Source organism: Mesorhizobium sp. M5C.F.Cr.IN.023.01.1.1 (assembly GCF_003997585.1).
Lineage (GTDB): Bacteria > Pseudomonadota > Alphaproteobacteria > Rhizobiales > Rhizobiaceae > Mesorhizobium > Mesorhizobium wenxiniae.
Window position 1 is genome coordinate 173014 of record NZ_RZSU01000001.1, and the last position, 50244, is coordinate 223257.

Annotated in this window: 40 protein-coding genes and 13 pseudogenes (1 of these 53 only partly in view); 17 read left to right on the top strand and 36 right to left on the bottom strand. The window is 59.7% G+C overall.

From position 1 onward, the window contains the following. From EOA78_RS00795 to istB, 5 genes are all read left to right on the top strand, one after another. Positions 1–111, top strand: partial view of an ATP-binding protein gene (locus tag EOA78_RS00795; RefSeq protein ID WP_127313442.1) — the final stretch only. The gene continues 873 nt to the left of window position 1, outside the view; 111 of the gene's 984 nt are visible here — the last part of the coding sequence; its start codon lies beyond the left edge, outside the window; its stop codon occupies positions 109–111. A gap of 17 nt (positions 112–128) precedes the next feature. Next, a complete protein-coding gene (locus EOA78_RS00800) occupies positions 129–1007 on the top strand; it encodes a hypothetical protein (protein WP_245476985.1) in 879 nt (292 codons plus the stop codon). Continuing rightward, the gene (locus tag EOA78_RS36750; RefSeq protein WP_245477077.1) at positions 986–1243 is read left to right on the top strand and encodes a hypothetical protein; all 258 of its coding nucleotides are present in this window, start codon (positions 986–988) and stop codon (positions 1241–1243) included. The genes EOA78_RS00800 and EOA78_RS36750 overlap by 22 nt, the downstream gene beginning before the upstream one ends. 150 nt (positions 1244–1393) lie before the next feature. Continuing rightward, entirely contained in the window at positions 1394–2935 is a 1542-nt protein-coding gene (gene istA, locus EOA78_RS00805; protein WP_127313443.1) for an IS21 family transposase, read from the top strand. A gap of 15 nt (positions 2936–2950) precedes the next feature. Continuing rightward, positions 2951–3712 (top strand): IS21-like element helper ATPase IstB, encoded by a 762-nt coding sequence (istB, locus tag EOA78_RS00810; RefSeq protein ID WP_127313444.1) that lies wholly within the window; start codon positions 2951–2953, stop codon positions 3710–3712. 164 nt (positions 3713–3876) lie between these two features. Here istB and EOA78_RS00815 read toward each other — a convergent pair. Then, a pseudogene (locus EOA78_RS00815) lies at positions 3877–4377 on the bottom strand (IS110 family transposase); the annotation flags it as partial. 1732 nt (positions 4378–6109) lie between these two features. Continuing rightward, the gene (locus tag EOA78_RS00835; protein WP_127313446.1) at positions 6110–7825 is read right to left on the bottom strand and encodes a GMC family oxidoreductase N-terminal domain-containing protein; all 1716 of its coding nucleotides are present in this window, start codon (positions 7823–7825) and stop codon (positions 6110–6112) included. Positions 7826–8155: 330 nt separating this feature from the next. Here EOA78_RS00835 and EOA78_RS00840 point away from each other — a divergent pair, with 330 nt between their 5' ends. Next, entirely contained in the window at positions 8156–8938 is a 783-nt protein-coding gene (locus EOA78_RS00840) for an IclR family transcriptional regulator (protein WP_127313447.1), read from the top strand. Between the two features lie 170 nt (positions 8939–9108). Here the strand turns inward: EOA78_RS00840 and EOA78_RS36760 are convergent. Next, positions 9109–9307: pseudogene (locus tag EOA78_RS36760) on the bottom strand (hypothetical protein); the annotation flags it as partial. Next, a pseudogene (locus EOA78_RS36765) lies at positions 9286–9424 on the bottom strand (IS110 family transposase); the annotation flags it as partial. The pseudogenes EOA78_RS36765 and EOA78_RS36760, both read right to left, overlap by 22 nt. 117 nt (positions 9425–9541) lie before the next feature. On the opposite strand from EOA78_RS36765, the pseudogene EOA78_RS00845 reads away from it, so the two are divergent. Next, a pseudogene (locus tag EOA78_RS00845) lies at positions 9542–9932 on the top strand (transposase); the annotation flags it as partial. Between the two features lie 169 nt (positions 9933–10101). On the opposite strand, the pseudogene EOA78_RS00850 reads toward EOA78_RS00845, so the two are convergent. Next, positions 10102–10392: pseudogene (locus tag EOA78_RS00850) on the bottom strand (adenosine kinase); the annotation flags it as partial. 170 nt (positions 10393–10562) lie between these two features. On the opposite strand from EOA78_RS00850, the gene EOA78_RS00855 reads away from it, so the two are divergent. Then, a complete protein-coding gene (locus EOA78_RS00855; RefSeq protein ID WP_127313448.1) occupies positions 10563–11237 on the top strand; it encodes a methyltransferase domain-containing protein in 675 nt (224 codons plus the stop codon). Positions 11238–12032: 795 nt separating this feature from the next. Here EOA78_RS00855 and EOA78_RS00865 read toward each other — a convergent pair. The 3 genes and pseudogenes from EOA78_RS00865 to EOA78_RS00870 all read right to left on the bottom strand — a co-directional run. Next, a pseudogene (locus EOA78_RS00865) lies at positions 12033–12413 on the bottom strand (recombinase family protein); the annotation flags it as partial. Beyond that, positions 12397–12570 carry a hypothetical protein gene (locus tag EOA78_RS35770; RefSeq protein ID WP_164783585.1) on the bottom strand — a complete coding sequence of 58 codons (174 nt, stop codon included), beginning with the start codon at positions 12568–12570 and terminating at the stop codon, positions 12397–12399. The pseudogene EOA78_RS00865 and the gene EOA78_RS35770, both read right to left, overlap by 17 nt. A 257-nt stretch (positions 12571–12827) precedes the next feature. After that, positions 12828–13245 (bottom strand): annotated as a pseudogene (locus tag EOA78_RS00870) (transposase); the annotation flags it as partial. A 195-nt stretch (positions 13246–13440) separates the two neighbouring features. Between EOA78_RS00870 and EOA78_RS00875 the strand changes: the two are divergent. Next, positions 13441–14019 carry a transposase gene (locus EOA78_RS00875; RefSeq protein ID WP_164783586.1) on the top strand — a complete coding sequence of 193 codons (579 nt, stop codon included), beginning with the start codon at positions 13441–13443 and terminating at the stop codon, positions 14017–14019. An 8-nt stretch (positions 14020–14027) separates the two neighbouring features. On the opposite strand, the gene EOA78_RS36770 is transcribed toward EOA78_RS00875, so the two are convergent. The 3 genes and pseudogenes from EOA78_RS36770 to EOA78_RS00885 all read right to left on the bottom strand — a co-directional run. Beyond that, positions 14028–14450 (bottom strand): transposase, encoded by a 423-nt coding sequence (locus EOA78_RS36770; RefSeq protein WP_245477078.1) that lies wholly within the window; start codon positions 14448–14450, stop codon positions 14028–14030. Further along, positions 14447–14830 (bottom strand): transposase, encoded by a 384-nt coding sequence (locus tag EOA78_RS36775; RefSeq protein ID WP_245477079.1) that lies wholly within the window; start codon positions 14828–14830, stop codon positions 14447–14449. The genes EOA78_RS36770 and EOA78_RS36775 overlap by 4 nt, the downstream gene beginning before the upstream one ends. 275 nt (positions 14831–15105) lie before the next feature. Then, positions 15106–15540 (bottom strand): annotated as a pseudogene (locus tag EOA78_RS00885) (transposase); the annotation flags it as partial. A 272-nt stretch (positions 15541–15812) separates the two neighbouring features. On the opposite strand from EOA78_RS00885, the pseudogene EOA78_RS00895 reads away from it, so the two are divergent. Next, positions 15813–16084: pseudogene (locus EOA78_RS00895) on the top strand (IS110 family transposase); the annotation flags it as partial. Positions 16085–16459: 375 nt separating this feature from the next. Here the strand turns inward: EOA78_RS00895 and EOA78_RS00900 are convergent. The 7 genes from EOA78_RS00900 to EOA78_RS00930 form a co-directional block, all read right to left on the bottom strand. Beyond that, a complete protein-coding gene (locus EOA78_RS00900) occupies positions 16460–17212 on the bottom strand; it encodes a transposase (RefSeq protein WP_164783587.1) in 753 nt (250 codons plus the stop codon). A 268-nt stretch (positions 17213–17480) separates the two neighbouring features. Then, positions 17481–18755 carry a CoA transferase gene (locus EOA78_RS00905; protein ID WP_127313453.1) on the bottom strand — a complete coding sequence of 425 codons (1275 nt, stop codon included), beginning with the start codon at positions 18753–18755 and terminating at the stop codon, positions 17481–17483. A gap of 252 nt (positions 18756–19007) precedes the next feature. Next, the gene (locus tag EOA78_RS00910; RefSeq protein ID WP_127313454.1) at positions 19008–20138 is read right to left on the bottom strand and encodes a CaiB/BaiF CoA-transferase family protein; all 1131 of its coding nucleotides are present in this window, start codon (positions 20136–20138) and stop codon (positions 19008–19010) included. Between the two features lie 674 nt (positions 20139–20812). Beyond that, positions 20813–22426 (bottom strand): GMC family oxidoreductase N-terminal domain-containing protein, encoded by a 1614-nt coding sequence (locus tag EOA78_RS00915; RefSeq protein ID WP_127313455.1) that lies wholly within the window; start codon positions 22424–22426, stop codon positions 20813–20815. A gap of 112 nt (positions 22427–22538) precedes the next feature. Beyond that, positions 22539–22691 (bottom strand): IS66 family insertion sequence element accessory protein TnpB, encoded by a 153-nt coding sequence (gene tnpB, locus EOA78_RS37880; protein WP_206533392.1) that lies wholly within the window; start codon positions 22689–22691, stop codon positions 22539–22541. Beyond that, positions 22651–23439, bottom strand: coding sequence for a class I SAM-dependent methyltransferase (locus EOA78_RS00925; RefSeq protein ID WP_127313456.1), 789 nt, complete (start codon positions 23437–23439; stop codon positions 22651–22653). Before EOA78_RS00925 ends, tnpB (EOA78_RS37880) begins: the two co-directional genes overlap by 41 nt. Positions 23440–24152: 713 nt before the next feature. Continuing rightward, positions 24153–25502, bottom strand: a complete 1350-nt coding sequence (locus tag EOA78_RS00930) for an aspartate aminotransferase family protein (protein WP_127313457.1) — start codon at positions 25500–25502, stop codon at positions 24153–24155. Between the two features lie 506 nt (positions 25503–26008). Between EOA78_RS00930 and EOA78_RS00935 the strand changes: the two genes are divergently transcribed. Genes EOA78_RS00935 through EOA78_RS00950 form a run of 4 tightly spaced genes read left to right on the top strand, consistent with a single transcriptional unit; the run spans position 26009 to position 29883 of the window. Continuing rightward, positions 26009–27067 (top strand): KpsF/GutQ family sugar-phosphate isomerase, encoded by a 1059-nt coding sequence (locus tag EOA78_RS00935; RefSeq protein ID WP_164783588.1) that lies wholly within the window; start codon positions 26009–26011, stop codon positions 27065–27067. Next, entirely contained in the window at positions 27064–28326 is a 1263-nt protein-coding gene (locus tag EOA78_RS00940; protein ID WP_206533393.1) for a sialidase family protein, read from the top strand. Before EOA78_RS00935 ends, EOA78_RS00940 begins: the two co-directional genes overlap by 4 nt. 27 nt (positions 28327–28353) lie before the next feature. Next, entirely contained in the window at positions 28354–29169 is an 816-nt protein-coding gene (kdsB, locus tag EOA78_RS00945; protein WP_127313459.1) for a 3-deoxy-manno-octulosonate cytidylyltransferase, read from the top strand. Between the two features lie 48 nt (positions 29170–29217). Beyond that, positions 29218–29883 carry a histidine phosphatase family protein gene (locus EOA78_RS00950; RefSeq protein ID WP_127313460.1) on the top strand — a complete coding sequence of 222 codons (666 nt, stop codon included), beginning with the start codon at positions 29218–29220 and terminating at the stop codon, positions 29881–29883. Between the two features lie 148 nt (positions 29884–30031). On the opposite strand, the pseudogene EOA78_RS00955 reads toward EOA78_RS00950, so the two are convergent. The 4 genes and pseudogenes from EOA78_RS00955 to EOA78_RS00970 form a co-directional block, all read right to left on the bottom strand. After that, positions 30032–30166 (bottom strand): annotated as a pseudogene (locus tag EOA78_RS00955) (SMC-Scp complex subunit ScpB); the annotation flags it as partial. Positions 30167–30286: 120 nt separating this feature from the next. Then, entirely contained in the window at positions 30287–31861 is a 1575-nt protein-coding gene (locus tag EOA78_RS00960) for an IS66 family transposase (RefSeq protein WP_127313487.1), read from the bottom strand. 97 nt (positions 31862–31958) lie between these two features. After that, a complete protein-coding gene (gene tnpB / locus EOA78_RS00965; RefSeq protein ID WP_127313461.1) occupies positions 31959–32306 on the bottom strand; it encodes an IS66 family insertion sequence element accessory protein TnpB in 348 nt (115 codons plus the stop codon). Further along, complete coding sequence (locus tag EOA78_RS00970; RefSeq protein WP_127313462.1) at positions 32303–32701, bottom strand: transposase; 399 nt, start codon at positions 32699–32701, stop codon at positions 32303–32305. Before EOA78_RS00970 ends, tnpB (EOA78_RS00965) begins: the two co-directional genes overlap by 4 nt. A gap of 89 nt (positions 32702–32790) precedes the next feature. On the opposite strand from EOA78_RS00970, the pseudogene EOA78_RS00975 reads away from it, so the two are divergent. Continuing rightward, positions 32791–33367, top strand: a pseudogene (locus EOA78_RS00975) (IS630 family transposase); the annotation flags it as partial. 1578 nt (positions 33368–34945) lie between these two features. Here the strand turns inward: EOA78_RS00975 and EOA78_RS00985 are convergent. After that, positions 34946–35638: an SMC-Scp complex subunit ScpB gene (locus tag EOA78_RS00985; RefSeq protein ID WP_127313464.1), complete on the bottom strand. Its 693-nt coding sequence runs from the start codon at positions 35636–35638 to the stop codon at positions 34946–34948. A 3-nt stretch (positions 35639–35641) separates the two neighbouring features. Then, a complete protein-coding gene (locus EOA78_RS00990) occupies positions 35642–36628 on the bottom strand; it encodes a DUF1403 family protein (RefSeq protein ID WP_245477080.1) in 987 nt (328 codons plus the stop codon). Between the two features lie 126 nt (positions 36629–36754). Here EOA78_RS00990 and EOA78_RS00995 point away from each other — a divergent pair, with 126 nt between their 5' ends. Next, positions 36755–37978: a site-specific integrase gene (locus EOA78_RS00995; protein WP_127313466.1), complete on the top strand. Its 1224-nt coding sequence runs from the start codon at positions 36755–36757 to the stop codon at positions 37976–37978. A gap of 172 nt (positions 37979–38150) precedes the next feature. Further along, entirely contained in the window at positions 38151–39044 is an 894-nt protein-coding gene (locus EOA78_RS01000; RefSeq protein ID WP_127313467.1) for a recombinase family protein, read from the top strand. Between the two features lie 154 nt (positions 39045–39198). Here EOA78_RS01000 and EOA78_RS01005 read toward each other — a convergent pair whose 3' ends face one another. From EOA78_RS01005 to repC (EOA78_RS01060), 12 genes and pseudogenes are all read right to left on the bottom strand, one after another. Continuing rightward, a complete protein-coding gene (locus tag EOA78_RS01005) occupies positions 39199–39630 on the bottom strand; it encodes a nuclear transport factor 2 family protein (RefSeq protein ID WP_206533394.1) in 432 nt (143 codons plus the stop codon). Positions 39631–39947: 317 nt separating this feature from the next. Continuing rightward, complete coding sequence (locus tag EOA78_RS01010; RefSeq protein WP_245477081.1) at positions 39948–40367, bottom strand: type II toxin-antitoxin system MqsA family antitoxin; 420 nt, start codon at positions 40365–40367, stop codon at positions 39948–39950. A 2-nt stretch (positions 40368–40369) separates the two neighbouring features. Beyond that, a complete protein-coding gene (locus tag EOA78_RS01015) occupies positions 40370–40693 on the bottom strand; it encodes a type II toxin-antitoxin system MqsR family toxin (RefSeq protein ID WP_245477082.1) in 324 nt (107 codons plus the stop codon). Positions 40694–40720: 27 nt separating this feature from the next. Further along, entirely contained in the window at positions 40721–41929 is a 1209-nt protein-coding gene (gene repC / locus EOA78_RS01020; protein ID WP_127313469.1) for a plasmid replication protein RepC, read from the bottom strand. A 159-nt stretch (positions 41930–42088) separates the two neighbouring features. Beyond that, the gene (gene repB, locus EOA78_RS01025) at positions 42089–43111 is read right to left on the bottom strand and encodes a plasmid partitioning protein RepB (protein WP_127313470.1); all 1023 of its coding nucleotides are present in this window, start codon (positions 43109–43111) and stop codon (positions 42089–42091) included. Continuing rightward, positions 43108–44289: a plasmid partitioning protein RepA gene (repA, locus tag EOA78_RS01030; RefSeq protein WP_127313490.1), complete on the bottom strand. Its 1182-nt coding sequence runs from the start codon at positions 44287–44289 to the stop codon at positions 43108–43110. The genes repB and repA overlap by 4 nt, the downstream gene beginning before the upstream one ends. Before the next feature lie 414 nt (positions 44290–44703). Beyond that, positions 44704–45589 (bottom strand): annotated as a pseudogene (locus EOA78_RS01035) (zincin-like metallopeptidase domain-containing protein). Between the two features lie 390 nt (positions 45590–45979). Then, positions 45980–46871 (bottom strand): annotated as a pseudogene (locus EOA78_RS01040) (Fic family protein); the annotation flags it as partial. 65 nt (positions 46872–46936) lie between these two features. Beyond that, a complete protein-coding gene (locus EOA78_RS01045; protein WP_127313471.1) occupies positions 46937–47143 on the bottom strand; it encodes an antitoxin VbhA family protein in 207 nt (68 codons plus the stop codon). Positions 47144–47263: 120 nt separating this feature from the next. Then, positions 47264–47596: a DUF736 family protein gene (locus tag EOA78_RS01050; protein WP_127313472.1), complete on the bottom strand. Its 333-nt coding sequence runs from the start codon at positions 47594–47596 to the stop codon at positions 47264–47266. 391 nt (positions 47597–47987) lie between these two features. Continuing rightward, a complete protein-coding gene (locus tag EOA78_RS01055) occupies positions 47988–48461 on the bottom strand; it encodes a thermonuclease family protein (RefSeq protein WP_127313491.1) in 474 nt (157 codons plus the stop codon). Positions 48462–48502: 41 nt separating this feature from the next. After that, the gene (gene repC / locus EOA78_RS01060; RefSeq protein WP_127313473.1) at positions 48503–49783 is read right to left on the bottom strand and encodes a plasmid replication protein RepC; all 1281 of its coding nucleotides are present in this window, start codon (positions 49781–49783) and stop codon (positions 48503–48505) included. Between the last annotated feature and the right edge of the window lie 461 nt (positions 49784–50244).

The following is a 50244-nucleotide window of genomic DNA, read 5'->3' on the forward strand; positions in this document are numbered from 1 at the left end:
CGCGCGGCCGACGACGCTGCAAAAACCATCATATTGCGGGGGGGGCGGATCACCTCGGAAGCGCTCATCGACGCTCTGAAGGAACGCCGGCAGGCTTCGCTGTCTGAGTAGCGACAGCACAGATCATAATGGCAGACGATTTTCCGCGCGACCGCGCCCATATCCACCTTCGCAACAACGGCATTCGGGAAGCCTATCGGCGGCCCAACCAACTTATACATGCACCGCCGCTGCCGGCGCGTGATCGGGCGTCGCATGCTGCGGCCTTGACGCAATCCATCGAACAAGCGGTCGAAAGTGCACGCCAGCAGATTGCGGCGCGTGACCCCCAGCTGTCGGTCGGCACGCCTGGCTTTTATCTCGAGATCGATCTGCCCATGTCCGGACGGGCGGCCCTCGACCAGTTGGCCGATCGTCGCCAGCACATGGAGCTGGTCGCCGTCCATGAGCCAACTCAACCCGGTGCTCCCATCACAGCGTCGGTGTTCCTGCCGCAAAGCGCGCAAGCCTATTATTTGCGGAAAGTCGAGGCGTATCGAGACGTTGACACTGACCGCGGCAGACCGCGCAACGAGCCGCTCGTCTCCCGCATGGAGACAGTCAGGCTGGCGACTGCACGATCGTTGTTTACCGACCACGACGACCTCTTCCCCCAGGCCGCTGACGAGCAGGTGTGGTGGGAAGTCTGGCTGCGCGACGGTCGCCGCGAGAACTTCGAGCACATTGCCGAAGCCCTGAACATCACTTTGCGCACGCATGCGGTCAGGTTTCCGGAGCGGGTGGTCATGCTGGCACTCGCCAGCACGGCAATGCTCGACCGCATGATTGCGCACAGCGATGTCGTCGCCGAGCTGCGGCGCGCGAAGGATACGCCGTCCTTCTTCATGGGCCTTGGCGGCGCGGAGCAAAGGGACTGGAGCGACGAGCTTCTCGGGCGCGTCAGACCGCCTCAACCGATATTGCGGTCTGCATTCTCGACAGCGGCGTGCGTCGCACCCACCCGTTGATCGAACCCGCACTTGCCGTTGAAGACTGGCACACCGTCAAACCGGCATGGGGCAGCGACGACACACCTGCGTGGAGCGGCCACGGGACGCGAATGGCAGGTGTCGGCCTGTACGGTGATCTGGTCCCGCTCCTGGTCGGAGGCGATCCAGTTCCATTGCCCTTTCGGCTGGAGAGTGTTCGTATCCTTCCGTGCGTATTTCAGGCGATCGTGAGCACGGATTTCACCGCATCGTGAGCACGGATTTCACGGGATCATGAGCAACGATTTCAGACGATCGTGAGCAACGATTTCAGGTGATCGTGAGCACCTTTTCGGAGGTGCGGGATGCTTCGGCCGACAACTCAACCGGTCTACAGGATGCCTCGTTCAAAACGAGGAAGCCTGATGCCAACCCAGAGATTGTCGATGCGCCGGATCAGAGAAGTTTTACGTTTAAGGCATGTCCAAGGCCTGACCGAACGCGTCATCGCGCACACGCTCGGGGTGAGCAACGGCGTCGTGCATGGTTATCTGCGGCGCGCCCGTCTTGCCGGGCTGAGCTGGCCGCTGCCCGAAGGGATTGATGACGAAGGCCTTGAGCTGCTCCTCTTTCCGGCGCCCAAGGCTGCGTCGCAAAGTCCCCGGCGGCCGGTGCCCGATTGGAGCTATGTCGAGAAGGAGTTGCGCCGCCGCGGCGTAACGCGGGTGCTCCTGTGGGAAGAATATCGCGCCGCCAATCCCGACGGCTTTGGCTATACCTGGTTTTGCACGACCTTTGAGGCCTGGAAAGGGCGCACCCGCCCGACGATGCGCCAGACACACCTGGGCGGCGAGAAGGTGTTCGTCGATTTTGCCGGCGACACCATCGATGTCTTCGACCCCGTCACCGGCGAAGCACGCCCCATGAAGCTGTTCGTCGCGACGATGGGCGCCTCGAACTACACCTATGCCCAGGCCTGCCCGAGCGAGAGCCTGGCCGACTGGATCGGCGTGCACACGAACCTCTTCACCTTTCTGGGCGGCGTGCCGAAGTTCGTGGTCTGCGACAATCTCAAGGCCGCAGTCACCAACCCCGATCGCTACGACCCCGGTCTCAACCGGACCTATGCCGAGATGGCGAGCCATTACGGCACGGCAGTTCTCGCAGCCCGGCCGAGACGCCCAAAGGATAAGGCAAAGGTCGAGGTCGCCGTGCAAATTGCCCAGCGCTGGGTGCTGGCGCGGCTGCGCAATCAGCGCCTCTTTTCCCTGGCCGAGTTGAACGCCGCGATTCACGTGCTCGTCGCCGAACTCAACGCCCGCCAGATGCGTGGTTTCGGCTCCAGCCGCGCTGAACTCTTCGCCGAGCTGGACAGGCCGAAGCTGGGACAACTGCCGGACCAGCCATACGTCTTTGCGCGCTGGAAGCGGTGCCGCGTCGCGCCGGACTATCATGTCGAGGTCGACGGGCACTGGTATTCCACGCCCTACCGCCTCATCCGCGAACTCGTCGATGTGCGCATCGCCGACAACACCGTCGAGATCTTCCACAAGGGTCAGCGGATCGCCAGCCACGCCCGCGCGCCCAACCGGCGCGGCCATACGACCGTTGCCGATCACATGCCGAGCGCGCATCGCCGCTACGGCAAGTGGACGCCGGGAGGTCTGATCGCCGCCGGCGAGAAGATCGGTCCTTCCACGGCCGCCTTCTTCGAGGCCGTCATCGCTGACCGGCCGCATCCCGAACAGGGCTTTCGCACCTGTCTCGGCATTCTGGCGCTGACCAAGAGTTACGGTGATGCGCGTGTCGATGCAGCCTGCCAACGCGGCATCCTCATCAAGGCACGCTCCGTCGCCTCGATCCGTTCGATCCTCAAGAACGGCCTTGATCGCAGCTTCCTCGACGAGACGCCCGACCACCAACCCCTGCGCCACGGCAACATTCGCGGTCAGGGCTATTTCCACTGAACCAGGGAGAACCCAATGCTCACCCATCCCACCCATGAACGGCTGGTCGCACTCGGCCTGATCGGAATGGCCAAAGCCTTCGAGGAGCAACGACGATCACCGGATCTCGATGCCCTGTCATTCGAGGAACGCATCGGGCTGCTTGTCGATCGCGAAGCCGCCGAGCGCGACACCAAACGGCTCACGACGCGCCTCAAATTCGCCGCGCTGCGCCAGAGCGCATGCGTGGAAGATGTCGATTTGCGCACCCCGCGCGGCATCGACCGCGCTGTCTTCGCCAGGCTCGTCAACGGCGACTGGATCGACCGCCACGAGAATCTCCTGGTCACCGGCGCAACCGGCCTGGGCAAGAGTTGGATCGCCTGCGCGCTCGGCCACAAAGCCTGCCGCGACAATCGCTCGGTGCTCTATCATCGCGTCCCGCGCCTCTTCGAGGCGCTCGCGCTGGCGCGCGGCGACGGGCGCTATGGCCGCCTGCTCAAGACGCTCGGGCGCGTTCAACTGCTCATCCTCGACGACTGGGGCCTGTCGGTCCTCAACGCCGCCGAGCGCCGCGACCTCCTGGAAATCCTCGATGATCGCCATGGCCGCGCTTCCACGATCGTCACCAGCCAAATCCCCGTGCAACACTGGCACGACGTCATCGGCGATCCCACGCTCGGTGATGCGATTCTGGATCGCCTCGTTCACAACGCTCACCGCCTTCAACTCACCGGAGAAAGCATGCGAAAACACAACGCCCGCGCTCACGCTCTTGACGCAGCCGCAAACACCTGAATCAATGAACAGGGACGGTCGAAGCGGCCGCTCATGATCGCGTGAAATACCTGCTCACGATCAAATGAAATGAGCGCTCACCATCGCGTGAAATGGCTGCTCACAATCAGCGAAATGCGCAATAAAGACAAACGGGCAGCCTTCGGCAAGCGAGCATCGGTCTCATCGCGCACGATATCGATCAACCCCGCAACTTTCGCCGAGCTGATGCCGGCGATGATGCCCAATTCCGATAAATGAGCGCGCAGCGCATTGATCACCTGAGTTCGCAGACGAACTAGAAGGCCGCGCGTCTTCAGCACCATCGCTGCCGCCTGCTGCTCGGCCGTTTTGACCGGAACAAAGCGCATCGTCTTGCGGATCACGGCCTAACTGATCGCCTCGGCATCGGCGGCGTCCGTCTTGTCCCGCTTGACGAACGGCTTGACATAGGCCGGCGGGATCGGCCGCACCTCGTGAGCAAGTGCTGCGATCTCGCGCGCCCAGTAATGCGAACCGCCGCAGGCCTCAAGGCCGACCAGACACGCAGGCTGCTTCTCGAAAAACCGTAGCACCTCGGCGCGCCGGAGCTTCCGGTTGACGATTGGAGAACCCTCGGCGTCAGCGCCGTGGATCTGAAAAACCTGCTTGGCCAAATCCAGCCCGATGGTGGTAATATGCGTCACGGAACGGCTCCTACCTTGTGGCGTTGAAATAACGACCACGTTTTAGCACTCTGATGCTGCGGTAGCGGGCCGTTCCACCTCATCAAACGAAACGGCCTCCGGCAAACCCGGCCCGGTTCACCCTACGATCCAGACATCCGCTCAAGCCAAATCTGTGGGAGTTCTCCTACGACTCCGGCATTACCGTTTCATGCTGAGGAAATCGACACGTTCCACATTCCAGCCGTGATTGCCAGGACGCGCGCGATTTCGGCGACGGCTCGACCTAGATTTCTTTTGATATCGACAGCCTTGATCCGCGTTTTGCGCCGGGCACTGACGCGTCTCGATCGGCCGCGAGAGGTGCTGACTATTCTGCGCGGTCTGAAGGGCTCAACGCTCAACGTGGGAGGCGACGATGTCTCGTCGAGGTCGCTCTCCAATACCACTCCACCACCAAACACGGCACACGCCGGCGCTCAGGTGCTGGTCGAGATCCTAGGCCTCATGCCGTTCAGCCGTTCAGCCCGGCGGTGGAAAAAGGGTAAGCGGCGGCCGGCCTTGTGGTTTTTTGCCGCATAAAGCGGTGGAGGTAGGGCGCGGGAGACGTTTCCGGGCTGGGCGCGCCCGCACACCCCCGATTCCCTCCCGGCCGGCATGGCGGCGGCCGAGGCTCGGCTTGGCGGCTCGGTAAGCCGACAGGCTTGTACTTCCCCCGGGCCTCGACAATCAGGCATAGAATCTCGTACCCTACGTTAAGGGTCGAGATGGCGGTCCGGCCGCTCGGATCCAGCAGCGGCAAAAAGCTCGACGACGTCGGCGCCGACTACATCTATTCCGCGCAGGCCGCGGAGGATGACCTCGTACGTCACGCACGCTGAGTTCCCCCCGGCTCCGGGTGACTGGGCGCCCTGGACATAGGCAATATCCAAGGCATCGATATCGAAGCTGATGAGGTCGGCTGCTCACCAACACCGCTCGATGCGATCACTCGATCACTCACTCCCTGGCGGCCAAGCTCGGCGCAGTCATCATTGGTAAGCACCGTCACGCCCTGCGCCTTGGCCCAGTCCAGGCTCGATGTCGCCTGACGCGGATGCCAACCATAACGTAGCGCTTAGGGCCGACTAACCCCTCCTCGATAGCCCGGCGGAAAATGGTGGCACAGTTGACGCGGCTGCCTTCGATCTCGTTGAATATCGGGGTGGGCGTCGAAATGGATCAAGCTGAAGGGCTTCTTAACACCCGACCGCGCCATGCCGCGCATTATTAGCAAGGTGATTGTATGATCACCTCCGACGCCCTTGGCGCCGCCCCGGCCGCCACGATGCGCGAAAAGAACTCGGTGATGTCGCTGAGCGAATGCTCCGCAATCAGCGAGCTGACTGGCGCGTCCCCTACATCAGCGATGCGGCATCAAGCAAAGGGAGCGCGGCCCGTAAGTGCGTGGACCTGCCGCACCATATGTGAGAAGGCGCGCCTGGTTCGGCCCGAAGCGCTGACTGGTGCCGCCATAGGAACCCTGGTCAAAAGGAACCCCGCGATGGCGATGTCCAGGCCTTCCGGTCCGGGTCTTTTCTATGCGCGCAATAGCCCGTGCTCGATGTGGACCGTCCGACGACCGCGTCCTTCGCCGTGGTGATCTCGCTCATATCCTACCTCCTCTCTTCCGTTGTAATCGAGAAAACCTATTTGCGTTGGCCTCAAGGGAAGGTCAATGTGAGTGCAGGGGTGGGAGAGTAATCTCGCCGTACTACGCGGTGACACGTCCTCGAATGAGGTCTGCAGCTCTCTCGGCAACCGCAATTGCTGTAGCATTCATCCCGCCAGAAACCGGACTAGGGAGCACAGAATTATCGACTACCCTCAGCCCTGACACTCCGCGAACGCGAAGCGAAGTATCCGTTACGCTCCTGTCATCTGAACCCATACGGCATGTGCCGGCATAGTGAGCGGCCGTTGACCCTACGCGCCGCGCAAAATCGTATAGTTCGTCGTCCGTGACGACGCCGTGGCCTGGCGTCGTCTCGCCCACACTCCACTTCTTGAGAGCATCCATTTCAAATACCTGCCGAGCAGTGCGCAATCCAACGAGCAGTCGCGGCCAGTCTGTTGACGCGCTAAGGTAGTTCGGACTTATGGCGGGCAACTCTTGGGGGTCTGCAGAGCGAACCAACACAGTCCCGGCGCTATCGGGACACGTCAGGAATACGCCGATTGTCATCCCCCCTGTACTCTCAAGAGCGCCTGGAACTGATGGCGAAAAACTCACTGGAGCGAACATAAGTTGCAAATCAGCAAATTTTGCTGATTGAGAACTCTTGCAATACAGAGAAGCCATGCTCGCCCCCAGAGTAAGCAGTCCCCGATTCCTAGTGAGGTACTTCCATCCCTCTAGGGCAATGCTGACAAAATTGTTCATCTCGTTGACCGTCAAGATGCCATGGGTGCGATGAGAAATTCTGACTATATATTGGTCACGTAGATTCTGCCCGACGTTAGGTGAGGCATGAACGACTTGAACGCCGATTTGCTTGAGGTGTTCAGGGTCCCCGACCCCGCTGAGCTGAAGCAATTGAGGCGACCGCAGAGTGCCACAAGAAACAATGAGCTCACGTCGTATTCTAACTCGTCGGAGAGTTCCGTTTAGGACAAACTCGAGTCCTTCTACCTCCTTCCCCGCGAACAAAATCCGGGTGCAAACGGCATTCGTCTCGACTCGCAGATTGCGGCCCTTCTTCAGCGCGGGACGAAGGTAGGCGGAAGCTGTACTCGCCCTGAAGCGACCCTTGCGATTCTGTTGGAAGAGGCTGGCCCCCTCCCTGTCCGGAGAATTCATGTCCGCTACCTCTGCATATCCAGCCTCGGCCGCCGCTCTTACAAAATCCCGCGCAAGTGGATGCACCGTGCGAAACGGCGCGACCGAGACTGGACCGAAAGTGCCGCGATGCTGGGACGCTTCACCTTCAAAGGCCTCTGATTTTCTAAAGTACGGAAGTAATCCTGCGTAATCCCAACCCCGGCACCCCAGGTCCTTGGCCCACCAGTCATATTCAGCAGCTTGTCCCCTCGCGAATAGGATGCCGTTTATGGAACTGCTGCCGCCGAGACCTCTGCCGGCAGCCGCAATAATGCTCCGATCAAAGGTCTTGGAATCCGGCTCGGTTTTATACATCCAGTTGAAGCGGGGATCCTTCAACAGGTAGAAATAGCCTGCTGGAATGTGGATGAAGGGGCTCCAATCGCTCGGGCCGGCCTCCAACAATAGCACTGAGTTCTCGTCCTCGGATAATCGAGCGGCGAGGACGCTACCTGCCGACCCAGCGCCAGCGACGAGGTAGTCGGTCTCAAAATCCCAAGCTTTTACCATTCCTGGATCCACATTTTTTGCTGCAAAGCGCCCGCGCGATGGTCCTCGACATGTAGCTTCCTGTAATATTTTTCGTTTCGGCTTGGCTTTTGCCATCATCAGATGGATCGGGAAAGCTACGGAGGTTACCGCGATGCCGGAACAATATTCCAGATGGTATATCGTGTCAAGAAAGGACGAGCGCGCTGCCGGAATTCATGCAACATCCATCCAGACGCTTAACAACGCTCGCGCCGAAAAAGGCTGCCGTCGTCGCCTGCCCTTTGAGCGCGCCTGGACCTTGACAGCTGAGTCCCAATGATGTAAATAGCACTCTATTTGGAATATCATTCTGCTACGCATCACACTTATTTGCTAGACGCTTGGGAAAATGTCGCTTGACCCGCGTTAGAATATCGTTCTTAATAGAACGCTTCTAGGAGACTCAATGTGCGGGTGGTGAACTCTCTGGTCGAGCGATGTTTTGCTGTCATCGAGCTTCTTGCAAAGGAAGCATCGGCGATGCGGCTTGGCGAAATCGCTGAAAAGCTCGATCTTCAAAAAAGCGCTGCTCATCGGATGCTCAATTTGTTATCCGAAATAGGCTGGGTGGAGCAGGACCCGGTCACCGGCTTTTACAAACTTACACTCCGACTTGCCATTCTCGGACAGCGCTTCCTAAGCGCAACTCACCTAACAGACGTATGCCTGCCCGTACTGGAGGATTTGGCAACCGAAAGCGCGGAACTCGTTCGGATGGCAGTTGTGCAGGGTGAGACGTTGACTTGGATCGCACAAGTTCAAGGCGCTCGGAACGGATTGAAATATCAGCCCGAAATGGTGGCGAGAGTTCCCCTGGACACCACAGCCAACGGCAGAGCTTATTTATCCACGCTTAGCCAGATAGACGCAATTCGCATCGCAATCAATGACGGAGCCGGTGAGTGGCCTGTAGCCTCTGTAGAAGAGTTTATGAAGGAACTGGAACTGGCTCAAAAAAGAGGCTGGGCTATTTCCGACGGGGAGGCTGAGTCCGGTGTTGTTGCGATTGCTGCCCCTATTACTTTGGGAGGGAGCCAAACGGTCGGCACGGTTAGCGTCGCTGGACCGAGCTCGCGCTTAACTCCAGACCGGCACGAAAAAGTAGCATCGGCGGTGTTATCAACTGCCGCCAAACTTGGTGAACTCTGGCCCCTGAGGCAAGGATACAATAATACGCAGCAATCGGAATAATCCTTCGCTACAATTTATCTGCGGGGCGCAGGGTCCATTATTTTTGAAGATCGGCAAAGGCGGGTCTGATCTCAATCGCAGGACTGACGCAGCAGTCAGTTGGCCGATATCGGCTATGGGTGCCGTAGCGTTGTCTGCGTATGAGCGCTTTGAAGCGGTGTGCGCTGCTGTCAGCAGAGCGCCATTGCGTTCAGACGGTGAACATGGATCTGCAACGGGTTTTCGCACGGCACATGGGAATTCTCAGCGCGGTTGTTCAATCCTTTGTGCGACTGGTGCTTCTTCCGGTATTACCTGCCGCCTTGCCGCCCCATAGGAGCGCAACTCGTCGGTGATTATGCGACGTACGCTTCCATTCCGACGAGGCAGGGTGGTAGCCGCTCGAAGACTTCAACATGTAGTGGCGGCGCAGCTGGCGCGCTGGACGACGACTTTGCCGGTGCCATCAATCGCATGAATCTGAAACACCGACTTCGCAAGGTCGATGCCAACGGTAGAATGTCATCCGGTATATCAACGATAAAGACCCTTCAACCCGATCTGCAATGCGCTGGCGATATAGTTTGAGCAGGTGGCATAACCGTCAAGGGCGCTGTCACGTTATTCACCGTGACGACGCGTACGCCGCTGCATGCGACCAAATTGTGTGTCTGGCTGAAAGCCATGTGGCTGTTGCTGCAATCCGATAAGGGCTTGTCCTCGGCGCGCCTCGCCGAGACCCATGGGGTAAGCCAGCCGACGGCCTTGCGTATGGGACATGCATTGCGGCTCATGGTGGCGCGGGAAAACATGCTCGCCGGCACGGTGGAGATCGACCACTTCCATCTCGGTGGAAGCCCCCGAAAGCATCCGGATGAACCGCCTTCGGGCCAAGGGCCGGAAAGGTCAGGCGAACACGGATAAAACGCCGGTTATGGCAATGGTGCAGCGACCCACCGATGGCACACCCGGCGCTCCGGCCGGCGATGCACGAGCCGCAGTCGTGGCCGGTCTCCCGCGGATAACGCCGGCACTATACGAGCTACGGACCTGGAAAAGGATCAAGTGACCCAATTTGCGCGTCACAGAGGCCCGTGTCGCATCAAAATGGAAAACCAAAGTCCCTGTTTCCGGACGTTTGAAGAGGAAGTGCAGTATGAATCGGTCGTTGCAAAACCACGCAGAGTGACGGCAGCGATCTTCCAACCTTTGCGTATCCGCGCCAGCGCCTCGTCGAAGCAGGCGGTCTGGCAGAGCGACTTGATATCATGTTGCCGGCAAAGACGATCTCACGCTGCCGGAGCGCAGCAGGTCGAGGAACTCGTCGCGGTAGCGGTGGACGCAGAACGAGTCTGACAGTGTCATGACACTTCGCGGCCCGCTGCATGCGTCAGCTTCGCTGTCTGCCGGATCGCTTACTTGGCGCGCGACGGAGCTCACAGATAGCCTACGAAATAGATGACCTCGGCGCGAGCTCATGATTATAGCCTCCGGCGAAGGGGACACGTGGAGCGAGCCGTTCGCGCTAACCTCGAACATGAAATGGCACGCGTCGTCCTGCAACATCCTTTAGACGGTTTTCTCATTTGGCACGGTACTTGCGCGGTCATTCGCAGACATGTGACGGAGCAAGGAGAGATCGTTGATGATTACATCACCAAAAGAAACCGCTGCGGCGCGCCTCCCGGACCCCTCTAAGAGCGACGCTCGAGTGAGGCATGGCCTCCGCGGGTCGCAGGCGCTGTCGCGGCTGCTCCAATACCTGGAGGTGCGCAAAATCCTAGACGTCGGGTCCGGAGCCGGCGAGCACGCCGCAATAATGCGGGCGACGGGCCGGAGCGCGTTCATGGTCGACCTGGCGCCGCCTGCCGATCATGTCGGCGATTTCATGGAATGGCGCGGCGGCCATCACGAGTTCGATGCGGTGTGGGTCTGCCACGTGCTGGAGCACCAACCGAATCCAAACGCATTCCTGAGGGCATGCCTTGATCGCCTTCGCCCCGGCGGTCTCATCGTTGCGACGGTTCCGCCGATGAAGAATCAAATTGTGGGCGGACATGTGACGCTCTGGAACGCGGGGCTTCTCCTTTATCAGCTGATCTTGGCAGGGTTCGATTGCCGCCATGCGCGCGTCGGAACTTATGCCGACGGGCCCGGGTATCCGGTCTACAACATCAGCGTTGTCGCCACAGCGCCGGGGCTCCCAATCCGCCTGCCTCCGCTCAGGATGGACGCTGGGGATATCGAGCGCCTGGCTGACTTCTTTCCTTGTCCAGTCCGTCAGGGATTCGACGGTCGGCTTCCCGACATAAACTGGTGATCGGATGCATCGTCTCCTGACCATCAAGCGGGCGGTCCGCCGACGCTGGGTCGCGAGGCGCTGACAATCGGCGACCTGTCATTGGCTCGCCGGCACAGGTCGAATCACCAGGATCGTGGAAGACGAGGTGACGCTCGACGCAGATGAATACGTTGTCGATCCTGAGACCGGCTGGTTTCGACACACGACCCCAGGCGACCTTTAATGCCGGAGATTAATGGCGCGGTGACTAAATAGTACCTCAAGATTGGAGTGATGAGGTTGTCTAATCGCGGCAGGGACGTCAAGTATCTTCGCGCTTTGAGATGCGTTTGCCGGGTACACGGTTGTCTTCGCAGTCGACATCAGTCGCCGCATGATAGAGGTTCGCGGGAGGAGCCTTCAATGTGGACGACGCACTTTGCTGAGTCAGCGGTGCAACCCCATCGGCGCGTCGTCAGGCCGAGCTAGGCACCAACAGAGCGGGACTTCTTGAAGTTGTCAGGCTCCTCGAGGGCGGTGACGAAAGAGATCGCGGTGATTGGCCCTGGTCCCACGTCATAATGCCCATCTCGCTACGCTGTTGAAAGACAAGGGTCTTCTGATCCGAATCGGATGATAGCGGCCCCTTGGAGCACGACTTGATCCGCTCGATCAGATGCGAATCTTCGATATTTCCTCGTTTGATAACCCAAGGTGCGCCCATGCAATATTGCTGGGCAGGGATGATGCCGGCGCGAATCTGGCGAAGGACCGTCGCAGGGCTCAGATTGAGCATGCTGGCGGCTTCAGTCAACGTGACTTCGCCGCGCTCGGCCGATCGTTTGGATGGCGTGGTTCATAGATTCCATCCTCATCGACAATCAGCGTGCCAACCAGTCCGCAAAATTCGATCAGCGTGTGCCAGTCGCGTCCATTGCGCGCCAGACGCGACACTTGGATCGCAAAGACGGCACCGACGCGGGCTTTGCAGATCACTGCCAACAGCTTCTCGAAGCCCGGACGACTGACGCCCGACCCCGAGCGGCCAAGGTCGTCGTCGCTGACTGTCACATCCGTCCAGCCAAGGGCATGGGCACGGTCGGCAAGTCCATATTGACGCCGCCGGCTCTCATGATTATTGGCAAGCTGATCGACGGTGGATTGCTAAATGTAGATGAAGGCGCCGCGCGCCAGATGGTCAGACGTAATCTTCATCGCCGGCCTCCGTCACTGCGGGGACGCTGAGCGTTTCCGACAGCAGCGCGCTCACAAGTGGCAATAGCTTCGTCCGCTCGGACGCTGCTATCGGCACCGGTGGGGTCTTGGGCACGAAGAGATCGAATTGGCGGTGACAGGGTTGCCGTTGCTTCATGCTTGTATCCTCCTTCGTGACGGGAATCGTCACGCAGCAAGGGTTAGACAGGCATCGAGCTCAAGACGAAGTTCGTGCAGATACGCCAGCGGCAGACGGGGACGCTCCGTCATCATCATCGCCTTCGCTTGATCTTCCGTCATCCAGATCGGCAGATGCGCCAGGGTGCCGTCAGGCTGGCGGATGGTCAGACTGACCTCGTCACCACGACGATTGCGGCCGGCAACAGTAACCGTTTCCCGCCACGGATCTGGTTGGAGTTCGGTCGTGATCCTGGCCAGCCGGGCGCGTGCCGCCACGAGCGTGCGCGTCAGCACGCTGTCGAATCCTTTCACCCGCACCGCTTGGAAGAACCCTACTTCTGCAAGATGCGCCAAACCGTCCGCGTCGTTCGCGTCGGTTTTGTTCGGCGCCATATCGAGCGCAGCTTTGGCATGGCGCGCATCGATGCAGATCGCCGGCACTTTCTCGGCACGCAGCGAATGATAGAACCACACCGACAGCGGCCCGGTTTCGAACACCACGCGTTTTGCCGCTGGCGCTCGCTTGCGGATAAGGTTGGCAATGATCCTGGGGTCTGAGGCGCACGTCCCGCGCCAGACGCGCTTGCCTTCACGCCGCACAGAAATCGCCGTCTCTTTCAACGACACCGTCGAGACCGATATATTCTTCCATGGCTGTTCTCCAATGATGCTCGGGCTCGGCGTCAGGTCTTGAGCCCGTATTTCCATCCTATCGGGGAACAGCCACCCTCCAAGACTACGATTGATTTCCAGGGCAACTCGCTCCCGCGATTACATGGCGTGATCGCGGAGCATCCAGCACTCAGCTAAACTGCTGACGTTTGACCTCGCCATGTGGAGAAATGGAATGACGAAGCACTTTGTTGGTCTGGATGTTTCCCTCGACCTGACATCGGTATGCGTCCTTGACGAAGCCGGCGCCGTGGTGTGGCGTGGCAAGGTTGCCTCAACACCGGAAGCCTTGACTGAAGCGATTCGCAAAAATGCACCATCAGTTGTGAAGATTGGCCTGGAAACAGGACCGTTATGCACGTGGCATTGGCACGCACTCCGGGAAAACGGCCTTCCTGCCGTCTGCCTTGATGCCAGGCATGCGAAGGCGGCATTGTCGGTTCAGCTGAACAAGACTGATGATAATGATGCCTACGGCTTAGCCCAGATTATTCGGAGCGGCTGGTATAAGGAAGTTGCGGTCAAGAGCCTCGACAGCCATCGTGTGCGGACCTTGCTTTCCTCCCGTGCCCAGCTGGTCAACATTCGCCGCGATCTCAGAACAAAGATACGTGGGCTTTTGAAGACATTCGGCAGGATTGTCGGGAAAGTCAGTGGAAGGAAATACGAGGAATCCGTTCGCGAGCTCTGCGCGGGAGAGCTTGGGCTGGAAGGTGCTGTTTTCAGCGTTGCTGGCTGTCCGCGCACGCATTGAGCAAGAAATCAGAACGTTGGAAGAGCACATTCTCGGGTTCGCCAAACACAGCGATCCGTGCCGCCGGTTGATGACACCAGGCCGAGCCAAGCTGCGAACTGACGACCGTTCTTGAAGCAAGTTCGATCACCTACAGCGGCGATCAAGGCAGTTGCCGTTAGCGGAGCGATGCCTTCGATCTTGCCAAGCTGCTGACACTGGTCGTTGGAGCGGAAGATTTCCCGTATCCGCTGGTGATAGGTTGCGATGCGCCGGTCGAGTTCGACCAGCTCCGCTTGCAATTCCCTCACGAGCGCCCGAACCATGTCGCTGATTCCGTCATTATCATTCCCGACGATGACGGCAAGGCCGCGCCGCAACTGCGTGATGTCGCGGGCGATGATTATACCATGTTCGGATAGGAGACCACGGGCCTGATTGACAAGCCTCACCCGATCGACCAGCCGTCGACGACGCGATGAACGGCCTGGATCGCCAGCTGATCGATCGACTTTGGCGGCACAAAGCGCATTGAGGGCCGGCTAACTGGTTCGCAGATGGCTTCAGCATCGTTGCGGTCATTCTTGTTGGATTTCACGTAAGACGCTGGCATCAGTCGCACCTCATGGCCGAGATCGGAAAGTACCCTTGCCCAATAGTGCGCCCCGTTCGAAGCCTCCATGACGACCAGGCTTTGCGGCAGATTGGCGAAGAAGCGGGCGACCGCATCGCGGCGCAGCGTCTTACGCAGGACAACCTTACCGTGGCAGTCGACGCCATAAACATCGAAGACGTATTTCGCCAGATCCAAACCTATTCGAACAACCTGCATGACATCCTCCAATGAAAGAACTCAAGGGACAAAACACCCTTTTGCGGTGCGGCTTTCCTTGGGTTCGGTTGCGTTTTGACCGGTCCTGCCGCCGGTCGGCTAATACTTTCGTGTGCGCAGAGCTGACCTTGCTCTGCGGCTCTCGAACCATTCTGCAATCCGTGACCCTGACGCCGTTCGTCTGTTCGGCTTCGGTCACATAGTGCGTTCGGCTCCCGGCTTCCCATTCTCCTTCAGGAGCGCAACCCGGCGCTGCCGGGCTCGCTAGGATGTCATCAGGACAGTCGGGATAGTGTGGACGCGCATTCCTGGCCGCTCGCGCCGCGCCGCTCGTAAGGGCGCTGGTCGCGCAGCAGTTGGAATGCGATCGTCAATAGTCTCCGCGCCACCGCCACCCTGGCCTTGTTGGCGCCGCGCGGCTTCAGACGCTCATATTGGTCTCTCAACTCCGCATCAGTGGCGATGGCGGGCGTGACCGCTTCGACAAAGGCCCAGCGAAGCCATTTGTTGCCCTGCTTGATGATCTTGCCGTTATAGGTCTTGCCCCCGCTCGAATAGGTCGAGGAGACAAGTCCGGCATAGGCCGCTAGCTTTTTCGGGCTGCGGAAGCGGGATATGTCGTCGATCTCGGCGTCGATCAGCCGGGCAAAGAACTCCCCGATGCCAGGAATGGTCTTCAGCAACCTAACGTTGGCGTTCGCCTTCGTCATCTCCGGATCGACCTCACAGGCGAAAGCTTGCGTGGAAAACAGCCCAACAAAGCTTGACACCACATGCGAACGAAATGACAACAATCACGCCAGCAGAGCCCCGGCCCCAGGGGGCGAGATCATCTCGGAATCCGGGGGCGGAATAATCTCGGAACAAAGGGGCGGCTTCGTCGGAATCGGCAGGGAGGGCGGGGTCCATACCCTTGGCCTCCGCTCCCGACATCGAAGTGCCATAGTGTGGCTCTCAAAAGTCACATGACGGAGAACCGTCCATGGCAGAGATTACCACGGTCGGTCTGGGTATCGCAGTATCGCCAAGCAGGTTTTTCAGGTTCATGGTGTCGACGCTGCCGGAGCAGTCGTCGTTCGTCGAAAGCTTCGGCGCGATGACGTTGTTGGATTTTTCGAAGCTTTGCCGCCATGCCTGATCGGCATCGAAGCTTGCGCGACAGGACACCATTGGGCTCGACTTCTGGCAGGACTCGGCCATGAGGTGCGGCTGATGCCAGCGTCTTACGTGAAGCCATATGTCAAGCGGCAGAAGAAGGTCAAGTCCGGGAACTGCTGGATAAATTCTGGCGGGGCTCCTTTGCCGCTGCTTCCTTGTCGAGGCCGTTTCGGGCCTCGTATTCCTGATCGAGTTCCTGCTGACGGCGGTCATCTGGCGGCGCTCGAAGTCGTTGATCCTGATTGCCCGCCACCGCTCGGCAGCTCGGATCATGGCGCCGAACATGAGCTTGAGAACGTCTCGCCGCAGGCAATGGGAATGATCTTTAGCCTGCGCGGCCCCTCGACGAACAGACGTCAGAAGATTGGTGGTCCTGATGGCGCGGCGGTGAGTGATCGGCATTCTCAGATGCGCGATTGCCGCTTCGAAGTCGTCCATGAAGCAGGCGACCGCGCTCGGCAGCTCGGCCTCCTAGTCCTTCACCAGACCGGCGGCGAGATCGCGGGCAATGGCGCGCGAGCGGGCCTGATAGGCGGCGGTGGCGCGGGCCTTGAACTCGGGCCAGCGGTCTTCCGGCACCTTGGCGGCGAGATTGCGCATCCGGTGCGCCAGGCAGCGCTGACGCTCCGAGCACGGAAAGCAGGTCTCGATCGCCTTGATGATGCCGGCTGCCCCGTCGCACACGACGAGCAGCGGATCGCCGAGCCCGCGGCCGCGCATGTCCTGGAAGAAGGCGCTCACCGTCTCGGCGTCCTCCTTGGAACCCGCCATCAGATGCAGAAGCACTTTGGCGCCAGATGCCGTAAAACCCCAGGCGGCCAGCACCGGCTCGCGCTTCTGCCCGGGGCGGATGCGTTCGGCGATGCCGTCGACGAACAGATAGGCGATCTCATATTCGCCAAGATCGCGCGTGGCGAACTCCTGGTAGTCTGCCCATAGCCGCTCGCCGATCTCGCTGACCGCGGTCTTCGACAGGATCAGCCGCCTCGTTTCGTCGCGGAAGGCGTCCTCGATGTCGCGCACCGAAAGACCGCGTGCCAGCAGTTCCACCGCCAGGTCCTCGAGCGCCTCCGTGCGTCCCTTCAGATGCTCGCGGATCTCGGAACGAAACGGCTCATTGCGGCCCGCCACCTGCGGGGCCGAGTATTCCACAAAGCCTTCCGCCGTCTTCAGGCGCCCGCTGCGCACGCCGTTGCGGTAACCCTGGCCGGGGCTCGGCGCCATGTTCGTAATAGTCCCGCCCGACCGCATCCCGGCTTTCTCCCTCCAGTGCTTCCTCCACGATCAGGCGGGTCGCAAGCTTCCACAGATCCGAGCGACCCGCCGGTGTGGAAAGACGCCCTTCAATCAGGTCGGAAAGGGATTGGCGCGTGCGCATCGATGCCGGTATTCTCATCGTCATGGGGTGCCTCCTTGCTGGTGCCGGCGCCAACCGGCATGGGCTTCTGATTCCTCAGCAAAGGATGCACCCCGCCCTCAATTTCCAGCAAGTTTAGGACTTCACCCTCAGGCCTGCCGGTGCCGGTACACGAATTGCGCCGCTAGCGATCAGCGCATCGATGCGGTCTTGATCGATGCCAGTCTCGCGCAGAACCTCAACCGAATGCTCGCCTAGATCGGGGGCAGGACGATCGAAAACGAGCGCAGAGCCTGAAAGCTTCAGCGGCTCCAGCGCGACACGATAGCGGCCGCCGTAACTGTGTTCGACCTCGCAGACTAGATCGCTGGCCACATCGGGATCGGCCAGCGCCTCGTCGACACTGCGTACAGGAGCCAGCAGGATACCGGTGGGTGCAAGGCGCGTAAGCGCGTCGTCACTGGCCAGCTGACGCAGTCGACCTGACAGGATGCCGGCGATCTCGTCCCGCTTTGTCCAAGCGCCGGTGCCCTCCAGCAGCGGTATGATCCGGTCGCTGAGGCCCAACGCCGTGGCAATAGCAGGCAGCGATGCGGGATCAGCCACCAGAGCAATCGCGCCGTCCAAGGTCGAGTAGATGCCGTAAGGCGCTGGCTGGTGACTGTGACTAATTCCATTCCGGCCCCGACAGGCCTGTTCTTGTGCGTTCAGTGCATAGCTGGATTCAGAGGCCAGCAAGTGAATTGCGCACGACATCATATCCACACGCACCCATTGACCAAGGCCTGTCTGGTCGCGCTGGCGCAAGGCCGCCTGGATCCCGATAACCGCCTGCGAAGCCGTATAGGTATCAACGATGTAGGCACCAGCAGGAACGGGCGGGCCCTCGGCTGCCCCACCCAGGCTGGCGATGCCCGACAGAGCTTGAATGATCAAATCCTGCCCCGGCTTGTTTCCGCTTGGGCCAGCCGGATCATAAGCTGCAATCGAGCAGTAAATCATCCCAGGGTGCTCGGCGAGAAGGGCGGAACTGCCTAGTCCCATCCGCTCCAAGACACCAGGTCGGAAATTCTCCAGAATGACATCCGTCTGGGCGATCATCTCGCGCATGACTGCCACAGCCTCCAGCCTTTTCAGATCTATGCACAGTGAACGCTGGTTGCGGTTCATGCCCAAGAAATAGGGGCTGGGTGAGTCCGGAGACGCCGTAGGGTCCTTAATAGCGCTACGCTGATAATCGCCCGCCGGAGCCTCGATCTTGATGACCTCCGCCCCAAGCGAACCAAGATACTGTGCCGCGATTGGCCCCGCCGCATAGTGCGTGAACGCCAAGACGCGAATTCCCCTCAGCGGACGCACGTCACAATGCTCCCGCGGGCGACCTTTCGCTGCCATAGTGGTATTCAGCATTTTAGTGGCTCCGTTCGTTCTGTTACTATGCTGTTTAGAGTTGCAGTTGTTCACGAGTCGATGGTGTTTTGTTCACAGAAACCACCTGCCAACTCGTTATCCAGCGAGCGGCAAACGCGGCGCCCGAATCAAGCGCTGGGTCGCGGCGCGCATCATTCCCGCGACATAGACGGCCGGAAAAGGCGCGGGCGATCAGAAATTGTTCAGGACCTGACTACTCTCCGAGGGATAGTTATCAATTCGGGCGGCATTTTACCGCTCTCCAGAGAGAGCGGTCGGGCTTGATTCGCAACGGGACAAGATTTCTTGAGTGTGCTCGCCGAGTTTTGGCGGGGGAAGCCGAATTCCGGTTTTGTAGCAGTCAAATTGTAGCGGTTGGTTCACGTGCCATTCGCCGTCGTCGTTTGCACTAAGCCGGACAAATAGGTCTCGTGTGCGCAACTGCGGATCTCTTGCGACTTCATTTAGCTCGAGCACATCCCCCCAAGGAATTTCGATCGTATTAAAAATATTTGCCCATGCGTCCAGCGGTTCCTTCGCGATCGCGGCGGCAAGTTGCGCGCGATAGTCAGACGCGTGTTGCACGCGATCCTCGTGGGTTGCGGAGGCCAGGTGCTCCAAACCAGTGCTCCGGCACAAAGCCTGCCAGTAGTGATCTTCATGCGCGATACTCAGCGTAATCACCTTTTTATCTGCGCAAGTGAATGTCCCATAGCCGGGTTCTTCCTCGTATACCTCCGCCATTGGTCTTCCGTTTAGACTCGCATACAAATACGCAGTCATCCATGATACCAAGCTATCGGTCATGGCCAGATCGATGTAGCAGCCGTGTCCGGTTCGCTCCCGCGCCAGCAGAGCCGAGACGACACCAAGTGCCGCTAGCGTACCTGAGGCGAGATCGGCAACCGGCAAATGAAACGGTACCTGCAGAGTTCCGGTTCGACGGTGCTGAAACAGAACCCCGGCCAAGCCTTGGCAGGAGAGGTCGTGAACCGGGCGCCTGCGGTAAGGGCCATTTTGACCGAAGCCAGTCAACGACAGATATATCAGGCGGCGATTTAGCGAACTGACTTCCACGTAACTCAACCCGAGCTTTTTCATCACGTCGGGCCTATAGCCCTCGATTAGCACGTCCGCAGTTTTGCTCAACTCGGATAGAGATTCTCGTCCGGCCGCTGACTTAAGGTCAAGGACAACACTTCGCTTGTTGCGGCTCAACGAGGAAAAAAGGCTTTTGTACTTTCGAGCCGGATCACCTCCGTCGGGCCTCTCGATAAGAGTAACCTCTGCGCCTAGATCCGCAAGTAGCAAGGTCGCATACGGGCCCGGATACTGTTCCGCGAGGCTGAGTATTCTCACTCCCTCAAGTGGTGATCCGATCATAAGCACCTCCAGTCAATAGTTATATTGTCGAACACGGCATATTGCTACAATGGTATTTGGAGCCTACCCTATTCGACGTGCCGACAGTGATAAGATTTCGTGAAAGATTGCAACAAATACCGATTGTTTCCCGGATTCCCGCCACGACCATCGGGAACTTGGGAAGAGAATCATTAACCTTCGCATTCGCGAGGGCGACTTCAAGCGCGTGAGCCATATTTCAGACTTTCAGACCATGGCACGGAAGCTTTGAGTCGAACGAACTTTTGGTTGCGGTGGGCCGTTAGGTCCGTTTCCGCTCTGCCATCCTCCGGGTCGTCGTCCGTTCCGGATCGAGTACCCTCATGCTCGGGTGGATCACCTCAGCGGGTGCGGGATATACGCGGTCAGCCGACTTAATGAGGTCCCCGCAACCCATTCGGCCAGGCGTCATCACAGTGCCGTATGACTAAGCTCGGAGAACTGGTCGGAAAGGGAATCCGGCATCTTGTACTGCCCGCTCGAACCTGCTGCCGTCGAACCCAGATGCATGCAGAAGAATGCTATCATGCGAGTGACTGCCACCTTGCCCTTTTTTCATAATGATCCGCTTCCACATGCCTCCCACGTTGGCGCCGCAGGGGCCACTTACTCGCTCCACATCATCTACACAACGGGACACGACCAAAGGTTGCCTACTTGATCGACGAACGGATAATGGACGAGGCTTTCTCCGCAATTGCCATTGTTACGGCATGGGTGTTGACAGATGATGCTATTGGCATGACCGACGCATCGACAACTCGCAGTCCCCTCACTCCGTAAACCTGGAGTTCAGGATCGACAACAGCGCTTTCATTAATCCCCATTCGACAGGTGCTTGAGAAGTGAAGAGCGGACGCACCATATGCTCGTGCATGACCTAGAAGCTCCGCGTCACTTGTTATTGAAGGGCCAGGCAGGGTCTCGCAAGCGCTAAATCGAGCGAGTTTGGGAGTCTTGAACAGTCCGCGTGCTAATCTTATGCCTGCCAGGAGGACCGAACTGTCCAAATGTGCAGTGAGATAGCCGAGCGATATGGCAGGAGGGACATTCGGGTCGGCGGAAACGATACTCACACGTCCACTGCTTTCAGGAAATGATTGCCATAAGCCTACTGTCATGCCCGGCACCGACTCAAGTTTGCCTAAGCCAGCGTAGCTTCCTGGAGTGAAGCTCAATTGGAGGTCGGCAGCGACCACGCCGTCCCGGCTTCGAGCGAAGAGAACTGCGTTGCTCGCCCCTATGGACATAAGGCCTCCTCCTAGCAAGGCATATGCTAACGACTCGCGCAAAAGTCGCCACCCTCGTGCCCGCTCATTGAGCGTTACGCAGCCTCGAACTCGGTGCGCGACTCTAACAAGGAAGTGATCCTTCAAGTTTTCGCCAACACCAGCCGCATGATGCACCAACGGAATGCCATACCTCGATAGAAGGTTGGAAGCCCCAACGCCGGACAACTGCAATATTTGTGGTGACTTGAGAGCTCCTGCGGCGAGGATAACCTCCTGCCTTGCCTTCACATTGAATAGATGGCCATCCCGTAGGAATTCAACGCCTATCGCGCCACGACCTTCAAAGAGTACACGCGTGCAAAGCGCATTTGTGATCAGTTGAAAGTTTGGACGCGCTCTCGCCCGCTTCAGGAATGTACTTGAGGTGCTTGCCCTGAAGCGACCTTGGCGATTCTGCTGAAACCATCCGACACCGATATCTCGGGGACCATTGATGTCCGAAAGCATGGGAAAGCCGAGAGACCTGGCGCTCTCGATGAATGCCCAAGATAGCGGATGCTGGACTGCCAAAGCCGTCACCGGAAGAGGGCCATCACTTCCCCGGTCTGCAGAATGGCCCCCATCGTAGTGCTCAATCGATCGGAAGTGGGGCAATAGTTCAGCATAGCTCCAACCCGTGCATCCAAGCTCAGCCCAGCGATCATACTCCTCCGGATACCCGCGAACGAACAGCGTTCCGTTTATCGAACTGCTACCGCCCAAAACCTTTCCCTGAGATAGATCAAGCCTCCGATCATTGAGCTCCGGACACTGTTCACTACGGAATCTCCAGTTGATCGCTTTGTTATTTTGAAGCTTGAGAAACCCGGCTGGCACATAAATCAATGGGTTCTTGTCAACTGGACCCGCTTCAAGCAGCAAGACTCTGAAGCGCCCATCTTCGGATAATCGGTCAGCAACAACGCTGCCGGCCGACCCTGCTCCGACAATGCAGTAATCGCATTCAAAGTGATGCGTGTTTCTCTTTGCCCGCAATCGCTTATTCCTTGGACCGTTAGATGCTTAACTCGGGTCAAATCGCGCTTTATAAAGTCGTCACACTCCCGAGTGAGCAATTCGAACTGATGACCCCCAGACGTAAGTGGCTTTAGAGCGGCCAACGCCGAGCTTGAGGTCGTCGGTGGCGACCGGTGCTCCGGTTGTCAACGAGGGTGAACAGGCATGCCCCCTGGCCGTCGTGCCAGATCACCTTCAGGAGATCACCTCTGCGTCCGCGAGAGCAGAACAGATGTCCGCTCAAGGAAGCATCTGCGATCCGCTACCCGCCGCAGTTCCCGTTCCGGTGGCGATGTGCCTGCGCTGACCGATGCAGTCACTCTCTTGAGTTCAAAGAACTGGAACACTCTCCCCCCCTCGGGGAGGGATCCTCGAGCGATCAGCTCGATGGCATATCCGTTTGCCTTGGCCAAATCAGACAGAGCTGTAACGCGATCGCCTTCAGCAAATTCCAGGAGTACTCGTCCGCTTTCCGCGAGATGCGCTGGCGCCTGTTTCAGAAAACTCCGGAGCATCTTATAGCCAGGATCGAAGACCCCCCGCTCGAGATCATTGGCATACTCGTAGTCTTCCGGAACGTAAACGTCCGGAATATTCCAGTAGATCGTATCGAACTTTTGAGAGGATTCCACGGCAGAGAACATGTCGCTTTGCATAACCACGATGTTGTTGATGCGATTTCGTTCAGCGTTCTCCCGGGTATTCGCTACCGCACGAGGATCTATGTCGACTGCGACGACGACGGCAGCTCCGTTCTTCGCCAAGTAGATTGAGGGCAGCCCCATGCCGCAGCCGATTTCAAGAACGCGCTGTCCCCTGATGGACGGAAAGTTCTCTACAGACCACCGCCATGAGAAGTAGTGAGACGGTGGGAACACGCCTTCATGCACGATGAGATCCAGCCCGAACGCATTCATAACGTATGGGTAGGTCTGCTTCTGACTATCAGCTAGACGTCTTTTCACCTGATCGATTTCGTTCACCATGCCCATACGTCTACGCCTTTTAGCTGATGCACAATCGTGTAGCGGGCTCAGATAGCCGCTTTGTCACGCGACCAAAGCCCATGCGCGTGAATCTTAGCAGGGGTGCGGAGCATAATTCTTGAATTTACCGCAATGATTTGTGTATAAATGTGACATCAAAGCCGTTCGATCAGAACGTGTTTTCTTCGACTTGCTCGTGCAGAGTCGGCGAAATGCTCAGCGGGGTGAACGGTGGATCAGTAGCTGCTGAAGGCTCAAGGCCGTGCGCCTTCTACGATTAACGGCGGTCCTGTAGCCGGGCGGGATGCCTGTTTCGCATAAAGGCCTACTCGGGCGGAGCATTTTGCACCAACCGAGCCGCCGCCGGCGGAAACGCAATTTTGGCGCTTCGTCTCCATTACCATCCGATGACAATCTGTTCCATTTCCCGGCTAATCTTGTCCCGCCTTCGACCAGGGTCATTGGGAAGCCTCGCTGGGGCGCGGATGACGAGACCGGATCATGAAGGGCTAAGAGTCACCGCGCCGATTCCAGCGCTTCGTAGCCATCCAATATCCGAATACCAGTCTGTTCCCTTATCCCCGCCACCCTGAGAATCATGATTATTTGCGAAGCCTCGTCACGGAACGCGGTGCGAGATCCAACGCGTACGACGGTTTCAAAGCCTACTTCCCCGACTGTTTGATCGTTAATTTTGGGATGCCATGTCGCCTTCTCTGTCAAGCTGTTTCGAGCATCTGGGCGGCTTCGCGAACGGACGTCACCATTTCATCAATATGGTCCGTCGACATCGGAGTGGACAGGCATAGTTGGCAGGTCGGAGAGACGATCACACCTCTCTTTTGCAGAGCCCAAATGAGCGTATCCATTTTTTCTTGCTGCTCGGGCGCTGCGTAGGCCTCGCGGTAGTCTTTAGGAGCTTCAGGTCCCCGGTGTATGCGAAACATCGACCCCATCCCCGTCACCGAATATGGCAGGTGTTGCTGACGAAACATCTCGACCAACGAAGAGCGGGCATATTCGGCCAAATCATCCAATCGCTGAAAATCTTCCTCTGATAGACATTGCATCGCGGCAATGCCGGCGGCCATTGAAATCGGATTGGCACTGAAGGTGCCTGCCTGAGGAACGAGAGCCTTACCATTCGTCGTATCAAACGGAAGCATGAATCGGGATGGGCCTCCGACTGCACCGATTGGCAGGCCGCCACCTATAATCTTGGCAAAGGCGCAGAGATCTGCTTCGAACCCAAATCGGGTTATCCCGCCGCGATAAGATAACCGAAAGCTCATCACCTCGTCAGAGATCAGGACGATGCCGTGACGGGCTGTGAACTCGCGCAGAAAGGCAAGATAGCGGGGGTCTATGGGAACTAATCCGACACGTTGGGGAAGAACATCTATTAGGACCGCCGCGAGCCTGTCCTTGTTCGCTTCGAGAATTTCCCGGCTTGCTCGCAATTCGTTGAACGGCAAGACGACCGTGTCGGCGACAACGGACTCAGACATTCCCGTTGAGTAGGGTATCCCGCGCGGCGCCGACTGCGATCCCCAGTTCGCCGGTGTAGAATCGAGGCTGACTTCAACCGAATCATAGCTTCCATGGAAGCTTCCTTCTATCTTAGCAATTTTCGGCCTCCCCGTTAAGGCACGCGCGGCTTTAATGGTATACATGACCGCTTCAGTCCCAGAGTTCATGAAGCGGATCTGTTCGAAATAGGGGACTCTTCCACAGAGCAGTTCGGCAAGTTCAACTTCCAGTTCCGTCGGCCCACTGAAGCCAACACCAAGCTCCAGTTGATCGCGAAGCCTGTCCAATACCGGTCGACAGCCATGACCGTGGATTAAGGCCGTAAAGTTATTCAAGAAATCGAGATATCTGTTGCCATCGATATCGAAAAGATGAACGCCTGCCCCCCTAGCGAAATATATTGGGTGATGGCGCTGGAAGATGGCCAGACGAGCATTCCCTCCGGTTATGACGCGCTGCGCGCGCTCAAACAGTTCGGCAGAGCGGAAAAACTGCCGTCCAGTTAAGCTTGTATGTTGGTCAATGTTAGTTGATGTCATGGCGCACCTATATCTTTCTCGGCTGCAGTTCACCGCTTAAGAAAAGCCAGAACTGACAATCCGCTACCAATTGACTCAAGCGCGACTCGGCCCCGCTAAGGAAAGCGATCTCTACCTCAGTCACGATCCAGGGTTTTAGCCAGGAGAGGTTCGATAGTCACGTAAAGGTTTTCTTGCAAGACTGTGAACAAGACACGCACGACGGGCAGCTGGGCGGGTCCTCGTAGCGCGCTGCGACAACTGCGCTCATAGCGATTCAGGACGATCCGGCCAGCAAAACGACAGCAACCGCTCAGTTACTAAACTGCAGCACAAAGTTTACAAAAGATAATCCCTTTTACGGATTGATCGCCCCATACTGCCGCCTTTCGACGTCGCAGCGAGATCGCCAGTTAGGATGGAGGCTTATCATGGCAATTGTTAGTCAAGGGCCTACAGCTGTGCCCCCACGCGGAGAGCCTGCTCAGCGATATACCGACTGTGGCTGGAACCATAGCAGCAGCAAGATGGCCATGCTCGAGCGGGCCAGGGCAATCATCCGCCACGAGGCTGCCGCGTTGGAAACCCTTTCAAACCGGATCGACGAGCATATCTGCACGCTCGCGGACTACATCCTGTCTTCAACTGGGACTGTCGTAGTCTGCGGTATCGGCAAGTCGCGACTGGTTGGAGAAAGGATCTCCGCGATACTCGCGTCAACAGGCACCCGATCGATCACACTGGACCCGGTCGATGGCTTGCATGGAGATCTTGGACGCGTGTGCGCCGGGGATGTCATTCTCGCGCTCTCCAATTCTGGCGAGACTGCTGAACTTTTGCAGCTCGTCCGCGCTGTCCGTCAGATTCCGGTCACGGTTGCGGCGATCACGGGACGCGCCACTTCGCCGCTGGCGCAGGCTGCCGACATGGTGCTCGACATCGGGCCGATGCGGGAAGCATGCGCACTTGGCCTTGCTCCCACCACCTCGATGACCGCCATGGCGGCAATGGGAGATGCCCTGGCGCTTGTCCTGCAGGAACGGCGTGGGTTCACTCGCGAGGACTTCGCACGTCTTCACCCGGGTGGAAGTCTCGGACGGGAGCTAATGCGAGTACGCGACCTGATGTGGCCGCTTGAATCAATGCCTGTAGTTCGGCCAGATACATCCCTGTCGCTGGCGCTCTTGTCGATATGCCGCGCCTCTCAAAAGCTAGGCGTTGCCGCGGTTGTTGGCGAGGGGTGTAAGGTCACCGGGATCTTTATTGGGGAGTCCATAGGCCGACTAGTCGAGCGTGGCGCAATTCCCGACCTCGACGATCCCGTGGAGCGGCATATGCAACAGCCGGCCTCAATTTCCTGGGACGCGTTTGTCAATCAGGCCGAGCAGCTCTTCCGTCAGCACGAAATCGAGCTGATGGCGGTGCACGATGACCAGGATAAGTTCGTCGGCCTGATATGCCGCCAGGAATTTCTGAAGCCATCAGCGATAACATTGATGAACCCTCGTACAACTGGCGAGCATTCGAGGCACGGCCTGGGCATTGGCCCTCTCGCCGGCAGTCGGATCAGAGCAGGACTCCGATGATGCGCGCCTTGGCGGATGACTTCGAGATCGTCTACCGGTCCGAGCGGCCACAAGATGTCTACTGCTACACGCCGGCCATTGTCGTAACCGTGAGCGGCAGAGTGATAGCGACCTTTGATCTCGGCGGTGACGGGGTCAGGGATCTCCTCGGGCCGAAGGGCTCTCGCGCCGGAGGTACGCGCTTCGGAATGGGAAAAGCCTATGTGTCCGACGATGGTGGCCGTTCTTGGGCTGAGCGATGCACGTTTCCATTCTGGCATGCGAGGCCGTTTATGGCTGGCGGGCGGCTCTACATCCTCGGTCACGCTGGCGACCTCATGATTATAGCCTCCGACGATGAAGGGGAGACATGGAGCGTGCCGTTCGCGCTAACCTCGAACATGAAATGGCATGGGTCGTCCTGCAACGTGCACTACGCTGATGGACACGTCTACCTCGCCTTGGATGAGCGGCGCGATCTTGCAATCGAGGGATGGAATACAGCCGGTTTGGCACCGCGGGTTCTGCGCGCGAGAATTGACCGAGATCTGCTTGACCCCGGGAGCTGGACTATCTCGGAGTCGCTTGCGTTCAACGAGATAGTATCGTCCAGCGCTATCGATCTCTTCGGCGTCCCTTTCTATAGCACCCCAGTCGGAGCTCCGGCCGAGCTCGGGTCGGGACGCCTGTGTGCACCCATGGGCTGGCTTGAACCCAATATCGTCCGGTTCCATGATCCCGCACATCTGTGGCACGATCCGGCCGGGCGCACGTTGCATCTCTTCTTGCGCACGAACACGGGCGGAACGGGCTATGCCGCCTTAGTCAAGGTCATTGAGCAGGATGATGGTCGTCTGACTACGGCATTGGAAACCATGCCTTCTGGGAAAAGGGCTCTTTTCGTCCCATTCCCGGGAGGTCATCTGAAATTCTTTATGTTGTATGATGACAAGACTCAGCTTTACTGGCTGCTGAGCTCACAAGCGACCGACTCGATGGTGCGCCTGACGCACGTGTCGCAGGCGCGTTACAACTTGCCGAACAATGAACGCCATAGGCTACAACTTCACTTCTCCAAAAACTGCGTCGACTGGTGCTTTGCCGGACTTGTCGCCGCGGGACAAACGGAGCATCACGCACGCAACTACGCGAGCATGGCGATCGACGGCGATGATCTTCTCGTGTTGTGCCGGTCAGGGGACGATGAGGGGAGGGACCCACAATATACAAACTTGATTACGTTCCACCACCTCAAGGATTTCCGCAGGCTCGTCTATTGAGCTTTTGCTTTTTACAATGGAGGAAACATGCCCAGGACTTCGAGATCAATCGCCATCATCATTCCGGCCCGCTACGGCTCGAGCCGCTTCCCCGGGAAGCCCCTCGCGATGATAAGTGGCCGCACGATGATTAATCGGGTCTGGGCTTTGGCCCGTGCCGTATCGGGCGTAGATGAGGTCTGCGTCGCCACAGACGATGAGCGCATTGCCAACCATGTCCGAAACTTTGGTGGTCACGTGGTGCTAACTGGGGAGGAATGCACGAACGGCACCGAGCGGGTGCTGAGAGCATCAGAGATGCTCGCCACGACGCCTTCCGTCGTGCTAAATCTCCAAGGTGACGCTGTCCTCACGCCGCCATGGGTCATTGCCGCTCTGATCGACGAGATGCGCCGCGACCCTACAGTGGAGATCGCTACAGCAGCAGTGCGAATGGACAAGCGCAGCTATGAAGCTTTGCGCAAGGCCAAGGGGCAGGGTGAGGTTGGAGGTACAACAGTGACCTTCGACCGGCGCGGCAACGCTCTCTATTTCTCGAAATCCGTCATCCCGTTCGTGCGCAACGACGGACTAGGTGACGACGCGGGGATCTTGCCTGTCTTTCGTCATATCGGGCTTTACTCGTACCGCTATGAAACCCTGCGCCGGTACGTCAGTTGCGAACCTGGTCCGCTTGAGCATTCCGAGAAGCTTGAGCAATTGCGTGCGCTCGAGTATGGGATCCCTATCCGGGTGGTCGAGGTCGACTACGGTGGCCGGACGCATTGGGCTGTCGACACCTGGGATGACTTGAAACGCGTTGAGACAATCATCCGCGAGGAGGGAGATCTCCTTAAGACTTGAGGCAGATTGGCGGTTGATCTGCGAGACAATACTGGGCGGACCTCATCCATGAAGCTTATCCTCAGTCGTCACGGCAATACGTTTGAGGCCGGCGACAAGGTGGTCTGGGTTGGCCGCAGAACCGACCTACCGCTCACAGCAGAGGGTCGCCGCCAGGCACTGCATCTTGGCAACGCTCTGTGCGAGGCGGGTGTTGTGCTCGGCGGACTCTATTGCGGACCTCTGCGGCGTACTCATCAGTATGCCAACCTCATCGCGGCGCGGATCGGCCACAAGCCGCTGCCGATCGTCGATTCGCGCTTAGCCGAAATCGACTACGGTGCATGGGAGGGTTTGAGCAGCCAGGAGATCATAGCGAAATTCGGGAGGGCGGAGTTGGAAGCGTGGGAAGGCTGTAGTACGTGGCCCGCTTCGTCTAATTGGAGCCCATCCGAGGCCACGTTGGCATTTGGCATCAGGACACTTGTGGAGCATCTCGCCCGGATCCACGAAGAGGATAGTGCGGTACTCGCTGTTACCAGCAACGGTGTGCTGCGATATTTCCTGCGGCTTGCCGACAATCCTGTCAACACCAACACGGAAGCTCAAGGCGGCAAGGTCGCCACAGGTCATATCTGCATTCTTGAGGTACGGAATGAACGCTGCCGGGTCCACGCTTGGAACATTGCACCAGATCGGGATTGTCTGTCAGGGTCATCTGACAGGCTTCTCTGATTTGGTTCGTTGAGGTCAATCTCCTCCTGAAATTTTCCGGATCATATCGCCTCGCGGGTCACTCGTTCTCTTCGCCGTCGGTTCGACCGCCGCATGATAGAGCGAGCGTCTCATTCGACGATTTCCGCCAGTCCTTCGGCGGGAACCATTAGGCGATTTCGACCGAGATGTCCTCTTGGCTATCCGCAAAGGCCGGCATGATGTCACCAGCCAGCAACTTTTCCTTCGATAGCAGGCCGGCATTCTCGAGCACCTCGAAATCCGGCAGGTCGCGCAGCGAATCTGGCGCATGCGCACAGGATTATCTCTCACCGTCTCGCCTTCGGATCATCGTACGCATCCGAGGAAGGCCGCGTGATTGTCGCGTGCGCGCGCTACGCGTGTGGGTATGATGGCAGATTGCTCAGGCGGCCTCGGCGACTACCGGTTTTTTGTCCTGGCGCTTCCAGTTCCAGGGCAGCAGTTCTCGGATGCTACTCTGCGGGTGGGCCGGGATGCGGGCGAAGACGTCGGCGAGCCAGGCTTGGGGATCGACGTCGTTGAGGCGAGCGGTCTGGATCAGCGTGACCATGACGGCGGCGCGTTCAGCACCGCGGTCGGAGCCGGCGAACAGCCATGCCCGTCTGCCCAGAGCCAGACCCCTCAGGGCGCGTTCGGCCGCGTTGTTCGTCAAGCAGATCCTCCCGTCCTCGGCGAAGCGGGTGAAGTCGCCCCAGCGTTTGAGCATGTAGTCGATCGGCTTGGCGACGGAGGCCGACCGCGAGAGCCTGGCGCGCTCCTCGCGCAGCCATTTCTCCAACTCGGTCAGCAGCGGCGCGCTCCTTTCCTGGCGCAAGGCGAGGCGCTCGGAGGCGGATAGCCCGTTGATGTCGCGCTCGATATCGAACAGGGCATCGATGCGCTTGACCGCCTCCAGTGCGATCGGCGAGATCTCCGCAGCCGATCGTCCGCGCCGGGCGTTCTTCGCGATGTCGGCCAGCTCGAAGAATTGCCTCCGTGAATGTGCCCAGCACAGCGCCGGCGTGATCGGCTTCGGCTTGCGGGCCGCATCGTAGAGGGCGTTGAAGCCGCTGTAGGCGTCGGCTTGGAGAATGCCGGTGAAGTCTCGGAGATGCTGTTCCGGATGGTCGCCGCGCCGGTCGCGAGAGGCATAATAGAGCGCCGCCGGAGGCGAGGTTCCGCCGAACGGCCGGTCGTCGCGGACGTAGGTCCAAATGCGTCCGGTCACCGTCTTGCCCCTGGCCAGGATCGGCACCGTGGTGTCGTCGCCGTGCAGCCGCTCAGCGGAGAGCACATGCGCCTCGATCAGCCGGTAGAGCGGCATGGCAGCGAACACGCCGGCGCCAACCTGGTCGGCCAGCGTCGAGACGGAAAGATCTATGCCCTCGCATTTGAAGCGCTGGCTCTGGCGGTTCAATGGAATGTGCTGGCCGAACTTGTCGAACAAGATCGTTGCCAGAAGCTGCGGCCCGATGAAGCCACGCGGCGTGGCGTGGAACGGCGCCGGCGGCTGGGCGATCGCCTCGCAGTCACGGCACGAGAACTTCTCGCGCACCGTTTCGATCACCATCCAACGGCGCGGGATCACCTCCAGCGTTTCGGTGACGTCCTCGCCCAGCTTCGACAGCCTGCCGCCGCCACAGCACGGACAACTCGTCGGCGCTTCGATGAGCACGCGCTCGCGCTCGATATCGTCGGGAAAGGGCTTGCGCACCGGCCGCTTGCGTTGGAAGGGGCGAACGGTCTGCATCGTCTGCGCCGCTTCTTCGGCGGCAAACTCGTCCTCCGTCGCCGCCGCCTCGAGTTCCTCGAGCTGCAGTTCCAGCTGATCGAGCAGGCGTGCCTTGCGTTCCGAACTTGGCCCGTAGAGCGTGCGTCTGAGCTTCTCGATCTCCAGCTTGAGGTGGGCAATCAGCGCCGCATCACTGGAGCGTTCCGCCTCAGCCTCCATGCGCGCGGCACGCTCCGCGAGGATCATCGCGTGGGCGGCGGCGAGGTCGTCAGGGAGCGATTCAGTGGCGGCTTTCACATGGCGAAGGAATCATATTGGCCAGCGATTTCAAAGACAAAAACCGTCACCCGACGCTTGTCGGACGCCAGGTTTCCTGCGGGTGTCGCCAGTCAATTCCGGACAGAAGATAACTCAGCTGCGCAGACGAGATCATCACCGCGCCGTCGGCTGGGCTCGGCCAGATGAACCGCCCCCGTTCCAGCCGTTTCGTAAACAGACATGCGCCCTGGCCGTCGTGCCAGATCACCTTCAAAAGATCGCCCCTGCGTCCCCGAAAGCAGAACAAATGACCGCTCAGCGGATCACGCTTCAAGACTTCCTGCACCTGCAGTGCCAAGGACGGGAATCCTTTCCGCATATCGGTGTGGCCGGTCGCCAGCCATACCCGCACGCCAGTCGGAACGGGGATCATCGCCGGCGCGCCAGAACTTTCAGGACGCGGGCAAGGGCTTCGTCATCGACCTGGTTGTCGACCCGCACGCGACAGCCATCCGCGAACTCGATTTCGATCCGACTAGCACCAGACGCAGGAGCGCTGGGCATCATGGGCGGCGAAGAGCCTCCCGAAGTCCCGGGGCCGTCGGCGACTTCGACCGGCAGAAAGGCCGGCACCCCACGAGCGCGTCTCACCCCGAAAGCGCGTCGCCAGCGGTACACCAAAGAGCGATCAATATCGTGGCGTCGCGCCACCTCCGTAACCGTCATCCCGGGCTCTAGCGTTTCCGAGACAACCTGCTCCTTCAGCGCGTTCGACCAGTTCCGGCGTCGGTCGGCGCCGCTCAAAATCTCCATCCGATGAACGGACACGTGGCTATCCTCGCTGCTTGCATCGTGACTATGGAATCAACCATGACAACAGCGCGTCACCTCATTCCGAACAAGGCGGCCTTCCTCGGATGCGTACGGATCATCGGCGGTTGACTGCCCTGGTCAGCGACCGCAACAGTCCGCAGAAGCATGTCTGGCGTGCCGAGATCGTGCTGTTGAGCGCCGATGGTGTTGGCACCGTCGAAATCATGCGGCGGACCGGCAAGTCCGAGACCTGCGTCTGGCGCTGGCAGGAGCGCTTCGCTGAGGAAGGCTCTGAAGAGCTGCTGCGCGACAAGTGCGGCTCTCGCGCATTCCGCCGCTCGGCCTGGATGTCGCCGAACGCGTGGTGGCGCTCACGCTCGAAGACCCGCCCGCCGAGACGACGCACTGGACGGCCGACATATGGCGAAGGTAGCCGACATCAGCGCCAGCGCCGTCCGGTGCATCTGGAAGGCGCAAGGGCTTCAGCCCCACCGCTGCCGGCAGTTCAAGCTCTCAATGATCCGAAATTCGTCGACAAACTCCGCGATGTCGTCGGGCTTTACGTCGATCCGCCGGCCCACGCCATCGTGCTGTCGGTTGATGAAAAATCGCAGATCCAGGCGCTCGGACCGGACCCAGCCTGGCCTGCCCATGAAGCGGGGACGGCTGGGCACCATGACTGGACGTATATGGACCAGCCCGATTGCAACGGTTTGGCTAGAATCAGGATCGACGGTCACAACTGCTGATGTATATCCGGCTTCTTGATGCGGCTTGATATATCGTCGCCGCGAGCCCCGATGGATTTTCGCGCGCTTCCACCTCATCGGCCCCTAGATATTGGCCGAAGCCAAGCCGGTCCACACACCAGGTTCGGAAAGCGACGGAATGACCGTTTCGCCATCTCCTGCCATTCTGCTGCAATTGCCGGGCGAGACCTCCTTCTATTATGCCTTCGTCTGCTGGCCGTCTCAGGCCGCTTTCACGGGCGGCATGGGCTCGTAAACGCGTAAACAGTCTCGAAAAGCGCGGTGGTGAGCCGCGCCCTTTGATCTTTCGACCCGAGGAGCGGAAAACCTTAACGACAAGCAATCGGCCGATACCCTCTGGTGTCACCGGATTCCGCATTGTCGCAAATGGTGGTGCATGCCATATCTGGAGTGCGGCAACCGACCAATTGGACCGACCTTGGGGGTGCGAGCCCGGTTAGTTCTCTCAAAAGCCGAGAGGTTGGGGGGAGTCCTGCCGACTACAGGACAAATCCAAGCCCATGCACGCAGAAAGGGTGGTAGTAAGATTTGTTTGAAGCAGTAATGCTGGTTCTCGCGATTCCGGCAACGGTAATCGCGGTTCTGGAGCTCTATGATCGCCTGAAAAGGCGTTAATTGAGCAAGGTAGAGCGTCGCCGATGCCGGCGCTCTACCCCTAAAAAAGCAAACAGCCCGAGAGGTGACTAGTCCCTGGGCTGCTCACAGAAGTCATCGGATGGTGTCCGATTTGGATTTGAAGCACGTTCTGTATATGGGCTCCACACTCGCTTTGTCAACAGAATGTTGATACCGAAGCAGGATCGCAACATCCGCTGTCCATTGAGTGTCCGGTGGCTATTGGCACCGGAATCAACTGAAAAAGAGAGGGGGGCGGTGTGATCCGCGCCCCTCACCCGTTACATCACGAGACCTTGATTGTGGCTGCGAAGTCTCTTTCGGATCGATTCCGTCCACACGCTCACCTGCTCGCGATCGTGCCCACCGGCGTGGTGTGGGTGACGGCTTTGGTCGCCGTGCTCTCCGGCATGAATGCAGCGGATGATCGCTCATCAGTCTGATGGTCTCCAGAGTGATGCAGCGCGCCCGCTGCACGGCCCATTCATCATTCTGTCCAAGCAGCAAGACGCCGACGGGAAACAGGCACAACCGCTTCAAGGAACTGCGCCGTCACGGCGTACCAAGTTCGGAGCTGCGGTTGCCGCCGGTTCACCGACGGGATTCTGGCGCATGTCAGGACACCCCGGGGGTCCAACACGCCCTACGCAACGATTACTTCGATTCTGTCGGTCTCCCTCGGCTCCTGGCCTCTGCCCAAGTTTGATCTGATCGAACCGCCGTGGTACGGACCTGTGTGCTCGGTGGTGGGGGAGGGACGGCGTCGCGAGGCGTCCCACTATCCCGATAATTGGCTCGACCAAGCCGCTCGAGCCGCTTCAGCGAATGGCAAAAGACACCACAAAGCCGAATATTCACGCTGACGCACTGTGCTCTACCCGGACTCAACATCCTCATCGCCGGCTGGATCGTCGAGCGCCCCCGGCAAGTCTCCCACCAGCAGCTTTTCCTTCGAAAGCAGGCCTGCGTCCTCGAGCGCCTCGGCGTCGGGCAGGTCGCGCAGCGAATTGAACCCGAACTGCAGCAGGAACTCCTTCGTCGTCACATAAGTGTAGGGCGCGCCCGGCGTCGGGCTGCGCGGCCCGGAGGCGATGAAGCCGCATCCGCGCAGCGTGCCGATCAGATCGCGGCTGATTTCCTTGCCGAAGAAGGCGGAGAGTTCGCCGCGCGTGATCGGCTGGAAATAGGCAATGCACATCAGCACCAGCACCTCCGACTCCGAGAGGTCTATTCCGCGCTCATCGGCGCCGCCGGCGGTGCAAATGGCGTCGGCGTAGGCCGGCCGTGTCAGGTGCTTCCAGCCACCGGCGACGGCGACCAGGTCGTAGGGGCGGCCGCGCAGCTCCTCGCGGATGTCGTCGATGAGGAGGTCGAGATTGCAACTGGCGCCAACCACGCGCGCGAGGACACTACGTGTCACCGGCTCGCTGGCCGCGAAGATCGTCGCCTCGACGCGGTTCATCCATTCGCGCCAGCGAACCTCCGGCGGCAGGTGGTCGAGTTCCCGGTCGAACAGGCGGTCATCTGATCGGCCTCTTCCCCGTCTCGCGCGCGCGCCCTCCACCATCGACTACAGCCCGTAGATACGAAACGTGGTGCGGCCCGACAGCTCACGCACGGCGCCGAGGTCCACAAGGCGGTCGAACAGGCGGCGCAGGCCGCGATCGCTCATGCCGGGCACGCCTTGTGAGGCGACGATCGCGTCGTCGGCAAGCAGTTTTTCGACAACGGCGTCCGACCCTTTCGCCCGCAGCTTTGGGGCGACAACCAGCAGACGGTTGGCGCGGCGGCCGAGCTCTGCTGCAAGATCCACCGCCTGCAGCGCTGCCCGGGCATAGGCGGCCAAAATGCGTTGCCGGGTTGCTTGCGCTGACTGCCGTTCGGCATGCGGCGATCGACTACCGCTCGCCACCGGGTGAGTGCCGAGCAGAGGAACCGCGCGCGACCATCCGAGCCGGTCGGCCAGAACAGCGTCGGCAAGCCACGGTCCAAGCTCACGGGCGGCGCGACTGTCATGGCGCTGCAACACAGCGATTGCGTCGGCTGCGGCGGCGACTGCATTACCGACCCCGCCGGCAAGCGACTGGATTTCGTCGCCGATTTGACCGGCCGCCGCCTCGTCGAGCGCGCTCCCCAGATCAGCGGCAACATCGGCCAATACCGCCTCCCCGGCTAAAGTCGCGACCGGACGCGATGCCAGCGTGCGCCAGGCAAGCAGCATGCGGCCGGCCGGACCGACATCGTCGCAGGGACGGGTGAGCAGCAGCGCGTCGCGTAGCGCCGCAGCGTCCTCGACCCGGCCGGCCCGCTTCGCCGTCGCCGCGGCCGCCGCGAGCGCCAGACGTTGCCGCCAAGCGCCGGCCGATTGCTCCTGCCGGCGCACCACGGCGTCCAGAGCGGTCAGCGCCGCGGCAGCCGCAAACGCAGCGTCTTCAAGCGATTCCGGACCAGCGACGGCGGCGCGCAGCCAGGTCGGCACGGGCGCCGCCGGCGCAATCGGGCCTGCGCTGCTGACGGCCATCAGTGTGTGGCCGAGCGATTTCGGACGGAGAATCATTGAGGACGAGGATGAATCGTCGCGGCGCTTTCTGCAACTGTTAAACACCAAAAGCGCCGCGCTTGTCGACAACTTACAACGAATGATAATGTTGCATTATCGTTCGTTTTGTTCTCTAGTGAAGAAATGGCCATTTTCGTCGAGCAGAATCCCAAAAACCACGCCCACCGACCTTCCGGACCGTCCCACAGCACGGGGGCGGAAGACGCTGTTCCGGCCGTGCGGTCGGCGGTTGAGCTTAACGCGCAGGCTGCGGAGGATCTGCCCGACATTATCGACGTCGTTCTGGAGATGGGGAAGACGCCGGAAGAGCCGGCCGAAACTCGCTCCCCTCTTCCGGCCATCGCAACTCCCCGCCTGCCGGCGCATCTCGAAACGCTGGCCGATCGTGCCCGCGACTATGTCGAGGCCGCGAGTTCCGCCAACACCCGCCGCGCCTACGCCGCCGACTGGAAGCACTTTTGCGCCTGGTGCCGGCGTCAAAATCTTGATCCCCTGCCGCCGGATCCACAGGTCGTCGGGCTCTACATCACCGCCTGCGCGTCCGGAACGGCGACCGGCGAAAAGAAGCCTAACTCCGTCTCGACGATCGAGCGCCGCCTCTCCTCGCTGTCCTGGAATTTTACGCAGCGCGGCCAGCCGCTCGACAGGAAGGACCGCCATATCGCGACTGTCATGGCCGGCATCCGCAACAAGCACGCCTCCCCTCCCCGTCAGAAGGAAGCGGTGCTGCCCGAGGACCTCATCGCCATGCTGGAGACGCTCGACCGCGGCAGCCTACGCGGTCTGCGTGACCGGGCCATGCTCCTGCTTGGCTTCGCCGGCGGCCTACGTCGTTCTGAGATCGTCGGGCTCGATGTCGGCCGCGATCAGACGGAAGACGGCCGCGGCTGGATCGAATTTTTTCCCGACAAGGGCGTGCTGGTGACGCTGCGTGGCAAGACCGGCTGGCGTGAGGTCGAGATCGGCCGTGGCTCATCGGATGCCACCTGCCCGATCGTGGCGCTGCAGACCTGGCTGAAGCTCGGCCGCATCGCGCACGGCCCCCTGTTCCGGCGCGTCACCGGCCAGGGCAAGGCGGTCGGCGCTGAACGGCTCAACGACCAGGAGGTCGCCCGACTTGTCAAGCGCGCCGCCCTCGCGGCCGGCGTACGCGGCGATCTTTCGGAAGGCGAGCGGGAAAAGCTGTTTGCCGGGCATTCGCTGCGCGCCGGCCTCGCCTCCTCGGCCGAGGTCGACGAACGCTACGTACAGAAACAGCTCGGCCACACGAGCGCCGAGATGACCCGTAGGTATCAACGGCGGCGCGACCGCTTTCGGGTCAACCTCACCAAGGCGTCGGGACTCTAGAAAAGCCCCCTCCCCTCCCCCGCTGACACCCTCCCGATTGGTGGAGGACCGCGCAGAGATGCCGACAACCGGTCGTTTTCTGGCACATTCCTTATGTGTACAAACGCACTAAAATCACCCTCGAAATCAACCAAATGCGTGCGCAACCCACCGCTCCCCCGACCGCCGCCTTATTGGCTATGCCCGTGTCTCGACCGAGGATCAGGCGACCGACGCCCAGGTCGACGAACTCAAGGCGGTCGGCTGCCGCCTGATCCATCAGGAACATGGCTCAGGCGCCTCGCGCTCGCGGCCGGTGCTGGGCAAGCTGATGCGCGAAATGGCCGCCGGCGACGTGCTCGTCGTCGTCCGCCTCGATCGCCTCGCCCGCTCCGTCAGCCATCTGCTCGAGGTCATCGAACGGCTGGAGGAGCGCGGCGCGCATTTTCGCTCGCTGCGCGATCCGATCGACACCTCAACGCCGCAGGGTATGTTCTCGCTGCAGGTGCTCGGGGCCGTCGCGCAGCTCGAGCGCGCACTGATCGCCGAGCGCACCAAGGCGGGCATGAAGGCGGCCATGGCGCGCGGCAAACTTCCCGGCAATCCGGGGCTGCGCGAACGCCGGCCGGAGGCGATCCGGGCGGTCTCGGTGGCGCGCGACCGCCTCTATCTCGACGAGCTCATCACCTCGGCCCAACTCTGGCTGCCGACGGTGCGCCGGATGCGGCCGCAGCACAGCTGGGATGATGTCGTGCGCGTTCTCAACAGCAAGGGCCACAGCTGGACGATCGAGCGGCTGCGCCGCGCCGTGCACCGGCTGGTGCGGGAGCGCATCGCCGAGCCGGCGCTGATCAAGCGATCGCCGCGGCGCGCGCCGGAGGATCGCCTGATGACCCTGGTCGCCGGGATCGCCATTGCCGATCCGGAGCTGTCGCTGCGGGATATCGCCGCCCAACTGGAGCGTATGCACGAACGCACGCCGCGCGGCGGTCGCCAGTGGCAAGCGTCATCCGTCAAGGCACTGCTGGACCGGGCCCGCCGACTTGGCCTCGTGACGCCCGATCCGGTGCCTGAGACGGCCGGGTAGCCGGCCGCTAGTGGTGAAAGCCTGACGGTTGGCACCCCTCGGAACGGCAACATTGGGTGGAAAGCGGTCCCGAGAGCCCCTGCACGAATCTGCGTCCCAGCACGCCTGTTCTCCTTCACGTGTTTGAACAGGTGGAGGTCTGGCGTTCGCCGCGTCAGGGTTCGAGGTCGACAGCAGCCCGAAGGCTGCCGTCCATGTAGAAAGGCACCGACGCGTGCTCGTGGACGATTTTCCAGACACCCTCGGTCCGCCTGAGGCAGACCGTTATGCGCTGCCACCATTGCCGTCGCTGACCGTCGGCCTTGGCTGTCGCACTCACTTTGGAAAGTCCGTGGCAAAAAGCGAGGCCGCCGCTGACTTCGATGGTCAAATCGCGCTCCTCCAGGCCGACCGGTCCCTCCCAAGTATCGAGCCAGGCGGCGAGACCCGAAACATCTGTCCTATGGGCAAGTTGCGGTGCCAGATCGAAGATGACGGCATCCGGGGTGTACAACGCTCCGATAGCTGCAGCGTCCTTGTCATGATGGCCTTTGCGGACGGCTTCAAGTACCGGTTTTATCTCCATCTCTTCCCTATCGATCGTCATGATCGTCTCCAATGCGGTGGGTTACCCTCATAGGACGCGACAACGGATCCCGATCCGACACGGAACGAATCTTTTTCTGCCCGGAACGCCTGTTCCGAGCATGTCGGTGGTGGCGCAGGAACTTCCGCTCACACCAAGACGAGTTCCAATGACCGAATTGGACCTCTGATCCGCCCTAAAAAATCGCGGCAGGAAGGGCGGACAAGGGTTGATTCTTGCCGTCCACCGGTACCAACTGTCAGACTTTCACCACTAGCGCATCGGCTCGGAAGGACGGAAAGCATCATCGTTGAACCCGAACCGCCGGGCAGAGAGCGTTACCGCAAATCGTCCAGAAGTTCGGGATGTTTTTGGAGGAGCGTCATGAGCTGGATCGTGGGACCGCTCGGCTCGACCAGGCCGCGTTCGTATTTGTCGAAGGCATTTTCCCCGACTTTGAACAGCGCTCCGGCTTCCCGCTGCGACAATTTCAGCTTGGCGCGGATCTGCCGGATGGTCGCCGGCGCCGGCAGCCCGTCGACCTTTTCCTTGAGGTTGCGCAGCGCCTCGTCGACAACGCTCATATCTTTGCCGACGTGCACGCCGTCCCCCTCTCCAGCCGGATAGTAGCCGGGAAGATCGACTGTAACGCTTTCTCCCTTGTACTCGACAGCGAATGGTCGGATGCCACGCGTCAGGGTCTCACCCGTTTCCGGGGAGATCATCGTACCGGGAAATACCTTCTCGTGCGTTGCCATAATCATTTCTCCTTGAACGACATGACGGTAAACTCGGTCATGACATCCGCCTGAAACTTAACGTAGAGAACCAGCCCGCGCGCGGGGACGTGATAGACGTCCTGCCAGACACGATGATCGGCGAAGGTCGTCATCGACTTGTAAAACATCTTCCGCTCGATGCTCCCGACTACCTCGACAATGCCGGCGCGGTCGAAACCGAGTCTGGTCGCGTCGCGCAGCGCCGAGGTTGTGATGGCCAGCGTCTCTACCGATCCGATTGCCGCCTTGACGGCATCCACATCGTAGGTCGGCCGCCGCTTCTCCATGGCTCTATATGCCACCATAAAGGGGGCAGTTCAAGACGGCCGCCATCACCCTGCCCTCGCCTCGTTTGGTCGGCCTTGTGCCCGCAGCGCCGCCATCAGCATCGGCCCTACCGAAAACTCCCCTGCCCTGGCCTTGTCGGTCAGCACGCGCAGATAGCCGCCGGCGCTGCTGATCTGGGTCGCCCGTTGCAGAATGCAGGCGATCACAACCGCCGTGTTTTCCTGCCCGAGCGCCTCCAGCGCGTCCGCGTAGGCCGACGGGCTCACGCCCAGAAACCCGCGGACTTGCGCGGCGGTGGCCATCAGGTCGCGCCAGCTGCCAATCCCGTCCAGGGCATACTCGGTAATGTCGGGGCAGGCTTTCAGCACCAGCCCAAGCGGATACCCTTTCGGTTTCTCGGCGTCTCTCGTTCTTGGCTCGGCCGTCGCCCCGCTTTTCTCCAAAGCAGGTTCAAATTCAAAAATAGAGTCGGTATTTGAATTCGATTGCTGCCGCTCGCTTTGGGACTCATTGCCGCTTGGATTCATGGAATTCATATGAGTTTCCAGCAGCTTGTCCACATCCTCGTGGATCTTCGCCAGATCAGCAACAATCGGCGCCAGGTCTGCAACCGTCGCCCGGCGCGGAATTGCCTCCACAACAGCTCGAAAACGCCTCCACAAGCCGCCCCAGTCGCCGGCAACGTCTTCCTCGACGGCCGCCTCGATCAGCTTGTGGATGTCCCTGCGGTGCAGGGTAACCCGCTCGCGCATGAGTCTCAGCGCCCTGTTGTCGGCCCGTACGTGCTCGGCGGCCTGCTCAAACTCGTGGGCGCGGGCCAGCAGCGGCGCCAGGGAGAAGCCGAACGCCTCCTCGATGTCGCCTCCCCTGTCCTTGCGGGCATATCGCTTGCCGTTGGGGCTGTCTCTGCGGGTGATCAGGCCGCAATCAACCAACGCCGCCAGATGCCGCCGGAGCGTTGCGTCGGCCATACCGTGCGCCCTGAGCGACAGCTGGGCATTCGACGGGAATACGATCAAGCCGTTCTCCCCGCTCAATTCGCTGTCCGGGTAGAACGACAGCAAAGCGTTCAGAACGGCCAGAGCGCGATCGCCGATCCCGACGATGCTCTTGCCCTCGCACAGGTTGCGGTAGACCTGCCACTTGTCGGCCGCCCTGCCCTCAGGAATCTCAAACGCTTCTTTTTGAGCCGCCAACATGGCAAGCGTCATCTGCCGCCGCCCAAAAGGCGTCGTTGAGGTATGCGTTTCCATTTCTTCCTTCGCCTTCAATTAGGCAAAAGAAATCCGCTCGCCGAAACGACGCTCAAAGACTCTTGACACTGATTCGCGGAAATGGGATTCTCGATCTGCGAAGAATACGAGAAGGGCTTCCGCGACGGCGACGTTCGGGGGCCTTTTTCTTTTGCGGTTTTAGTCTCCTGTTTGCCTCGCTTCCGAATTCCTGAAGGCCTCATAGAGGCTATCCAGTTGGTCGGTGATGAATGCTCCAAAGCGCGTCCCGTCCGCGTTCTTCAGCGCGAGCGTGAATGCTTTTCCGTTGTCTTTCGCCACTGCGCTAACCGATCCGTCTGTTGGAGCCCAAGCTTTGGTGACCGGTGTCGGCTTGGTCGCTTTCTCCGCAGTCGGAGCTTCCGACGAGGACAGGAAGGCAAGCAGGAGGTTGAACCTGTTGTCCGAGTTGGCTTCTAAAAAGCTATCCATTGTCACTAACTCGCCTGCTCTTTCTGAATTCCCGCCCACACCAAACTTGTGTGCGAGTTCTTCCCATCGGCCGCGTCCGACACCCGGAGCCGACCCAATCTTCATCAGGATTTCCCTTGGAATCGCAAAGGCGATCTTGATCATCTCGGAGACGTGCGATTTTCCTGTTGATAGGGAAGCGCAGATGACATCACGTTTATAGCCGGCCTGTTCCTGAGCCAACGCGAACGAGCACTTTTCGATGAACGAGAGATCCTCGCGTCCAGAATTCTCCTCGCCCTGCAGTATGACGGCGTCGTCGTCGGTGAGCTCGCGGACCGCGGCTTTGAACTTTAGCCCCAGTTTCTTGGCGGCCGCCAGCCGTCGGCGCCCGTATACGATCTGAAAGTGACCCGGCTTCGCCGGCGAGTGCCGCACGAGTCCCGGAACGATCTGTCCCCGCTCCCGCATCGACTCGACGATTTCAGCGATCGCTTTGTCATCATATGCGCCTTCAAAGCGGTCGGGCACGGGGGACGGCAGAATCATTTCCGGGTCGAGTTCTGCAATCCGCTCTCCGTCCTTAAACAGACGGTCGGCCAACTCACTGCGTTCTTGCAGTTGGCGGACACCAGCGGCCACCTTAAGAAGATGCGGTGAGGCGGATTTCAGTTTCTGCTGCCCCTCTTTCTGCTCGTCACCGAGTTGCCCGAGGACAGCGGCGAACATTCCCTTGGAATCCTTGCGGCTCATAATTCACGCCCCCACGCCTTCCAAAGAAGGGCTTCAATCTCTGCGTTAGCGGCGTTGATGGACTCCATAGCGCGGTCGTAGGTCTTAGGTGCCGAAAACCTGGTCCGCTGGACTTCGTACAGACTCTGCTTCCACGTCAGCGCATCGGCGACGGCAGTGGATTTGATCACCATGTTCAGCAGGAGGTCCTCGCCAAAGACCTGTCTCATCAAGGCTTGCATGTTTGCCTGCGGGTGGTCATTCGGCTCAAACTTGGTGATCAGGAATTTAGCGAAATCCCATTGAGCCGATGTCCCCACCTGGTCGAGGATTTGCATGTAGGAAGCCGCCAATTCGAGGAACTTACCCGTTGAATCCACGTCCAGCATATGAGCGGGTACCGGAATCAACACGCCAGTTGATGCTGTCAGGGACGAAAGGGTCAGAAAATTGAGCGAGGGAGCACAGTCCAGCAGGATCACGTCGTAGCGGTCGACAATCTGCTCCAAGGCCTGAGCGACACGTAGCAAGAAGCCCGTTCCTCCGGTCTTTCGCATTTCCAGCGCCACGCTGGTTTCGAACTCAGTCAATTCGAGGCCAGCGCAAATCACATCGAACCCGACCATGTGCGTCTTGTGTACAATCGACTCGGTCGGAACCGGATCTTCGAACTGGATTGCCGAATAGAGAGTGTCGCCTTCGCGGTAATCGAAATCGGGCAAGGCTCCTTGGAGGCTCGTAAGTGAGGCCTGGGGGTCGAGATCGACGGCGAGAACACGGTATCCTTTCAGCGCGAGATAGTGGCCGAGATGGATAGTCGTCGCCGTTTTCGACGAACCACCCTTAAAATTAGTCACCGCTATGATCTGGCAGTCCTCGCCCTGGATCCGTCGCGGGTTCATCCACTTCTTGCGGCCCCTTTCAGCGAGGTACATTCGCAGCTCGAGCACCTGCTCGAGTGAATAGAGCCTACGGCCGTTCTGCGTGATCTCGGGCTCAGGGCCCTGATCCTTGAGCGAAACCTGCCTGATGTATGCTTCCGAAACATCCAGCAACGCAGCGACTTCCGACGACGCAAACTTCCGCATCGACCTGACTGCGTCTGGCGGATATTGGGCGAGGCTTAGATTGTTCAAAGCCTTCTCCAATTTGCCGGAGAATGTCTGCATGAAATGAAGGCTGCTTAAGTGACGCGTCACGCGATTCTCCCCATGATCCACCGCCGACAATGATGTTGCCGAAAATGGTTAACGCGCCGTTAACACGACTCTGACTACGCAAAAGTTCGAAAATTCGAAATATTTCCGTAGCTATCGTTAGTCCGATTCGGGTCATTGTCGCAATTCCAGTCCCGGAATCCGCAAAGTTCCCAGCTGGGAACTTCGAATCCCCTCTCCCCTCCCCTACTGCCGCTCCTCGGCATCGATAGACCAGTCGCAATCTGGGCCCGCCATCGAGAAGTTCCCAGCTGGGAACGCTGCTAACCGCAACCAACCTTACAGGGCGTCCTGTGTGCGATGCGTCCAGCTGACGTCCGCTGTCTTGCGCTCCTGGCGGCCTATGATTGTCGACGGACAAGTCTGCCCGTCGAGCAATCGAACACGACGGGTACACTAGGCGGCTTCTGATCCGGCAGCTGGTTGCAGGGCAGTGAGATAGTCGGCCGCGGCCTGCGCCTTGGCGGCGGCGGTGATGATAGCGCGCTTGTCGTTTTTCAGGACTGCGAGCCAACTTGCCAGGTAGGCGGCGGTGTTATCGCGCGGATTATGAGCCACGCCGAGATCGGCGCAAAGGAATGATGCCGCGAGTTCGGCGACGAGCTCTTCCACGGCGTAACATTCTGTTCCGAATCGGCCACTGAGATCACGGTCCAGGCGATGCTTTGCGCCGCACCAGTGCGAGAGCTCATGCAGCAGGGTCGAATATAGGTGAACCTCGCTTTCGAACCGGTCACGGTCCGGCATGAGAATGTCGTCGCACGCTGGCCGGTAGCAGGCTTTCGTGCCGCCATAGCTGACGCTTGCGCCGGTGTTCTGGACGAAGCTTTCGACGGTTTCGATGTGCGGAACAGGAACGCTCGGCAGTTCCTCGGCCGGGCTGAAAAACCGGTCAGGCAGGTTCTCGATCTGCTCGACATTGAAGACGGTGTATCCCTTCAGGGTAGGGGATCGAGCGATCCTCGTCGTCTTCGCGCTCCTTTGGCGTGAACGTGCCATACTTGACGACGAGCGTTCCTTTCGCGCCCTTGCGGACTTGCCCGCCGAGATCCTGCGCCTGGCGATAGGTCATCCAGGTGTTTTCCTCGTAGCCGAACATCTGGCCGGACACCCACAGCATCAGGACATTGATGCCGCGATAGGCTTCGCCGGTCGCGCGGCGCAGAATGAGTGAGTGGCGGACGCTGCCGCGCCAGGGGCGGATCCAGGGCTTGGCGCCGGCTTCAAGCTGCTCGACGATGGTATCGGTGATGCGTTGGTAGGTGTCCTTGATGTTCTGCATGGCCGTCTCCATTCCGTTGGTTGACGGCAAAGAACGGAGATAGCCGAAGCGAGCCCATGCACCTGTAGGGCCGAAACAGAGTGAAGGACCGCGACAGCGGTTGCATGGGGGAGGGGCTATCGTAGCGTGCCCGTCAGATCACCCAACGGACGGAGACGGCGCCGAAACACTCGGACATCGACCATGTCGACGACAGCTGATGAAAGCAGCTTGTTGCCTAGGGCAGGGGGTTATCGACCGCGATCGTCCGTCGTCGCGCTCACGGTCTCGCCGCGCCGCCATTTCGGCCTCGATAGCCTTCAGCCCGGTGCTTCTGTCCCGCTGTGGTTGCTCGGCCTCTTGGGGCCGCATGAGTGCCTCGGTGGCCTGTCGCTCGCGCCCCAGGCGGGAAAAGTCAGAGCGGGCGGTGAAAGAGACCTCTGTATTGTCGTCGGGCAAGCGTTCGGACAAGTCGGCGCGATCGACGGCTATGATCCGCTCATCCGTGACGATACTGGCGACTCTACCGTCATGGCCGAGAATTTGGCCGGTGATTTCCTCTCCCGACCGTGCCGTGCGGATATTGTGTTCAAACGGCTTCTCGCCGCACCGTTCGAGGTCGGCAAATGCAGCGCGAAGCGCTTCGCGGCGGTTCGGATTGATAGAGTCCTCCAGCACATGCTTCATTGCCGGACTGGACGGGTCGTTTGTGGTCTCGATTGATGCCTCGATCATCCGCAGTTTGCTGATGACGGTAAAATCCACCTCATGGCCGTAATGGCGGCCAAGTTCGGCAATGAACGCCTCCTGGGCGCGACCGTTGCCCTCGCGGAATGGATGCACGTAATTGAGCTCGGCGAGCACCTGGCCCGCACGCTCAGCGAATTGCTCCGGGGTAGCAGTGCGAAGAACATTGGGATCCGCGGATCGGCTTTAAGGCCTCGTCCAGTCCGAAGTCGATGCGTGAGCCATGCAGGAATGAGGTGCTGCCCTTGGAAAGGCTGCCGATCGGCTCGACGCGCTGGCCGTCGACGATCGGGCTTTCGTTGCGCGTGTGACCGGCCCATTCGTAAACGTCCTGAAAAATATACCCGTGTATGGCCTTCAGATGTTCCTTGTCGAAATTGCCCCTCCGGCCGCGGCCCTCCGCAATCTCACTCTGTCGAATATGCGTCATGGCATAGTCGGCCGGTCCCAGCTCCGAGTGTCTGGTCAGCCCGAACTTGTTGCGTAGGACACCAGTGCGATCTGGATCGCCGGGCGTGTCGGGGTAGGTGTACGATCCCTTTGACTCGTCCGCCAATACGATTCCTCATGAAAAAAGCCGCCCGTGGTCGCAGGCGGCTTATTCGAACAAGAGTTGGAGCGTCAGGCGCGCTTGAAACGCGCCTGCATCTGCTCGCGAAATTCCTCCGACGTGATCTCGCCGGCGACATACCGGGCATTGGCGGCCTCGAGAACAGGATCGTGGGTGTAGCCCTGCCGGATGTTGGCAGCGCGGGCCTGATCGGCGGCCTTCTTGCGCTTGGCAATGGCCTCCGGGGAACGATCGGGACGGGCGGAATGGATGTTCATCTGCCAATCTCCAGTTGCCTTGCACCCTAGCAAGAAAAGTGCTGAAAATCCAGCACTTTGGGGTGATTTTCGGCGGATCTGAAGTGGGCGCCCGGCTTTTGGCCGGGCGCTTTACAGCGATTAATCGCGGGGTTCCCATTCGATGATCGCCTGCAGAGTCGGATCGTCCTGGCCCGGGAAGCGGCCGAGATTGGCGTTGAAGCTGAGGCGCTTGATCGAGAGCGTGTAGTAGGGCTTGCCATCCGCGTTCTTCTTTTTCCAGATGCCGCCGACCTCGATGTCATGCCCGCGCGGAGACTTGGCATAGACGCGATGCGTCGGTGCTTTTTCGTTATCCGAGCTGAACGGCACAGCGTTGATGTCCAGGTCGCGTTCGATGGTGGAGATGAGGCCCTTGCCCTTGGCGGCGTCGAGGTCGTCAGCATCGAACTGGATGTAGTTGGTGGTGGTCATGTCAGTCACTCCTCTTTGGTGGTTGCAATGATCGTTCACATGGCACGGCGGAAAGCGGTGTGCACCGAAGGCTGGAGCGCAGCGGAAGAGGCCGGCGGGCACAAAAATTTGTCGCGCGAGGAAGCCGCAGGCGGGGAAATTTTTGGGACAGCCGGCTTTGCGCAAACCGCGTCGACGTGCCAACGAGCGTCAAAAGCAACCACCGCAGAGGCGTGAGACATGACTCCTTTGGCAACATTCCCCCTGTTCGTTGTCGACCTGACACGACAAGAAATGAGCCTATATTAGTCATTATCCGAGACCATGCAACGAGCTTTGCAGGCTTTTGCTCCCGACACGTGAAGCAATATGGCTCGCGTCGCCTGCCATTCGATAGCACCAATTTGACTATCTACGGTAAAGGCATCTTTGAGGACTTGGCGCGGCGATAGAGATACGGACTTTCGATCTCAGCGGACCAGATCCCCAAACAGTTGCCACGCGCGCGGTTCTCGGCCTCGCCGTACTCAACCAGGCTAATAGGATGGGAAGACGGCAGATATCGCAGCATCGCCTCGGCTAGCCCGGCGTTCACCATGGCGAGGCCCACATCAGTATCGCCGATGAAGCACTGCCCGACCAATCGGCGATACCGGTCTTGGTCGATGATTTCGCAACGGACGTGCTGTCCGTCGATCATCTTTCGAAGGTAACTGCGAGCAATGACACCGCAACGCCAGGTTTGGCCGTCCTTCAAGCCGGTCTGGTCGAGTTCGCATGCATCGATTGCGGCAATCCGAATGCGCTGCTGACGGATACTGATCGTGTCACCGTCGATTACCCGCGCCTGGCCGGACCATGCCGACGGCTCGGCCGCCGCATCCATGCACCAGATTACGGCCACGGCCGCCAATATCGTTCGAAATCTCAATTCAATGCCTCCATGGAATTGCGGGCTGCCAGCCCGAAAATCGACCGGGCAAGATGAAGCTCGCCGGCTGCGGCGCGGTCCGTCATGGCCCGCAAGTAGCCGCCCGGCGATTTAACTTCCTGCCGGTCGTATTTCTGCAGCGTCACCGCGATTGCGACCGCTGCTTGCTGCTCGCCCATCTGTTCGACGGCGCGGCGGCGCGCATCATCGGAAATGCCCGTCAGGCGGCACATTTGCGGCACGAGCCGCGCTAGATCGGCCCAACTGCGGGGCTGGGCAAAGCCGTAGGCCTTTAAGGCCGGTATTGCCCGCACCAGGTCTTGCAATGCCACTACCGCCTGCGGCTGGCGCTCTCGCCCGTTGACTTGGCGCAAGCCGCCCCCCAGGCTTGGTTCATAAGCCCTCTTGCTGGCGGAGCCAGCCTCTAGCAGATAAAATTGTTCGGCGTCAGCCGAACGCCGATTATCATTACTCTCTTCAAGAGGATCAGGGTTTGTAGTCTGTTTGTGCATGCCGTTTTCGGCATACGTGCATGTCGTGTTTTCTGTTTCCGACGCAGATTCTGAACGGCGTGGAAGCTGCAACAGGCGCTCCACAAACCAGTCGAAAAGTGCTGAAGCACGTCTAAGAAGGGCGCTCGGCGCCTTGGAGGCAACGCCGACAAGGGCGACGACCCGTTCGACGCGGGCCGCAATGCGAGCCAGGGCGCGATCCGACGGCCTTGTAGCCGTTGCCAGCGCATAGCGTAGGTTGCGCAGCGCGCCGCGATAGCGGCGCAATGCAGCGCTAGCCGCCGACTTTTCGGCCTTGGCCTGCCGCACGAGCTGGTCCAGCTCGCGATAGCGGGCGATGAGAATCCGCATGTCGATGCCGCAACCGTCTACAATCGCACCATCGCCATTTCGCACCGGGTAGCGCTTGTAATTGCCGCTATCCTGCATCGTGATCAAGCCAGCATCGAAAAGGCTGGACAGCAATCGGCTCACACGACCGGCTGAGCGGCCGATTTCGAAGCCGAGCTGCTGGTTGGACTTGAAGATAATCGGACGGCCGGACTTGTCAAAGGCCTCGGCCGGGGCCGTGTAGACCAGAGTCACCAAAAGATGGCTTTCGGTCGCGCTGATCAATCCAGTGCAAGTGAGGTTTTGTGCAAGCATGGCAAGCTGGCCGCGCGTCACCGTTCCGATCTCGGCCGACTGTGCCAGTCGCCGGTAATCGGCACGTTGTGGCGTCATTCGGCGACCGATTGGCCGCCGATCCGTATGAGGGTCACCCATGTCCTCGTCTCCTTTGTTAGGGACCAGGCAAAGCTTCCCCGTTCACCGAAGCGGTGTTTCTCAGTTGACAAGGAAGGGAGGGTTTGCGAGAAAGGTTTTGGCTTATTTTTCAATTGCAAACCCGCTTCCGGATTTTCGTTCGGGAGCGGTTTTTCTTTTTCTGGGCCGGTCTGTCTCTCCGTCTTAAAACGTTAGAATGCGCGAGTCGGAACCATGCTGATTCCGATGATTTGCGAAGCATAACCGGAATAACCGATTTGGTGCAAGAATTGTGCCACACACGCCGTCCGCCAGGAGAGCCTAATGGCTCGTGTGACGCGACTTTCCTTGATTTTCCGTGTTTTTCAAGCGCACCACTTCTCGACCCGGCATTTGTGGTGGTATACCGTATTGGCTCGCCAGAGCTGGCATGGCGTACCATGTCGGCTGTACAGGGCGGGAAGGGGAGTTTGAGGGGGAGG

Excerpts from the sequence above, each read along its gene's own strand:
- EOA78_RS00940 (WP_206533393.1), top strand. The coding sequence starts at position 27,064 with ATGATGCGCGCCTTGGCGGATGACTTCGAGATCGTCTACCGGTCCGAG.
- EOA78_RS36775 (WP_245477079.1), bottom strand. The coding sequence starts at position 14,830 with ATGCAGGTTGTTCGAATAGGTTTGGATCTGGCGAAATACGTCTTCGAT.
- EOA78_RS01055 (WP_127313491.1), bottom strand. The coding sequence starts at position 48,461 with ATGGATGCGGCGGCCGAGCCGTCGGCATGGTCCGGCCAGGCGCGGGTA.
- EOA78_RS00855 (WP_127313448.1), top strand. The coding sequence starts at position 10,563 with ATGATTACATCACCAAAAGAAACCGCTGCGGCGCGCCTCCCGGACCCC.
- tnpB (WP_127313461.1), bottom strand. The coding sequence starts at position 32,306 with ATGATCCCCGTTCCGACTGGCGTGCGGGTATGGCTGGCGACCGGCCAC.
- istA (WP_127313443.1), top strand. The coding sequence starts at position 1,394 with ATGCCAACCCAGAGATTGTCGATGCGCCGGATCAGAGAAGTTTTACGT.
- EOA78_RS01045 (WP_127313471.1), bottom strand. The coding sequence starts at position 47,143 with ATGAACATCCATTCCGCCCGTCCCGATCGTTCCCCGGAGGCCATTGCC.
- EOA78_RS00950 (WP_127313460.1), top strand. The coding sequence starts at position 29,218 with ATGAAGCTTATCCTCAGTCGTCACGGCAATACGTTTGAGGCCGGCGAC.
- EOA78_RS00930 (WP_127313457.1), bottom strand. The coding sequence starts at position 25,502 with ATGACATCAACTAACATTGACCAACATACAAGCTTAACTGGACGGCAG.
- EOA78_RS00905 (WP_127313453.1), bottom strand. The coding sequence starts at position 18,755 with ATGCTGAATACCACTATGGCAGCGAAAGGTCGCCCGCGGGAGCATTGT.
- EOA78_RS00835 (WP_127313446.1), bottom strand. The coding sequence starts at position 7,825 with ATGATGGCAAAAGCCAAGCCGAAACGAAAAATATTACAGGAAGCTACA.
- EOA78_RS01050 (WP_127313472.1), bottom strand. The coding sequence starts at position 47,596 with ATGACCACCACCAACTACATCCAGTTCGATGCTGACGACCTCGACGCC.
- EOA78_RS01015 (WP_245477082.1), bottom strand. The coding sequence starts at position 40,693 with ATGGTGGCATATAGAGCCATGGAGAAGCGGCGGCCGACCTACGATGTG.
- EOA78_RS00925 (WP_127313456.1), bottom strand. The coding sequence starts at position 23,439 with ATGGGCATGGTGAACGAAATCGATCAGGTGAAAAGACGTCTAGCTGAT.
- EOA78_RS00800 (WP_245476985.1), top strand. The coding sequence starts at position 129 with ATGGCAGACGATTTTCCGCGCGACCGCGCCCATATCCACCTTCGCAAC.
- EOA78_RS00985 (WP_127313464.1), bottom strand. The coding sequence starts at position 35,638 with ATGGTGGAGGGCGCGCGCGCGAGACGGGGAAGAGGCCGATCAGATGAC.
- istB (WP_127313444.1), top strand. The coding sequence starts at position 2,951 with ATGCTCACCCATCCCACCCATGAACGGCTGGTCGCACTCGGCCTGATC.
- EOA78_RS00990 (WP_245477080.1), bottom strand. The coding sequence starts at position 36,628 with ATGATTCTCCGTCCGAAATCGCTCGGCCACACACTGATGGCCGTCAGC.
- repB (WP_127313470.1), bottom strand. The coding sequence starts at position 43,111 with ATGAGCCGCAAGGATTCCAAGGGAATGTTCGCCGCTGTCCTCGGGCAA.
- kdsB (WP_127313459.1), top strand. The coding sequence starts at position 28,354 with ATGCCCAGGACTTCGAGATCAATCGCCATCATCATTCCGGCCCGCTAC.
- EOA78_RS00935 (WP_164783588.1), top strand. The coding sequence starts at position 26,009 with ATGGCCATGCTCGAGCGGGCCAGGGCAATCATCCGCCACGAGGCTGCC.
- repC (WP_127313469.1), bottom strand. The coding sequence starts at position 41,929 with ATGGAAACGCATACCTCAACGACGCCTTTTGGGCGGCGGCAGATGACG.
- EOA78_RS01005 (WP_206533394.1), bottom strand. The coding sequence starts at position 39,630 with ATGACGATCGATAGGGAAGAGATGGAGATAAAACCGGTACTTGAAGCC.
- EOA78_RS00875 (WP_164783586.1), top strand. The coding sequence starts at position 13,441 with ATGACGAAGCACTTTGTTGGTCTGGATGTTTCCCTCGACCTGACATCG.
- EOA78_RS01010 (WP_245477081.1), bottom strand. The coding sequence starts at position 40,367 with ATGGCAACGCACGAGAAGGTATTTCCCGGTACGATGATCTCCCCGGAA.
- EOA78_RS00900 (WP_164783587.1), bottom strand. The coding sequence starts at position 17,212 with ATGGCGCCGAGCCCCGGCCAGGGTTACCGCAACGGCGTGCGCAGCGGG.
- EOA78_RS00960 (WP_127313487.1), bottom strand. The coding sequence starts at position 31,861 with ATGATCCTCGCGGAGCGTGCCGCGCGCATGGAGGCTGAGGCGGAACGC.
- repC (WP_127313473.1), bottom strand. The coding sequence starts at position 49,783 with ATGGGTGACCCTCATACGGATCGGCGGCCAATCGGTCGCCGAATGACG.
- EOA78_RS00995 (WP_127313466.1), top strand. The coding sequence starts at position 36,755 with ATGGCCATTTTCGTCGAGCAGAATCCCAAAAACCACGCCCACCGACCT.
- EOA78_RS00910 (WP_127313454.1), bottom strand. The coding sequence starts at position 20,138 with ATGATCGGATCACCACTTGAGGGAGTGAGAATACTCAGCCTCGCGGAA.
- EOA78_RS35770 (WP_164783585.1), bottom strand. The coding sequence starts at position 12,570 with ATGAAGCAACGGCAACCCTGTCACCGCCAATTCGATCTCTTCGTGCCC.